This is a genomic window from Mycobacterium sp. IS-1742, from assembly GCF_001500125.1.
Classification (GTDB): domain Bacteria; phylum Actinomycetota; class Actinomycetes; order Mycobacteriales; family Mycobacteriaceae; genus Mycobacterium.
Genome location: NZ_LQIV01000025.1, coordinates 1 through 52,223, shown reverse-complemented (window position 1 = coordinate 52,223; position 52,223 = coordinate 1). Strand labels below are relative to the sequence as shown.

49 protein-coding genes and 2 pseudogenes are annotated in these 52,223 nt (G+C 69.5%); 29 read left to right on the top strand and 22 right to left on the bottom strand.

Annotation, left to right across the window (positions count from 1 at the left end):
• A pseudogene (locus AU196_RS16725) lies at positions 1–223 on the bottom strand (dienelactone hydrolase family protein); the annotation flags it as partial.
• 66 nt (positions 224–289) lie between these two features.
• Between AU196_RS16725 and AU196_RS16720 the strand changes: the two are divergent.
• The 3 genes from AU196_RS16720 to AU196_RS16710 all read left to right on the top strand — a co-directional run bounded on the left by AU196_RS16720 (position 290) and on the right by AU196_RS16710 (position 3,524).
• Positions 290–1,213, top strand: a complete 924-nt coding sequence (locus AU196_RS16720) for an SDR family oxidoreductase (protein WP_059096204.1) — start codon at positions 290–292, stop codon at positions 1,211–1,213.
• Between the two features lie 90 nt (positions 1,214–1,303).
• Entirely contained in the window at positions 1,304–3,091 is a 1,788-nt protein-coding gene (locus tag AU196_RS16715; RefSeq protein WP_059096203.1) for an N-acyl-D-amino-acid deacylase family protein, read from the top strand.
• Positions 3,081–3,524, top strand: a complete 444-nt coding sequence (locus AU196_RS16710) for a nuclear transport factor 2 family protein (protein ID WP_059096202.1) — start codon at positions 3,081–3,083, stop codon at positions 3,522–3,524. Before AU196_RS16715 ends, AU196_RS16710 begins: the two co-directional genes overlap by 11 nt.
• A gap of 6 nt (positions 3,525–3,530) precedes the next feature.
• On the opposite strand, the gene AU196_RS16705 is transcribed toward AU196_RS16710, so the two are convergent.
• The 4 genes from AU196_RS16705 to bfr form a co-directional block, all read right to left on the bottom strand.
• Complete coding sequence (locus tag AU196_RS16705) at positions 3,531–4,883, bottom strand: type I glutamate--ammonia ligase (protein ID WP_082695745.1); 1,353 nt, start codon at positions 4,881–4,883, stop codon at positions 3,531–3,533.
• A gap of 44 nt (positions 4,884–4,927) precedes the next feature.
• A complete protein-coding gene (locus tag AU196_RS16700) occupies positions 4,928–5,422 on the bottom strand; it encodes a carboxymuconolactone decarboxylase family protein (protein ID WP_059096200.1) in 495 nt (164 codons plus the stop codon).
• A 26-nt stretch (positions 5,423–5,448) separates the two neighbouring features.
• A complete protein-coding gene (locus AU196_RS16695) occupies positions 5,449–7,497 on the bottom strand; it encodes an MDR family MFS transporter (protein ID WP_059096199.1) in 2,049 nt (682 codons plus the stop codon).
• A 169-nt stretch (positions 7,498–7,666) separates the two neighbouring features.
• Positions 7,667–8,146, bottom strand: coding sequence for a bacterioferritin (gene bfr, locus AU196_RS16690; RefSeq protein ID WP_059096198.1), 480 nt, complete (start codon positions 8,144–8,146; stop codon positions 7,667–7,669).
• 239 nt (positions 8,147–8,385) lie between these two features.
• Between bfr and AU196_RS16685 the strand changes: the two genes are divergently transcribed.
• Positions 8,386–9,018: a hypothetical protein gene (locus AU196_RS16685; RefSeq protein ID WP_059096197.1), complete on the top strand. Its 633-nt coding sequence runs from the start codon at positions 8,386–8,388 to the stop codon at positions 9,016–9,018.
• Between the two features lie 11 nt (positions 9,019–9,029).
• Positions 9,030–9,245, top strand: coding sequence for a (2Fe-2S)-binding protein (locus AU196_RS16680; protein ID WP_059096196.1), 216 nt, complete (start codon positions 9,030–9,032; stop codon positions 9,243–9,245).
• Here AU196_RS16680 and AU196_RS16675 read toward each other — a convergent pair.
• Both AU196_RS16675 and AU196_RS16670 read right to left on the bottom strand, forming a co-directional pair.
• On the bottom strand, positions 9,242–10,030 hold the full coding sequence (locus tag AU196_RS16675; protein ID WP_059096195.1) for an enoyl-CoA hydratase/isomerase family protein: 789 nt from the start codon (positions 10,028–10,030) through the stop codon (positions 9,242–9,244). The genes AU196_RS16680 and AU196_RS16675 overlap by 4 nt on opposite strands.
• A 15-nt stretch (positions 10,031–10,045) precedes the next feature.
• On the bottom strand, positions 10,046–10,750 hold the full coding sequence (locus AU196_RS16670) for an EthD domain-containing protein (RefSeq protein ID WP_059096194.1): 705 nt from the start codon (positions 10,748–10,750) through the stop codon (positions 10,046–10,048).
• Between the two features lie 93 nt (positions 10,751–10,843).
• On the opposite strand from AU196_RS16670, the gene AU196_RS16665 reads away from it, so the two are divergent.
• Complete coding sequence (locus AU196_RS16665; protein WP_059096209.1) at positions 10,844–12,793, top strand: FUSC family protein; 1,950 nt, start codon at positions 10,844–10,846, stop codon at positions 12,791–12,793.
• On the opposite strand, the gene AU196_RS16660 is transcribed toward AU196_RS16665, so the two are convergent.
• On the bottom strand, positions 12,768–13,394 hold the full coding sequence (locus AU196_RS16660) for a PaaI family thioesterase (protein ID WP_059096193.1): 627 nt from the start codon (positions 13,392–13,394) through the stop codon (positions 12,768–12,770). The genes AU196_RS16665 and AU196_RS16660 overlap by 26 nt on opposite strands.
• Before the next feature lie 114 nt (positions 13,395–13,508).
• On the opposite strand from AU196_RS16660, the gene AU196_RS16655 reads away from it, so the two are divergent.
• Genes AU196_RS16655 through AU196_RS16645 form a run of 3 tightly spaced genes read left to right on the top strand, consistent with a single transcriptional unit; the run spans position 13,509 to position 17,195 of the window.
• Complete coding sequence (locus AU196_RS16655) at positions 13,509–14,903, top strand: allophanate hydrolase (protein ID WP_059096192.1); 1,395 nt, start codon at positions 13,509–13,511, stop codon at positions 14,901–14,903.
• Entirely contained in the window at positions 14,900–15,592 is a 693-nt protein-coding gene (locus AU196_RS16650) for a cysteine hydrolase family protein (protein ID WP_059096191.1), read from the top strand. Before AU196_RS16655 ends, AU196_RS16650 begins: the two co-directional genes overlap by 4 nt.
• 10 nt (positions 15,593–15,602) lie before the next feature.
• Entirely contained in the window at positions 15,603–17,195 is a 1,593-nt protein-coding gene (locus tag AU196_RS16645) for a SulP family inorganic anion transporter (RefSeq protein WP_059096190.1), read from the top strand.
• Here AU196_RS16645 and AU196_RS16640 read toward each other — a convergent pair.
• Complete coding sequence (locus AU196_RS16640) at positions 17,192–17,578, bottom strand: cupin domain-containing protein (RefSeq protein ID WP_059096208.1); 387 nt, start codon at positions 17,576–17,578, stop codon at positions 17,192–17,194. The two genes, AU196_RS16645 and AU196_RS16640, sit on opposite strands and share 4 nt — an antisense overlap.
• Positions 17,579–17,720: 142 nt before the next feature.
• Between AU196_RS16640 and AU196_RS16635 the strand changes: the two genes are divergently transcribed.
• The 5 genes from AU196_RS16635 to AU196_RS16615 are packed head-to-tail and all read left to right on the top strand — an operon-like array spanning position 17,721 to position 22,789.
• Positions 17,721–18,281: a TetR/AcrR family transcriptional regulator gene (locus AU196_RS16635; protein ID WP_059096189.1), complete on the top strand. Its 561-nt coding sequence runs from the start codon at positions 17,721–17,723 to the stop codon at positions 18,279–18,281.
• 20 nt (positions 18,282–18,301) lie between these two features.
• Positions 18,302–19,315, top strand: coding sequence for an ABC-2 transporter permease (locus AU196_RS16630; RefSeq protein ID WP_059096188.1), 1,014 nt, complete (start codon positions 18,302–18,304; stop codon positions 19,313–19,315).
• A complete protein-coding gene (locus AU196_RS16625; protein ID WP_059096187.1) occupies positions 19,293–20,984 on the top strand; it encodes a tetratricopeptide repeat protein in 1,692 nt (563 codons plus the stop codon). Before AU196_RS16630 ends, AU196_RS16625 begins: the two co-directional genes overlap by 23 nt.
• A gap of 30 nt (positions 20,985–21,014) precedes the next feature.
• Positions 21,015–21,494, top strand: coding sequence for a nucleoside deaminase (locus AU196_RS16620; RefSeq protein ID WP_059096186.1), 480 nt, complete (start codon positions 21,015–21,017; stop codon positions 21,492–21,494).
• Entirely contained in the window at positions 21,491–22,789 is a 1,299-nt protein-coding gene (locus tag AU196_RS16615; RefSeq protein WP_059096185.1) for an alpha-amylase family glycosyl hydrolase, read from the top strand. The genes AU196_RS16620 and AU196_RS16615 overlap by 4 nt, the downstream gene beginning before the upstream one ends.
• Before the next feature lie 2 nt (positions 22,790–22,791).
• On the opposite strand, the gene AU196_RS16610 is transcribed toward AU196_RS16615, so the two are convergent.
• On the bottom strand, positions 22,792–23,259 hold the full coding sequence (locus AU196_RS16610) for a DUF1810 domain-containing protein (RefSeq protein WP_059096184.1): 468 nt from the start codon (positions 23,257–23,259) through the stop codon (positions 22,792–22,794).
• Positions 23,260–23,417: 158 nt separating this feature from the next.
• Here AU196_RS16610 and AU196_RS16605 point away from each other — a divergent pair, with 158 nt between their 5' ends.
• From AU196_RS16605 to AU196_RS16565, 9 genes and pseudogenes are all read left to right on the top strand, one after another.
• Positions 23,418–24,422, top strand: a complete 1,005-nt coding sequence (locus tag AU196_RS16605; RefSeq protein WP_059096183.1) for an esterase family protein — start codon at positions 23,418–23,420, stop codon at positions 24,420–24,422.
• 149 nt (positions 24,423–24,571) lie between these two features.
• Positions 24,572–25,048, top strand: coding sequence for a hypothetical protein (locus AU196_RS16600; RefSeq protein WP_059096182.1), 477 nt, complete (start codon positions 24,572–24,574; stop codon positions 25,046–25,048).
• 65 nt (positions 25,049–25,113) lie between these two features.
• Positions 25,114–27,450, top strand: coding sequence for an endopeptidase La (lon, locus tag AU196_RS16595; RefSeq protein ID WP_059096181.1), 2,337 nt, complete (start codon positions 25,114–25,116; stop codon positions 27,448–27,450).
• Positions 27,451–27,539: 89 nt separating this feature from the next.
• Entirely contained in the window at positions 27,540–27,872 is a 333-nt protein-coding gene (locus AU196_RS16590; protein WP_059096180.1) for a TfoX/Sxy family protein, read from the top strand.
• A gap of 38 nt (positions 27,873–27,910) precedes the next feature.
• Entirely contained in the window at positions 27,911–28,543 is a 633-nt protein-coding gene (locus AU196_RS16585) for an HhH-GDP family DNA glycosylase (protein WP_059096179.1), read from the top strand.
• Positions 28,540–29,274 (top strand): annotated as a pseudogene (locus AU196_RS16580) (DUF72 domain-containing protein). The gene AU196_RS16585 and the pseudogene AU196_RS16580 overlap by 4 nt, the downstream one beginning before the upstream one ends.
• Positions 29,275–29,321: 47 nt before the next feature.
• Positions 29,322–29,939 carry a YgdI/YgdR family lipoprotein gene (locus AU196_RS16575; RefSeq protein WP_059096178.1) on the top strand — a complete coding sequence of 206 codons (618 nt, stop codon included), beginning with the start codon at positions 29,322–29,324 and terminating at the stop codon, positions 29,937–29,939.
• A gap of 35 nt (positions 29,940–29,974) precedes the next feature.
• Positions 29,975–30,598 (top strand): hypothetical protein, encoded by a 624-nt coding sequence (locus AU196_RS16570; RefSeq protein WP_059096177.1) that lies wholly within the window; start codon positions 29,975–29,977, stop codon positions 30,596–30,598.
• Positions 30,598–33,744 (top strand): helicase HerA domain-containing protein, encoded by a 3,147-nt coding sequence (locus AU196_RS16565; protein WP_059096207.1) that lies wholly within the window; start codon positions 30,598–30,600, stop codon positions 33,742–33,744. Before AU196_RS16570 ends, AU196_RS16565 begins: the two co-directional genes overlap by 1 nt.
• Positions 33,745–33,768: 24 nt before the next feature.
• On the opposite strand, the gene xypA is transcribed toward AU196_RS16565, so the two are convergent.
• Genes xypA through AU196_RS16515 form a run of 10 tightly spaced genes read right to left on the bottom strand, consistent with a single transcriptional unit; the run spans position 33,769 to position 44,127 of the window.
• A complete protein-coding gene (xypA, locus tag AU196_RS16560; RefSeq protein ID WP_059096176.1) occupies positions 33,769–34,824 on the bottom strand; it encodes a sugar ABC transporter xylitol/L-sorbitol-binding protein XypA in 1,056 nt (351 codons plus the stop codon).
• Positions 34,825–34,854: 30 nt separating this feature from the next.
• Positions 34,855–35,904 carry a substrate-binding domain-containing protein gene (locus AU196_RS16555; protein ID WP_059096206.1) on the bottom strand — a complete coding sequence of 350 codons (1,050 nt, stop codon included), beginning with the start codon at positions 35,902–35,904 and terminating at the stop codon, positions 34,855–34,857.
• 47 nt (positions 35,905–35,951) lie between these two features.
• Positions 35,952–36,986: an ABC transporter permease gene (locus AU196_RS16550; RefSeq protein ID WP_059096175.1), complete on the bottom strand. Its 1,035-nt coding sequence runs from the start codon at positions 36,984–36,986 to the stop codon at positions 35,952–35,954.
• A complete protein-coding gene (locus AU196_RS16545; protein WP_059096174.1) occupies positions 36,983–38,533 on the bottom strand; it encodes a sugar ABC transporter ATP-binding protein in 1,551 nt (516 codons plus the stop codon). Before AU196_RS16545 ends, AU196_RS16550 begins: the two co-directional genes overlap by 4 nt.
• Complete coding sequence (locus AU196_RS16540; RefSeq protein WP_059096173.1) at positions 38,530–39,570, bottom strand: zinc-dependent alcohol dehydrogenase; 1,041 nt, start codon at positions 39,568–39,570, stop codon at positions 38,530–38,532. The genes AU196_RS16545 and AU196_RS16540 overlap by 4 nt, the downstream gene beginning before the upstream one ends.
• Positions 39,564–40,331, bottom strand: a complete 768-nt coding sequence (locus tag AU196_RS16535) for an SDR family NAD(P)-dependent oxidoreductase (RefSeq protein ID WP_059096172.1) — start codon at positions 40,329–40,331, stop codon at positions 39,564–39,566. The genes AU196_RS16540 and AU196_RS16535 overlap by 7 nt, the downstream gene beginning before the upstream one ends.
• The gene (locus AU196_RS16530; protein ID WP_059096171.1) at positions 40,328–41,356 is read right to left on the bottom strand and encodes an NAD(P)-dependent alcohol dehydrogenase; all 1,029 of its coding nucleotides are present in this window, start codon (positions 41,354–41,356) and stop codon (positions 40,328–40,330) included. The genes AU196_RS16535 and AU196_RS16530 overlap by 4 nt, the downstream gene beginning before the upstream one ends.
• Before the next feature lies 1 nt (position 41,357).
• Complete coding sequence (locus AU196_RS16525; protein WP_059096170.1) at positions 41,358–42,014, bottom strand: beta/alpha barrel domain-containing protein; 657 nt, start codon at positions 42,012–42,014, stop codon at positions 41,358–41,360.
• Positions 42,011–43,492, bottom strand: coding sequence for an FGGY family carbohydrate kinase (locus AU196_RS16520; protein ID WP_059096169.1), 1,482 nt, complete (start codon positions 43,490–43,492; stop codon positions 42,011–42,013). The genes AU196_RS16525 and AU196_RS16520 overlap by 4 nt, the downstream gene beginning before the upstream one ends.
• Positions 43,489–44,127: an SIS domain-containing protein gene (locus AU196_RS16515; RefSeq protein WP_231737616.1), complete on the bottom strand. Its 639-nt coding sequence runs from the start codon at positions 44,125–44,127 to the stop codon at positions 43,489–43,491. The genes AU196_RS16520 and AU196_RS16515 overlap by 4 nt, the downstream gene beginning before the upstream one ends.
• A gap of 160 nt (positions 44,128–44,287) precedes the next feature.
• Here AU196_RS16515 and AU196_RS16510 point away from each other — a divergent pair, with 160 nt between their 5' ends.
• Both AU196_RS16510 and AU196_RS16505 read left to right on the top strand, forming a co-directional pair.
• Positions 44,288–45,208: a sugar-binding transcriptional regulator gene (locus tag AU196_RS16510; RefSeq protein ID WP_059096167.1), complete on the top strand. Its 921-nt coding sequence runs from the start codon at positions 44,288–44,290 to the stop codon at positions 45,206–45,208.
• A gap of 28 nt (positions 45,209–45,236) precedes the next feature.
• Positions 45,237–46,007 (top strand): GolD/DthD family dehydrogenase, encoded by a 771-nt coding sequence (locus tag AU196_RS16505; protein ID WP_059096166.1) that lies wholly within the window; start codon positions 45,237–45,239, stop codon positions 46,005–46,007.
• On the opposite strand, the gene AU196_RS16500 is transcribed toward AU196_RS16505, so the two are convergent.
• Positions 46,000–47,478, bottom strand: coding sequence for an acetyl-CoA acetyltransferase (locus AU196_RS16500; RefSeq protein WP_059096165.1), 1,479 nt, complete (start codon positions 47,476–47,478; stop codon positions 46,000–46,002). The two genes, AU196_RS16505 and AU196_RS16500, sit on opposite strands and share 8 nt — an antisense overlap.
• A 197-nt stretch (positions 47,479–47,675) precedes the next feature.
• Here AU196_RS16500 and AU196_RS16495 point away from each other — a divergent pair, with 197 nt between their 5' ends.
• The 3 genes from AU196_RS16495 (at position 47,676) to AU196_RS25200 (ending at position 51,265) form a co-directional block, all read left to right on the top strand.
• Positions 47,676–50,108, top strand: coding sequence for a phosphoketolase family protein (locus tag AU196_RS16495; RefSeq protein WP_059096205.1), 2,433 nt, complete (start codon positions 47,676–47,678; stop codon positions 50,106–50,108).
• Between the two features lie 36 nt (positions 50,109–50,144).
• Positions 50,145–50,879 carry a CPBP family intramembrane glutamic endopeptidase gene (locus AU196_RS16490; RefSeq protein WP_059096164.1) on the top strand — a complete coding sequence of 245 codons (735 nt, stop codon included), beginning with the start codon at positions 50,145–50,147 and terminating at the stop codon, positions 50,877–50,879.
• 101 nt (positions 50,880–50,980) lie between these two features.
• The gene (locus tag AU196_RS25200) at positions 50,981–51,265 is read left to right on the top strand and encodes a hypothetical protein (protein WP_082695743.1); all 285 of its coding nucleotides are present in this window, start codon (positions 50,981–50,983) and stop codon (positions 51,263–51,265) included.
• A gap of 83 nt (positions 51,266–51,348) precedes the next feature.
• Here AU196_RS25200 and AU196_RS16485 read toward each other — a convergent pair whose 3' ends face one another.
• Positions 51,349–52,188, bottom strand: coding sequence for an APA family fibronectin-binding glycoprotein (locus tag AU196_RS16485; protein ID WP_502687268.1), 840 nt, complete (start codon positions 52,186–52,188; stop codon positions 51,349–51,351).
• Here AU196_RS16485 and AU196_RS25195 point away from each other — a divergent pair.
• A partial coding sequence (locus AU196_RS25195; RefSeq protein ID WP_502687267.1) for an APA family fibronectin-binding glycoprotein occupies positions 52,167–52,223 on the top strand: 57 nt, incomplete at its 3' end. The genes AU196_RS16485 and AU196_RS25195 overlap by 22 nt on opposite strands.

Below are 52,223 nucleotides of genomic sequence, written 5' to 3'. Positions count from 1 at the left end.
CCGATCCCGGGGGCGGGGCACTTCTCGTCGCGGCGCCGCTGGACGTCACCGGCGCCTCGGCTTCCTGCTGCGTGTTCTCACCGCACGCGGCGAACAGCGCCGTCGCGCCCGCGGTGCCGATTCCCAGGAGGGAGAGCCTGCGCAACGCCTCACGGCGCGACAGCAATCCGTCGACGTGGTCGGTGGCGATCTCCTCGGCGATGTAGCGCTGCAGCGGGGTCACGTTCGCGAGTATGCGCTCATCGCCCAACCGGCGGAACCGATTGCCCCAGCACGCCATACTCGGGTCATGAGATGGCGTCCCGATCCGGACGCGCTGCGCGGCCGCGTCGCCGTGGTGGCGGGAGCCACCCGGGGCGCAGGGCGCGGAATCGCCACCGCACTCGGCGAGGCCGGCGCCACCGTCATCTGTACGGGCCGCAGCAGTCGAACGGCGCGGGGCGGCTCCGACTACGACCGGCCGGAAACCATCGAGGAAACCGCGGAGATGGTCACCGCTCTCGGCGGCCGGGGCATCGCCCACCGTGTCGACCACCTCGACGTCGCACAGGTGCGCGCACTCTCCGAGAGGCTGCGCATCGACCACGGTCACATCGACATCGTGGTCAACAACATCTGGGGCGCCGAGCTGCTCAAGGGGCCGCCGTCGAGTTGGCACCGCCCGATGTGGGAGCACGATCTGGACGACGGGTTGCGCATCGTTCGCCTGGGCGTAGACACGCATCTCATCACCTCGCACTGCCTGCTTCCGCTCCTGGTCGCCAGGCCGGGCGGTCTGCTCGTCGAAATCACCGACGGCACTGCCGAATACAACGCCGACAACTACCGGGTCTCGGTGTTCTACGACTTGGTCAAGTGCGCCGTGAACCGGTTGGCGTTCAGCCACGGCCACGAGCTGGCGGCGTTCGGCGGCACCGCTGTCGCCGTCACCCCCGGCTGGCTGCGTTCGGAGATGATGCTCGACAACTACGGCGTCACCGAAGCCGACTGGCGCTCGGCACTGGAGCCGGATCGGCCCGGCGGTCACCCGACGGCCCCGGCCGGTTTCGCCGACTCCGAGACGCCGCGCTACGTCGGCCGGGCAGTGGCCGCGATCGCCGCCGACGCTCGCAGACACAGGTGGAATCAGCGCTCGGTGACCTCCGCCCAACTCGCCCGCGAGTACGGTTTCACCGACGTCGACGGCCGTCAGCCCGACGGATGGGCCGACTGAAGCCGCAGGTCAACGCCTCAGTAGACAATTCGACAAATCTGTTCACTGGAAGCGTTGACACCCGCAGCACCGGGACTGTTCTATGACACCGTGACCTACGACACGATCATCGCCAACGGACGCTGGTTCGACGGCACCGGCGCACCGTCGGCGATCCGCAACATCGGCATCCGGGACGGCCACGTCGTCACCGTCACGCCCGACGAACTCGACGCCACCGGATGCCCCCGGGTCGTCGACGCCACCGGCAAATGGGTGATCCCGGGCATGCTCGACATCCACACCCACTACGACGTCGAGGTGCTGGAGGGGCCTGCCCTCACCGAATCGCTGCGCCACGGGGTGACGACGGTGATGCTGGGTTCGTGTTCCCTGTCGACCATCCACGTCGACGGCGCCGACGCGGGCGACCTGTTCGGCCGGGTCGAAGCGATCCCCCGCGAGCACGTCATCGCCGCGGTCGACCGGCACAAGACCTGGACCACGTGCGACGAGTACGTCACGGCACTGGAGTCGCGACCGCTCGGCCCGAACGTGTGCGCATTCATCGGGCACAGCGACATGCGGACCGCCGTCATGGGCCTCGACCGCGCGACCCGCAGGTCCGAGCGCCCCACGCGCCGCGAACAGGCCCGCCTCGAGGAGATGCTCGAAGAGGCGCTGGCCGCCGGGTTCGTCGGCATGTCCTCACAGCAACTGTTGTTCGACAAGGTCGACGGCGACACGTGCCGCTCGCGCACCCTGCCGTCGACCTACGCCAGACCGCGCGAACTGCGCCGCTTGAAGTCGATGCTGCGGCGCAGCGGGCGCGTGTTGCAGTCCGCCCCCGACATCGCCAACCCGCTGAACCTCGGATCGCAACTGGCGCAATCCCTCGGCCTCTTCCGCAACCCGCTCAAGACCAGCCTGCTGTCGGCCGCCGACGTGAAGTCGAACCCGTACGCGATCAAGATCCTCGGGCCGGTGGCGCGCGCGGTCAACCGGCTCGGCGGCAACTTCCGCTGGCAGCATCTGCCCGTGCCGTTCGAGGTGTACGCCGACGGTATCGACCTGGTGGTGTTCGAGGAGTTCGGGGCGGGCGCGGCCGCGCTGCACCTGCGCGACGAGGTCGAACGCAACGCGTTGATGCGTGACGAGGACTACCGGCGGCGTTTCCGCAAGGACTACGAGAACAAGATGGGCGTGCGGGTATGGCAGCGCGACTTCTTCGACGCCGAGATCGTCGACAGTCCCGACGCGTCGATCGTCGGCAAGTCGTTCGGTCAGGTCGGTGTCGAGCGCGGGCTGCACCCCGTCGACGCCTTCCTCGACCTGGTTCTCGAGCACGGTCGCGAACTCCGTTGGCGCACCACGATCTCCAATCACCGGCCGGAGGTCCTGAAGAAGCTGGCCCGCGAATCGGGCATTCAGATGGGCTTCTCCGACGCCGGCGCCCATCTGCGCAACATGGCGTTCTACAACATGGGTCTGAGGCTGCTGCGCCACGTCCACGACGCACAGAAGGCCGGCCGGCCGTTCATGAGCGTCGAACAGGCGGTGCACCGGCTGACCGGTGAACTCGCCGACTGGTACCGCCTCGATGCCGGCCACCTGCGCGTCGGTGACCGGGCCGACCTCGTGGTGATCGACCCGGCACACCTCGACGCGAGCCTTGACGACTACGCCGAGGACCGCGTCGACTTCTACGGTGGGCTCGAACGCATGGTCAACCGCAACGACAGCACGGTCAGCCTGGTCATGGTCAGCGGTCACGCGGTGTTCCGCGACGGTGCCCCCACCGGCCTGGTGGGCACGAAGCGCACCGGGCGGTTCCTGCGCGCCGCCCACCGAGCACCTGCCGTGTCCACCTCGACCGCGGAGTTCGCCGGTGTCCGTTGAGGATACGGTGCTCGGGATGTGGAAGTCGCTGTCCGCCCGGGACTGGGAGGCGGTGAAGGCCCACCTGTCCGCCGACTGCATCTACGCCGACATGCCCGTCGGACCGGCGCTGGCCGCCCGGGGTCCCGAGGACATCGTCAAACGGCTCAAGGTGGGGCTCGAACCGCTCGCCGGCTACGAGAACCACGACGGCCTGCTCGTGACCAACGGCGTCGACGTGATGTACGAGCACTCGGAGACGTGGAGATGGCCGACCGGCGAGACCGCCGTGCTGCGGTTCGTCACCGTCCACCGGGTCGAGGACGGCGCGATCACCCTCTGGAAGGACTACTGGGACATGTCGGGGCTCACGGCCACCGCACCGCCCACCTGGCTCGAAGACCTCGCCACGGCCGACACCTCCTGGGTGTTCGACGCGACCGGCTTGATCTGAGCGGGGTCAGACACTCCACGCCATCCGGAACTTGTCGGCCTGCTCCTCCGGCGACAGGGCGCCGAAATGCTCTGCCTCGTAGAGTCGTACCGCCACCACGGCGTCGACGACCGCGTCCCCGAGGATGCGGCGCATCGACGCGGAGCCCTCCAGCGCGCGTAGCGCGTCCTGCTGCCGGGCGGGCAGCAGCACCGTACCCGCTTGTGCGCGTTGCGCTTCGGTGAGCGAGGCCGGATCCACACCGGTCTCCGGCGGCAGCGTCGACTCGTGCTCGATCCCGTCGAGCGCGAGGCCGAGGATCGCCGCCGAGGCGAGGTACGGGTTCGCCGACGGGTCGATGACCTTGACCTCGACATTGCCGCCGTGCACGTTGCCCGGCCCGCCCTGCAGGAACCGCACCGCGGCTTCGCGGTTCTCGGTGCCCCAGCAGATGTAGGCCCCCGACCAATGGCCGGGCTGGATGCGCAGGCCCGACAGCAGCGAACCGCACAGCACCCCCTGCGCCTCCGGCAGTCCGGCGACCAGCCCGGCGACGGCGGATTCGCCCTCGGCCGTCATACCGTGGGCGCCCGGGCCGTCGGAGAACAGCGGGACACCATGGCGCCGCAGCGAGAAGTGCTGGTGCGCACCGTTTCCGACGCTGCCCGCGAACGGGACGGGTGAGAGGCTGACCCGCATCCCGTACCGGCGCGCGACCCGGCCGACGAGGATCCGCATCAGCACCAGTGAGTCGGCCGCCGCGACCGGCGGAAGCGGCGACAGTGAGATCTCGAACTGGTTGGCCCCGTACTCGGGATGGAACTGTTCGATCGGCACCCCCGAACTCGTCGCCGCATCGGTGACGTCACGGACGAAGCCCTCGTATTCGAGCACCCCGGCCAGGCCGTACTGCGCCCACAGCGTCGACGGCAGTCGGCCGCCGTCCGGGCCGACCAGGACGAACTCCATCTCATGGCCCACCGAGGCGGTCAGCCCCGCCGCCGACAACCGGTGCTCCACCCGGCGCAGCGCACCCCGGCTGCAGTACGGATCGGGTCCGCCGTCCTGGTCGAAGAATCCGCCGGGGGCCCAGGCCAACCCGTCACCCAGGATGTGCAGCGCGCCGAGGTCGATGCGGATGCGCTGATCGCCGACCACGCTGATGGACTCGCCGAACACGATGCCGGACTGGTCGATGGTGAACGCGTGCCAGACCGGGCTCGCCCCCAGGCCGGGGTCCGCGAAGGCGCCCATCCGGCGTAGGGGAACCGTCTTGGCGTGTGTCAGCCCCGCCGGGTTGACGACCGTCCCGATCAGGGTGGCGACGCCGTCGGACTCGAGTTGCGCGATGGCGGCTGCGGCGAGGGGTTTGGCTGCCATGACGCCCATTGTTCACCGAGTGGCCGCCCGGCGGCGGGCGGAATCTACAGAGTGATCTTGCAGCTCTGCCCGATGTCGAGCGTCCGCAGCACCCGGCCCATCCCGACCCACATGGCGCAGGACAGGGCAAGGTCGGTGATCAGCTCGGCGTCGAAGTGCTCGCCCGCCCTGGCCCAGAAGTCGTCGTCTTCGCGCAGGCCGGTGTGGTCGGTGGCGAACCGGTGGGCGAACTCCGCTGCGATGCGTTCGGCGGGGCTGTAACCCGGCCACGTGCGCCACTGGTCGCTGTACCGGTAGAGGTCCTCGTCGACGCCGGCCGCCTCACCCTCGGAGTCGCGGGTGTTCTGGCACACGACACACTCGTTCGCGTTCGCGATGACCACCCGCGCCAGTTCACGCACCCGCAACGGCAGGCGGCCCTTGGTGTAGACGGCCTGGCTGAAGGCTGCCATCGCCGCCCCCAGATCGGGTGAGCGGACCGCGAAGGCCGTCACGTCGTCATCGGCGAAGTCACGGGTGGCGTCCCCGATTCGGCTCATGGGCGCATGCTACGCGTACGCCGGGATCACCGAGCCCGTTCGAGTTCGTCGTCCCACTCCCAATCGCGCTGCACGAGCATGCGGTGGGTGATCCGCTCCAGCGCCGCCTCCACCTGCAACCGGTCCGGCCGTCCCTCGAACGTGGGTGACGTCGCGAGTCTGTCGACGATCATGCCGACGAAGGCCGACGACACGGCGTCGACCTGACGGGCCCCGGACTGGCTGAGCCACAATAGATCTCCCGTTCGGGGGGCATATCCGGTGGCCACCAGATCGTCGAAGACGGGTTCGACCACCTCGCAGGGGATGCGGAGCCGGTCGGCGATCTCGCTCAACCTGGCCGAACCGAAGACCTGGTTGTGCCGGTAGATCTGCAGGAGCGCCCACAGCCGCGCGACGTCGAGTTCGCACCCCGGCCGTCCGGCCACCGAACGCAGCCGGATGTCGGGCGAGTTGCGCAGCAACCGGCCCACCGCGGATTCGAGCATCTGCTCGGAGGATTCGGCGCCGGGCATCGCGAAACCCTCGCCGAGGTCGACGGCTGTGCCGGTCTCCATCTCCCGCAACGGCACCTCCTTGAGCAGCAGTGCCACCAGGAAGCCCACGGCCGCGACCGGGGCGGCGCAGAGGAACACCAGGCCGAGCGAATCGGCGTAGGCGTCGACGATCGGCGCGGCGACATCGGGTGCCAGCCGGTGCAACGCCTGGGGCGACTCGGCGGCGACCGGTGGCGCCCCGCTGCGCAGCAGGGCCTCCCCGATCCGGTCGTTGAGGAAGTTGGCGAACAACGATCCGAAGATGGCCGCACCGAACGAACTGCCGATGGTGCGGAAGAACGTCACGCCGGAGGTGGCGACGCCGAGGTCGTCGAAGGTGGCGGTGTTCTGCACGGTGAGAACGAGCACCTGCATGCACAGCCCGATGCCGGTGCCGAGGACGAACAGGTACAGCGACTGCTGCAGCAGGTGTGTGGAGGCGTCCATCCGGGACAGCAGCAGGAATCCGACCGTCATGATCGCGGTGCCCAGGACCGGGAAGATCTTGTACCGCCCGGTGCGGCCGACGATGACGCCGCTGCCCATCGAGGTGATGAGCAGTCCCGCCACCATCGGCAGCGTGCGCAGGCCCGATTCGGTGGCCGAGACGCCGTCGACGAACTGCATGAAGGTGGGCAGGAAGGTGAGCGCTCCGAGCATCGCGAAACCGACAATGAACGACAGGATGCAGCAGACCGTGAACACCGGGCTGGCGAACAGCCGCATCGGCAGAATCGGTTCGGCCGCCCGCCTCTCGACCTGGATGAACACCGCCAGCGCCACCGCGGAGGCGACGAACAGGCCGATGATGACCGGCGACGTCCACGCGTATTCGGCCCCGCCCCAGCTGGTCGCCAGCGTCAGGCCGGATGCGCCGAGACCGACGAACACGATGCCGGCGTAGTCGATGGTGGGCCTGCCGGACCGGCTCAGCGCCGGGATCGCCGCCGCGGCGACGAAGAACACCACGACGCCCACCGGCACGTTGATCCAGAACGCCCAGCGCCACGTGAGGTGGTCGGTGAAGAAGCCTCCGAGCAGTGGTCCGATGACGGTCGTGACGCCGAAGACCGCACCCAGCGCGCCCTGGTAGCGGCCGCGCTCCCGCAGCGGGATGACCTCACCGATGAGCGCCATGGCCGTCACCATCAGCGCGCCGCCGCCGACACCCTGCAGTGCCCGCGCGGCCACCAGCATGCTCATCGAGTTCGCGAGCCCGCACAATACCGATCCGGCGAGGAAGAACAGCACCGCCGCCTGGAAGACCGTCTTGCGGCCGAACAGGTCGCCGAGCTTGCCGACGATCGCGGTCACGATCGTCGAGGCCAGCAGGTAGCTGGTCACCACCCAGCTCTGGTGGCCGGCACCGCCGAGATCGGCCACCACGGTCGGCAGCGCCGTCGCGACGATCGTCTGGTCCAGCGCGGCGAGGAGCATCCCCAGCAGGACGGCGACGAAGACCAAGTTGCGCCGCTGCGGGCTGATCAACGCGCCGCCCCGCTCGGGCGGTGCTGCAGTGGGTGCGGGTGAACTCGCCATACGTGCCTTGGGTGCCTTCCGTGGAGATGCCGACCGCTATATCGTTAGCTTGTCTATAAAAGTTACGGCGGACCGGTTCATTCCCGAGGTGACCCCCGACACGAACCGACCCGCGCCTCCGGTTACCCCGGAACGGCGCGGGTCAGTCAGTCGGTACGGCGGTGCGGCGCTACTGCGGGGGGCGCGACACGCACTGCGCCGCGTAGAGCTGCTCGCCGAGCTTGTCCATCAGCTCGAGTTGGGTCTCGAGGTAGTCGATGTGCTTCTCCTCGTCGGCGAGGATGGTCTCGAACAGGTTGGCGCTGGTGGCGTCGCCCTTCTCCCGGCACATGACGATGCCGGGCTTGAGCCGGCCGACCACCTCGTATTCGATGGCGAGATCGGCCTCGAATTGCTCGCGCAGCGTCTGGCCGACCCGCAGCGAGAAAAGTCTCTGATAATTCGGAAGGCCGTCCAGGAGAAGGATCCGGTCGGTGATGGCCTCCGCGTGGCGCATTTCGTCGAACGATTCCTCGCGGGTGTGACTCGCCAATTCGGTGAAGCCCCAGCTTTCCTGCATCTTCGAATGGAGGAAATACTGGTTTATCGCCGTCAATTCGCTTGTCAATTGCTCGTTGAGCAATTTCAGGACGTCGGGATCGCCTTGCATGGAGCTCTCCTACTGACTGTGGTGGCCGCTCGGTCTCACTGTTTGCCGTACCCCTGCAATCTAGTCCCAACGAGAGGCGGAAGCGACCCGTTTAGCTTGATAGCGGCGTGTTTTCGGCACGCGGAGGGTCTTGAGGCGGTTGCTGGCCGCATCGCGCGCGGGGTTCTCTGGACTGCCTGCCCTAAGTAAGGTTAGACTGCACTAACATGCGGGCGAGTACCTCGGACAGGCGGGAAACAATGGGTGAGTATGACCTCCACTCACTCATTCTCGCGTGCGATTTCCGGGTCGACGATCCCGAGCGGATGTGGGCCTGGCTGGACAAGAAGAAAGCCGGTTTGAATGCGATCGGCGCACACCATGTGGTGATGTACAAATCCATTTGGGAGCCCGGACGTGTGTTGACGACGATCGGCATTCGTCACCCCAAATCCGTTCGGGAGGTCCTCCGATCACCCGCCATATTCGAATTGTTCGACATCTCCGGGGTCGACGACATCCCGCCCGTGTTCGGCGGGGAGGTGGTCGAGAAGATCGACCTGGACGGCCCGTCCTCGCAGCGCCACGTCGCCGGGGTCGTCGTCGGCGCGATGGCCGCCGTCGACGACGTGCAGGCGCTGATGGTCAAGGTGCACGACGGACTCGACCGGTTCCGCGACGCCGGTGTCTGCAAGGTCTGGGTCTACCAGGCCCTCGACGACGGGCAGGAAGTCATGATCCTGCAGGAGATCGACGACGAGCGCAGCGCCCGGCAGTGGATCGACCACCCGGACGCGTCCGCCGAATGGATGTCGAGAGCCGGCCTCGGCGCCTACCCGACGCTGTTCGTGGGCAAGCTGGCCCACGTCATGGCCGTGGACGACGAGGGATAGCGGGGTCCACGGTGTTCGTCTGCCTGTGCATGGGAGTGACCAGCCACGTCGTCAACGACGTCATCGCCGCGGGCGCCTCGACGTCCAAGGAGATCGCCGAGGCCTGCGGCGCGGGCAGCGAGTGCGGCCGGTGCCGCCGCACGCTGCGGGCCATCATCGAGGCGCACAGCGTCGACGGCTGCCCGGCGCAGTACAACGGATGCCCGTCGCGGATGCGGGCGAACTAGTCCCCGCCCCGGCGCTGTCCGGTCGCTTCGCTCGCCCCGCGGCCGGCGAAGGCGGCGAGCGCATCGGTGTTGGCAGCCTGGCCGAGCAGCACCTCGAACTTGGCGTACTCGCGGGCGAGGGCGGCCTTCACCTCGGACCGCGTCGGCTCGACGATGGTCTCCTTGACGGCCATCAGGCTCGGGATCGGCCGGGAGGCCAGGACCGCGGCGTGCCTGCGGGCCTCGTCGAGCAGATCGTCCGGCTCGCAGACCTGCCAGGCGATGCCCATACGCGCAGCGTCGGCGGCCGACACCCATTCGGAGGACATCAGCAGCCAGGCCGCGTTCTGCCGCCCCATCAACTGCGGCAGCAGATAGCTCGACGCCGCCTCCGGCGCCACGCCGAGGCTGGTGAACGGACACTTCAACCGCGCCGTCGTCGCCATGAACACCAGGTCCGCGTAGCCGAGGATCGTGGTGCCGATGCCCACCGCGAGCCCGTTCACCGCACACACCAACGGTTTCCGGAGGTCGAGCAGCGCCTCCATGAGTCCCGGGAAGCCGTGTTCCCCCGGCTGAAAATCCGGATCGGTGACGCGAGCGGCCATCTCGTGGAGGTCGTTACCGGCGCTGAACGCCCGGCCCGCTCCGGTGAGCAGCACGACGGCGACCGAGGGGTCGGCGTCGGCCTCCCGTAACGCCACCGTGGTCGCGTCGTAGAGCGCCTCGTTGAACGCGTTGAGCGCCTCCGGCCGGTCGAGCGTGACGGTGCGCACCCCGTCGGCATCGTTGATCTGCAGGGTCACCGCAGCAGCGTAACGTCAGCCCCCCGCGAAGGGGCTGCGCATCACGTACCGACTGGTGGGCACCGTGTCGATGTCGCGGTTGGCGCCGAACGCCTCCGTGCTCGCCAGCATCCTCTGCATCCGGTCGGCCAGATCGGCGTCGTCGGCCGCGCCGAAGAACGCGTGCAGATCCGACACGGCCGCAAGGGGAAACAGCTCCTCGACGATCGCGGCGATCTGCGGTGCGTCGTCGGTCAGCGCGCGCACGACGGTGTTCTGGACATAGCCGAACGTGGCCTGCGTGGCGATCGCCACCGGTGTGTGGTCCCGCTGCCAGCGGTCGCGCCACGTCGGCTCGTCGAGGTCGGCCGGCCGCCGCAGCAGCGCGATGTTCGCCAGCCCCTCGGTGCGCTCCCCCGGCTTCGTGGCCGGGGCGGGCATCGGCACCGACTCGGTGACCAGATAGGCCGCCGCCGCTGCGCATTCGCGGCGCACCGCGTCGAGGGCGGCGCGGACGTCACCGCCGTAGGACTGCTGCGTCCACAGGCTCAGCACCGCCACCACCGGCGGGTCGAGGGTGGTGAGCGTCATCAGGGAATCCCGAACCGGTGCGTCGCGCACGTTGACCGTCAGCCCCGGCACGCCGAGATCCAGCAGTCGCGGCGCCACCTCGGTGCGCAGCCGGGTACACCAGGCCTCGTCGGCGGCCGAGGACCGCAGCGTGATCATCACCTTCTCCACGACTGCAACCTACTGACACCGCCCGTCCGCGCGAGTCACGACCGGCTCGCGGCGCCTCGGGGGGAGAATGATCGCGTGCACGTCGACAGCCGGATGATGGACACGGTTCGGCTGACCACGCCGGGAGTCGGTGCGGTCGTCCGCAGCCTCGTGGGCGTGCTGGCGTTGACAGCGCTGGCGCTGTACGCGATTTCGCCGACGGCGGCGATGTGGACCGCCGGGGCCGGCATCATCGCCGGCGCGATCGCACTGCAGGACACCCCCGGACGGCGGCTGCCGATCGTGGTCATCGCGTCGGTCGAGGTGGGCGCGGCCGCCCTGCTGGGCTCGTCGAGCACCGGCCACGACGCCGTGTTCGTGGTCGTGGTCGCGGTGTGGTGCTTCGTGGCCGGGATGCAATGGGCCCTGGGGGCGAATGCCGGGTTCGTCGCCGCGGCCGCCGCCGGGCTGCTGGTGATCACCCCACCCGAGGCGATGTCGCTGCCCGACGTGCTGGCCACGGTGGCGCTGACCGTCGCCACCGGTCTGGTGCAGGCGCTGCTGGTCTGGCTGCGTCCGCCGCAGCGGTGGCGCGCGCAGCAGCACGCGCTCACCCGCGCACACCGGTCGCTGGCGCAGGACGCCAGGAGCCTGGCCTCCGACACCGGCGCACCGCTCGACCCCGCACAGCTGGCGTGGCTGCGGGAGGTGTTCACCACGATCCCGCAACACCAGCGCCCCAAGGCCTACCAGCTCGGCTACCAACTCCCCGAGCGGATCGCCGCGACGCTGGTCGCGCTGCGCCGCACCGACGCCGACCTCACCGAACTGTCCTCGGCCGCCGGCGAGTTCCTCGACGCGATCGCCGAGCACGGGGTGGCCGCGCACCGCGGGGCCGATCGCGCACTGCATCGGGTCGACGCCGCGGCCGCTGCCGTCACCGGGCCGGGGGCCGCTGCCGCCCAACGTTTCTCCGAACAGTTGCACGAGGCGGCGGTGCTGCGTTTCGGCCGGCTGCGGGGTCCGGATCTGAGGGGTTCGCTGTCCGGGTCGGCGAGTGTGTTGCGCCGCCACCTCACATCGACGTCGCCGGTGCTGCGGCACGCGATCCGCCTCGCCGCGGCCACCGCGGTCGCCGTGGCGGTGGCACGCTTCACCGATCTCCGTGAGCCCTCCTGGGTGGCGCTGACCGTCTTGTTGATCCTGCGGCCCGAGACCGCCCACACGTACACCCGGTGCGCCGGGCGGTTGGCCGGGATCGCCGGGGGCATCCTGGTCGCGTCCGCGGTCAGCCTGCTGTGGCCGCCGACGGGCATCGTCGCGGCGATCAGCGCGGCGGCATTCGTCGGGGTGGCGTACGCGGTGTGGGGGTTCGGGTACATCGCGGTCAGTGCGGCGCTGGCCGCGGCGGTGGTGTTCCTGCTCGGGATCGTGGATCCGGTGCAGGGCACCGCGGTGATCCACCGCCTGGTCGCGGTCGCGATCGGCGGTGGACTCGCGCTGGTCGCCCACGTGGCGCTGCCCGACGACGCGCTGATCAGGCTGCGTCAGCGCGCGGGGGAACTGCTGATGACCGAGATCGACTACGCGGCAATGGTGGTCCGGGCGTTCGTCCACGAGCTCGACCGGCCGGCCGACGCGCTGGCCGCGGCGTGGCAGCGGGCCTACCGCGCCCGGGCGGCGTTCGAGGCCGCCTCGGGCGCCACGCGGCTGCAGGATCCGATGCAGCGGCAGTGGCTGCGGTCCCTGCGGACGGCGCTCAACGCGATCACCGGTGCCTGCACCACGATGGAGAGCAGCCTGACCGGCCAACCGGTCACACTCAGTCCCGAGTTCGTCGCGGCGGTCGACGACTACGTCGACGCGTTACGCGGGGCCCCGCCGAACCCGGCCGCGCTGTGGACCGTGGATCTACCCGAGCTGATGGCCGCCGACCGCCGGGTCCGCGAACTGGCGGACACCGTCGCGGCCAGCAGCGGTGCCCGTGTGCTCGTCACCGAACTCGCCGCGATCACCCGAAGCCTCGCGGCGATCACGCCTATCCCCGCGCCCACCTGGGCTTGATGAACACTCCCTCGGCCTCGACGGTCACCCCGTCGTCGTCGGCGAGATGGCCGACGACGAAGGCCTTGATCCCCTCGACCCGCGCGATCTGCGCCTCCGCGTGCAACCGGCCGAGGCGCGTGGTGCGCAGGTACCGCATCGTGATCGTGCCGGTGAGTCGCGGCTGGCGCTGGTCGCTGGCGGCCTCACCCAGCACGTGGTCGAGCACGAGTGCGGCCACCCCGCCGTGAACATGGCCGGGGGGGCCCTCGTACGCCGCGCCCAGGTCGAAATCGGTGAAGACGCGGCCAGTCTCCTCCCGGTGGAGCACCAGCGGGGGCGCGACCGGGTTACGCACCCCGATGACAGGGTTGCCCCAGGGCATCTGGACGCCGTCGGAGGTGAACTGCACTCCGAAGGCGCCGTCGAGCTGTCTGCGGCGCAGGCGTGCGGTGGCCGCGTCGATCTCGGCTTTGGCGGCGGCGACGGTCTCGGCGTCGGCCTGGGTGCGGATGGTGGCGTCGATCAGGGCGCGCACCGACTCCGTCAGCGGTTCGTAGGTCTCCCGCAACCGGGCGACGTCCGCCGAGCCCAGACCCTCGATGTGGGTGTACTCCAGCACCTCCGCACTAGAACACGTTCCAGCGGCCGGTGTCGAATCGCCGAGCCGAAGTGCTAACACGATCGACACACGGCTGACGCGCGGACGCCATCATGGTGCCGAGAATCGGCACGTATGCCTGATGAGACGCGGGGTCCGGCGATCGGACCGTCCATCGCCGAGATCCTCGCCTCCCATGCCGGCGGCACCGGGTCGCCGACAAGGACCGCCGCGCGCGTCGCCGATGCGATCGCGGCCCGTGGCGACGACGGCACCTGGCTCTCGACAGTTCCGCGCGGAGAGCTCCTGGCGGCGGCCGAAGCCATCGAACGCCGGCCCGGCGCGCGCACACTGCCGCTCTACGGGGTGCCGTTCGGGGTGAAGGACAGCATCGACGTCGAAGGGGTTCCCACCACGCTGTCCTGCCCGGACTACGCCTACGTCGCCACCTCGACGGCGCCCGCGGTGCGCCGGTTGATCGACGCCGGTGCGCTGTACGTCGGCAAGACCAATCTCGACCAGTTCGCCACCGGCCTCAACGGCACCCGCACCCCCCACACCATCCCCCGCAGTGTCTACGGTGGCGAGCTGATCTCCGGCGGATCCAGTTCGGGTTCGGCGCTGGCGGTCGCGCTCGGACAGGTGCCGTTCGCCGTCGCGACCGACACCGCAGGATCCGGCCGGGTCCCCGCCGCGCTCAACGGCGTCGTCGGGTACAAACCGTCCCGTGGGCTGATCAGCACGGTGGGACTGGTACCCGCCTGCAGGTCGCTCGACTGCATCACCGTGATGGCCGGATGCATCGACGACGTCGATCGCGTCCTCGACGTGATGATCGCCCGCGACGACGACGATCCGTGGTCGCGGGACCGTGGTCCCCGCTACGACGGCACCGACATCCGCATCGGCTTTCCGCCCGTCGAGCAGCTGGAATTCTTCTCCGACTCCGAGATGCGCGTCGCCCACCTGGCGCTCCGAGAACGCCTCGCCCGGCGGTATCCGGTCATCGAGGTGTCCCTCGAACCGTTCCTCGCCGCCGGCGAACTGTTGTACCAGGGCCCCTGGGTGGCCGAGCGGCTCGTCGTATTCGCGGATTTCCTTGCCGAGCAACCGGATTCGATACATCCGGTGGTACGGGACATCCTACGCGGTGGTCACCGGTACACCGCCGTCGACGCCTTCGCGGCACTGCAGAGACTGCAGGAGCTCAAGGCAGAGGCGGGTCGGCTCTGGCAGCAGATGGACGTCCTCGTCGTGCCGACCATCGGCACCACGTTCACCGTCGACGAGGTGCTCGAACGCCCGATGGAGACCAACACCGTGCTCGGGCACTACACGCATTTCGGCAACCTGCTCGATCTCCTCGGAGTGGCGGTGCCTGCGGGTGTGACCGCCGACGGCAGGCCGGCCGGCGCGATGCTCCTCGGCGCCGCGCTGACCGACGACACCGTCCTGCACCTCGCGGCGCAACTGCTCGACGAACCTCGGCGCTGCGCACCGGTTCCGGCACTCTCCGAGGAGCACGTGTGAGCCAGACTGTCGACGTCCCGGCCGAACCCACGCCGTTCGCGGTCACCGCGGACTCGACCGCGCTCATCGTCATCGACATGCAGCGAGACTTCCTGCTACCCGGCGGGTTCGGCGAAAGCCTCGGCAACGACGTCGAACAGCTGCTCAAAGTGGTGCCGCCGCTGGCCGCGCTGATCGCCGCGGCGCGAACGGCCGGCGTGACGGTGATCCACACCCGCGAAGGCCACCGGCGCGACCTGTCGGACTGCCCGCCGGCCAAACTCAACCGCGGCGCCCCGACGAAGCGCATCGGCGATCCCGGCCGGTACGGGCGCATCCTCGTTCGTGGTGAGTACGGCCACGACATCGTCGACGAGCTGGCCCCGCTTCCGGGCGAGGTCGTCATCGACAAACCGGGCAAGGGTGCGTTCTACGCCACCGAACTGCAGGACATCCTGACCGCGGCGGGCATCACCCGCCTCCTCGTCACCGGCGTCACGACAGAGGTGTGCGTGCACACCACCACCCGCGAAGCCAACGACCGGGGTTACGAGTGCCTGGTCGTATCCGATTGCGTCGGTTCGTACTTCCCGGAATTCCAGCGCATCGGTCTGGAAATGATCAAGGCGCAGGGCGGCATCTTCGGCTGGGTGGCCGACAGTGCGGCCGTCATCCCGGCGATGCAGGCCCTGACCACCACTGCCGTATGAGGAGAACCCGATGAGCGCCGACGTGACCGACCCGGCCGCCGAACCGGCACCCGTACCAGGGATGCCGGTGCCGTGGTGGACCCGCGGCGACCTCAACGCCTTCTTCGGCCTGGGTTTCAACATCCTGGTCAACGTGCTCACCCTGACCGGGCTGATGATCGGGGTGATCTCAGTGCCTGCCGGTGACGTGCTCGGCACCGTGCTACCCGCACTCGGCGTCGCGCTGATCCTGGGCAATCTCTACTACACGTTCCTCGCGCGACGGCTCGCCCGCCGCGAGCGCCGCGACGACGTGACCGCGCTGCCCTACGGTCCGAGTGTCCCCCACATGTTCATCGTGGTGTTCGTGGTCATGCTGCCGGTGTACCTGAACACGGACGACCCGATTCAAGCGTGGCAGGCCGGTCTGGCGTGGGCATTTCTGATCGGCGTCATCGTGATGATCGGCGCCTTCGTCGGACCGCACATTCGCAAGCTCACGCCGCGGGCCGCGATGCTCGGCACGCTGGCGGGTATCTCCATCACCTTCATCTCGATGCGTCCCGCCGCGCAGATGTGGGAAGCGGCGTGGATCGGTCTGCCGGTCCTCGCGATCATCCTGATCGGGTTCTTCACCAACGTGAAGGTGCCGGGCAACATCCCGGTGGGACTGGTGGCCCTGTTCGTCGGTACCGCGATCGGATGGGCCGGCGGCTACATGTCGGCCCCCGACGTCGGGCAGGCGGTCTCCGACATCGCGATCGGTATCCCGGATCTACGGCTCGATCTGCTCTGGGCCGGCCTCGCCGATCTGGCGCCGTTGCTCGGCACGGCCATCCCGCTGGGCGTCTACAACTTCACCGAGGCGATGAGCAACGTCGAGAGCGCGGCCGCCGCCGGTGACGACTTCAACCTGCGCAGCGTGCTGCTCGCCGACGGCGCGGGTGCGGTGATCGGCTCGGCGTTCGGCTCACCGTTTCCGCCCGCGGTGTACATCGGCCATCCCGGCTGGAAAGACGCCGGCGGCCGGGCCGGCTATTCGCTGGCCAGCGGCATCGTGATCGGGATCCTCTGTTTCATCGGACTTTTCGGAGTGCTCGACGCGCTGCTGCCGGTGCCCGCCATTGTGCCGATCCTGCTGTACATCGGTCTGCTGATCGGCGCCCAGGCGTTCCAGGCGGTCCCGCGGCTGCATGCGGTGGCCGTGGTCGCGGCACTGCTGCCCAACCTCGCACAGTGGGCACACGGCCTGATCGACAACGCGCTCAACGCCGCCGGGACGTCGGCGCCCGAAGTCGGGATGGACGCGCTCAACGGTGCGGGCGTGGTCTACGAGGGGCTCAAAGTGCTCGGAGAGGGCGCGGTGCTGGTCGGACTGATCCTGGGCGCCATGGTGACCTTCATCCTGGACAAGAGGTTCCACTACGCCGCGATCGCGGCCATGGTCGGCGCCGTGCTGTCGTTCATCGGGCTGATCCACGCACCGCAGGTCGCCTGGGCGGCCAGCCCGCAGGTCGCGCTCGGCTACGTCTTCTTCGCAATCGTCTGCGCCGCTTGCTCTTTACTTCCGGGCGCAAAGGATCCGGTGGTCGTCGACGAGAGCGAAGTCGTGGCGGGCCACTAGGCCGCCGCGACGAAGGCCACCTCGACGTCGTCGGCGAGCACCACGTACATCCGCCGCCACGGATCGGTGCCCTCCAACCGCCATTTGTGTCCCGACCCCGCAGTGTCCTCCGCCAGCAGCACGTCGCCCGGTCCGAGTTCGAACTCCTCGCCGTCGCGGGTGGAGAACACCAGCGAACCCGCCAGGGTCACCACGAGTTGGCGTACGGGTGCGGTGTGCCACGCGAGCGATCGCCCGGCCGCCGTCTCCTCGACGGTGACGTGGGTGGACGGCATCACCGCCGAGACGAGGTCGTCGTTGCGGCCGGGCCGCATGTCGAGGCGCCCGATCTCGAAGTGCGACGCGTCGTCCGCCCCCGTCCACAGCCGCACACACCGGATCATGTCGTCACCGTAATCGGCCGGGCCCGCTGCGATCGGCGGTGTTCGCCGCGACACGCCGCGGTCACAGCCCGGGCCGCGCCGTGCGCGAAACCACACGCCGCTTCGTGGACACTTGTCTACGAAGTTGTTTACGCTTCTCGACATGGCGGCACGGACACACAGTGCGGATCCACGCGCGGAACGCGTCCGGGCCCGCATCCGCGAGGCCGCGCTGACCCTCGTCACGACACGACCGGTCGACGATCTGACCGTCGCCGACCTCGTCGCCTGTGCCGGCGTCAGCCGGCAGGCGTTCTACCAACACTTCGGCGATCGCGACGATGCGGTCGCCACCGCCTTCACCGCCGCGTTCGCTGCCGTTGCCGGCGATCTCGACGGCGACGCCCGCACCCGCATCCTGCGGTTGTTCGACTTCGCCGCCGACCATCACGCGATGTACCGCAACGTCGTGGGCAGCGCGGTCGCCCAGCGGGTGGTGTCGGCGTTCCGCGCCGAGCTGCTGCCCGCGTGCACGGGCATCGCCGAGGACGCCGTGCCGTCGCTCGGACCGGTCGCCGCCCTGTCACCGGAACCGGTCAGCCGGTTCCTCGTCGGCGGATTCCTGGAAGTGCTGCGGTCCTGGATGGAGGACCCGGACAGCGATGAACTGCGCACCAGGGTGACCGCCGCGCTCGACACCGTCTACGCGCTTCTCCGGATCTGACCCGAAAGGTACTCTCTCCCATGGCAAAACACACTGCACAGTCCACCTCCGATGTGCGCTCTCGGGTGGCCACCACCGCAGCCGCGCTGGTGGCGCTCACCCTCTTCGTCGTCGCGATGATCGCCAGCTACTCCGGCGCCTTCGCCAACCCGTCGCTGCGCCACCTCGACGTCGCGGTCTCCGCTCCCCCGCAGGTTCTCGAGGCGGTCCGGGGACAGCAGGAGCTCGCGGTCACCGAGGCCTCCGACGCCGCGAACGCGCGCGACCTGGTCTATCAGCGCCACGCCGATGCCGGCTTCGCCGTCGGCGCCGACCACGACCTCACCGTCTACGTGGCCGGCGGCGGCGGACGCAGCGTGGCGGCGGCCGCGGAGTCCGTCGGCCGCGCGATCGCCACCGAGGCCGGGCTGACCCCGGTCGTCGAGGACGTCGCCCCCACGACGGCGGCGGACCCCTCGGGCACCGTCGAGTTCTACGCCGTGATCTTCCTGTCCATCGGCGCCTCGGTCGGCGCCACGATCTTGAGCCGCGTCATGGGCGCCGCGCGCACTCCGCGCACGCTCGCTCTGCGCACCCTGAGCCTTGCCGGTTGTTCTGCCCTGCTGGCCGCCGCGGTGACCGCATACGTCGACGGCGGACTCGGCGCGCTCACCGGCCACCCGGCGCAGCTGTTCGGTGCGCTGTGGCTGTACGCGATGGCGGTCGGCGGCGCGATCACCGGTGTGGCAGCGGCGTTCGGCACCGTCGCGTCGCTGACACTGACCCTGTTCCTGGTGATCGTGGGCAACGCGGCGGCGGCGGGCCCCGTCGGGCGGCCGCTGCTGTCCGGCTTCTACCGCACGTTCACCCACATCGTCCCGCAGGGATCGGGCGTCGACCTGTTGCGCAGCCTGCAGTACTTCGGCGGCAACGGGGCGACGACCGCCGTGGTGACTTTGGGCGCGTGGGCCGCGGCGGGTGCGGTGCTCGCGGCACTCGCCACTGCGGTGTCGCTCCATTATCGTTCTCGCCATGACGGTTTCGCTCGGCCGTGACGCCGAGCCGTACTACGACCTCGGCTCCCACCACCGGGCGGTGGACACGCCGTCACCGCAGGCGCAGACGTGGTTCGACCGCGGCCTGGTCTGGGCCTATGCGTTCAATCACGAGGAGGCGGTCCGCTGTTTCGAGCGGGCGCTGGAGCTCGACCCGGATCTGGCCGTCGCGCGGTGGGGCATCGCCTATTCCGTCGGCCCGAACTACAACAAGCCCTGGGAGGCGTTCGACCCGGTCGACATGGGCGCGTCGCTCGCCCGGGCCCGGATGGAACTGCGCCTGGCCGAACACGGCCGCGCCTCGGCCGTCGAACGCGGCCTGATCGACGCGCTGCAGGCCCGGTTCCCCGTCGACGACCCCGGCGCGGCCGAGGCGCTGCAGGGCGGGCACCCGGCCTACGCCGACGCCATGGTCGAACTCGCGGCCGCCTATCCCGACGACGTCGACGTCCAGGCGCTGGCCGCCGACGCGCTGGTCAACATCACGGCCTGGGCGCTGTGGGACACCAGGACCGGCGAACCGGCACCGGGGTCGCGGGTCCTGGAGGCCAAGGCGCTGCTCGACGCCGCGCTGGCGACCGACGCCGGCCGCCGCCATCCGGGCGTGCTGCACCTCTACCTGCACACCATGGAGATGTCGGCGGCGCCGGAGGAGGCGCTGCCCGCCGCCGACCTGCTGCGGGGTCTGGTGCCCGACGCCGGCCATCTGCAGCACATGCCCAGCCACATCGACGTCCTCTGCGGGAACTATCGGGACTCGGTGGCCGCCAATCTCGCCGCCGTCGACGCGGACCGCCGGTTCGTCGAGCGGGCGGGTCCGCTGAACTTCTACTCCCTCTACCGGGCGCACGATCTGCATTTCGTGGTGTATTCGGCGATGTTCGAGGGTTCCTCGAAGGTCGCCCTGGCTGCGGCGGAGGAACTGGCAGGCCAACTGACGCCGGAACTACTCGCGATCGAATCGCCGCCGATGGCCGACTGGCTGGAGGCGTTCGTCCCGCTGCGGGTGCACGTCCTCGTCCGGTTCGGGCGCTGGGACGACCTGATCGCCGAACCGTTGCCCGACGACCAGACGCTCTACTGCACGACCACCGCGACCATCCACTACGGGCGCGGCGTCGCGCACGCCGCGAAGGGCCACCTCGACCAGGCCCGGGCGGAACGGGAGGCCTTCGCCGCCGCGTACTCCCGCATCCCCGAGTCCCGCTACCTGTTCAACAACACCAGTCGCGACATCCTGGCCGTCGCCGAAGCCATGCTCGACGGTGAAATCGCCTACCGAGCAGGGCAATACGACGAGGCATTCACCCACCTGCGGCGAGCCGTCGCCCTGGACGACTCGTTGCCCTACGACGAGCCGTGGGGGTGGATGCAGCCGACCCGGCACGCCTACGGGGCGCTGCTGCTCGAACAGGGCCGGGTCGCCGACGCCGCCGCCGTGTACGCCGCCGACCTCGGCCTCGACCCGCAGCTGAGCCGCTCGTCGCAGCATCCGGGAAACGTGTGGAGCCTGCACGGCTATCACGAATGCCTGCAGCGGCTCGGCCGCACGGCGGAGGCGGCCATCATCGGTCAGCAGCTCGGCCTGGCCCGGGCCCGCGCCGACGTGCCGATCGCGGCGTCGTGCGCCTGCCGCCTCGACGTGGTCGACGCCTGCTGTCCGGACTGACCGAAGGGTGCGCTGCGTAGACTCCGGCACGTGGCCATCAGTGACGCGGACCTCGAACACCTCCGCCGCTGCGTGGACCTCGCGCGCGAGGCGCTCGACGCCGGCGACGAACCGTTCGGTTCCGTCCTCGTCGACGCCGCGGGCCGGGTCCGCTTCGCCGACCACAACCGGGTCAGCGGCGGCGACCACACCCGTCACCCCGAATTCGCCATCGCCAGGTGGGCGGCGGAGCACCTCGACCCGGCCGAACGCGCCGCTGCGACCGTCTACACCTCGGGCGAACACTGCCCGATGTGCGCGGCCGCGCACGCCTGGGTGGGCCTCGGCCGCATCGTCTACGCCACCTCGTCGGCACAGCTGAGCCGGTGGCTGGCCGAATGGGGCGCCCCCGCCCCGCCGGTGGCGACGCTGCCCATCAACACCGTCGCACCCGATGTGCCGGTGGACGGACCGGCGCCGGAACTGGCGGATGCCATGCAGGCCCTCTATCGGGAGAAGTTCGGATCGTGACAGAACCCGCGTGGGTCGAACACGTCATCTGGTGGCAGGTGTACCCGCTGGGGTTCGTCGGCGCCTTCCCCGCCGACCCTTCTCCGGGCCGTGACGAGCACCGGCTGCGGCGCATCGTGGACTGGCTCGACCACGCCATCGCACTCGGCGCCTCCGGCCTCGCGCTCGGTCCGGTCTTCGCTTCGCGCACACACGGATACGACACCACCGACCACTATGCGATCGATCCGCGGCTCGGTGACGACGGTGACTTCGACCACCTCATCGAACAGGCGCATCGCCGCGGTCTGCGGGTCCTGCTGGACGGGGTGTTCAACCATGTCGGCACCGACTTCCCCCGCTATCGCGAGGCGCTCGACGGCGGCCCGGACCACCCCGCCTCGTCGTGGTTCCGTCAGGGCCGCAACGGTTTCGCGACCTTCGAGGGGCACGGTGAGCTGATCGCGCTCAACCATCGCGACCCGGCCGTCGTCGACTACACCGTCGAGGTGATGTCGCACTGGCTGAACCGTGGCGCCGACGGCTGGCGACTCGATGCCGCGTACGCCGTTCCCGACCGATTCTGGTCCCAGGTGTTGCCGCGCGTCCGGGAACGCCATCCCGATGCGTGGTTCGTCGGCGAGGTGATCCACGGCGACTACGCCGCCCGGGTGGCCGCCGGGTTCGACTCGGTCACCCAGTACGAACTGTGGAAGGCGGTGTGGAGCAGCCTCAACGACGGCAACTTCCACGAACTCGACCACGCGCTGAAGCGCCACAGCGAGTTCCTCGCCTCGTTCGTGCCGTTGACGTTCGTCGGCAACCACGACGTCACGCGGATCGCGAGCCGGATGACGGATTCCCGTCACCTCGAACACGCGCTGGTGCTCCTGTTCACGATCGGCGGGGTGCCCAGCGTCTACGCCGGTGACGAACTGGGCCACCGCGGTGTCAAGGAGGACCGCAGGGGCGGCGACGATGCGGTACGTCCCGAATTCTCCTCGCCAACCGAAGACAACGACATCTTCCGGCTGCACAAGTACCTGATCGGGATTCGCCGCAGGCATGCGTGGCTGCACCGGGCGACGACGTCCACGGTGCAGTTGACGAACCGGCACTATGTCTACGAGACTCGCGCAGGCGACGGCGTCCTGCTGGTGGCGCTGAACGTCGACGACGCACCGCTGAGCGTCTCGCTCAGCGGCACCGCGCTTCACCGGGGCCGGGTGGTGGCCGGCTCCGGCGCGCCGCCCGCCGAGGAAGTCGACCACGTGACCGTGCCCCCGCACGGCTGGGTCGTCGTCGCGCCCACCTGAGCTCAGGACAGCCGCGAGACCGTCGCCGGGTCCGGCTCACCGCCGTAGAACCTGTCGAGCACCGCGACGAAGTCGGCATTGTCGTCGCTGCACCGGGCGAACAGCGTCATCGACGACCGCAGCTTGAGGTCGTCGGGCGAACCGAAGACCTCGCCGGCCGACCGGCCCTCGATGGCGAGCACCAGTCGCGTGCACTCGCGTAACCGCGGCCCCAACACCTCGTGTTCGAGATAGGCGACGGCCTCCTCGCGCGAGGCGATGCCGAAATACTGTGCGGTCGGACTGCGGCCCAGCCCCTTCAGCTGCGGGAAGATGAACCAGATCCAGTGCGAGCGTTTGCGTCCGGCGCGCAATTCTCCGATCACGGTGTCGTACACCGGATCCTGGGCGTCGACGAAGCGCTGCAGATCGTGCGGATCGGCGGAGTTCTCGGTCACGATCCGGGTGATACCCGTCCGTGGCGACACCATGCGCGGATTCGTAACGGGCCGAGTCGGAATCGTTAGCCAACCGCGATCACGCGCCACCGTGTTGGTACGCGTGTGACAGATGTGGCACGTGTTTCATGAGTCTCGATAAGCGACGGCACTGCTTGTGGCATGCGAAGAAAGGTGGGTGGGTTGCCGTTATGAGATTCGTCGGAAAGTTCCGCGATACAGCGAGGCGGACGTGGAGGCGGATGGCGGTGGTCGCGGTCGCCGCGATCACGCTTCCGGGTCTGATCGGCTTCGCCGGGGGTTCGGCGACCGCAGGTGCCTTCTCGAGGCCGGGTCTGCCGGTCGAGTACCTCGACGTGTTCTCCCAATCCATGAACCGCAACATCCGCATCCAGTTCCAGGGCGGCGGACCGCATGCGGTGTACCTGCTCGACGGCCTGCGGGCCCAGGACGACTACAACGGCTGGGACATCAACACCCCCGCGTTCGAGTGGTACCACCAGTCGGGCCTGTCCGTGGTCATGCCCGTGGGTGGCCAGTCCAGCTTCTACACCGACTGGTATCAGCCGTCTCGCGGCAACGGCCAGGACTACACCTACAAGTGGGAGACGTTCCTGACCCAGGAACTGCCCGCGTGGCTGGAGGCCAACCGCGGCGTGTCGCCCAACGGCAACGCGGTCGTCGGTATCTCGATGGCCGGCAGCACCGCACTCACCTACTCGATCTACTACCCGCAGAAGTTCATCTACGCGGCATCGCTCTCGGGCTTCCTCAACCCCTCCGAGGGCTGGTGGCCGATGCTGATCGGGCTGGCCATGCAGGACTCCGGCAAGTACAACGCCGAGAGCATGTGGGGCCCGGCCAGCGATCCGGCGTGGCGGCGTAACGACCCGATGGTCAACATCAACCAACTGGTCGCGAACAACACCCGGGTGTGGATCTACTGCGGCACCGGAACCCCGTCGGAGCTCGACGCCGGTACCTCCGGCGGCAACCTCATGGCGGCCCAGTTCCTCGAGGGCTTCACGCTGCGCACCAACGTGACCTTCCGCGACAACTACATCGCCGCGGGCGGCACCAACGGGGTGTTCAACTTCCCGTCGAACGGCACACATGCCTGGGGCTACTGGGGTCAGCAGCTGCAGCAGATGAAGCCGGACATTCAGCGGGTCCTCGGCGCTCAGGGCAGTGTCTGATCCGAGCGGATAGATCCACCGATAACCAGGGAGCCTGCCGTCACCCCCACGGCAGGCTCCCTGCCGTATGTGGGTCGTGCCGCGACACGCCGGATGTTCGAGCGGCAAACACCGCGCCGGGTGACCGGGCGCGACCTTAGAGTGACGCAATGGCCGACGACGCCAATGCCGTGACACGTATCGAACTGCAGCAACGGACAGACCCCGGCGCGCTGGCGCTGGCCACCGTGGGCGGCGCGGTCGCGTTCATCTTCGCCGGCGACGACTGGGATGTGCTGGCCGTGGTGATCGGCCTGCTGTTGCTGGTCATCCTGCTCGCGCACCACCGCCCCGCGCCGACCGTGCGGACTCCGCGGGCGATGCTGCTGCGTGGGGCGTTCGGCGCCACCACCGCGCTCGCGTTCTGCATCGCCGTGGCACCGGCGATCCAGTTCGGCATCATCGCGCCGTTCTTCCACAGCGAAGACGACGACGGCTACTCCTTCGACGCCTGGAACACCACGGTGGCGCTGTCGGTTCTGTGGTTCGCGGTCGCGGCGCTGCTCGCCGTCCTGGAACCCCGGCTCTCGCGCTGGCTGGATCGCCCGCGGGGCCCGGGACGCCCGGCACCCGCCGACCAGCGATAGGTCCTCCGGGAACAAACCACCCACACCCAGGGTTGAGTCGATTCGACTGAACTTTGGAGGATCACATGGCTCAAGCCACATCGGTGCCTGTCCTTTTCACCAGCGAGACGATCGTGCTCCCCGGCATGGTCGTGCCGATCGAACTGGACGACGCGGCACGCGCGGCGGTCGATGCCGCCCGCGCCACCGAATCCGGTGAGCTGCTCATCGCTCCCCGCCTGGGCGACCGCTACCCCACCTACGGTGTGCTCGCGACGATCGTGCAGGTCGGCCGCATCCCCGGCGGGGTGGGCACGGCGGCCGTCGTGCGCGGGAAGAGCCGCGCCCACATCGGCGCAGGCGCCAGCGGTCCCGGTACCGCACTGTGGGTCTCGGTCGAGGAAGTCCCCGAACCCGAGACCACCGACGACACCCGCGCACTCGCCGCGGAGTACAAGAAACTGCTGCTGGCGATGCTGCAGCGCCGCGAGGCCTGGCAGATCATCGACTTCGTCAACCAGCTCACCGATCCGTCGGCGCTGGCCGACACCGCCGGCTACGCGTCCTACCTCACGCCGGAGCAGAAGCGTCAGCTGCTGGAGACCCCGGACATCGCCGAACGGCTGCGCGTGCTGATCGACTGGACGGGTGACCACCTGGCCGAGGTCGAGGTCACCGACAAGATCGCCGAGGACGTCCGCTCCGGTATGGAGAAGCAGCAGAAGGAGTTCCTGCTGCGCCAGCAGCTCGCCGCGATCCGCAAGGAGCTCGGTGAGGGTGAGCCTGAGGGTTCCGATGATTACCGGTCCCGCGTCGAGGCCGCCGACCTCCCCGATAAGGTTCGCGAAGCCGCGTTGCGCGAGGTCGGCAAGCTCGAGCGCGCCAGCGACCAGAGCCCGGAAGGCGGCTGGATCCGCACCTGGCTCGACACCGTGCTGGACCTGCCGTGGAACGTGCGGACCGAGGACTCGACCGATCTGACGGCGGCCCGCGAGATCCTCGACGCCGACCACCACGGCCTCGAGGACGTCAAGGACCGCATCGTCGAATACCTGGCCGTGCGGGCGCGGCGCGCCCAGCGCGGGCTGCAGGTGGTCGGCGGCCGCGGATCCGGTGCGGTGATGGTGCTGGCCGGCCCTCCCGGTGTCGGCAAGACCTCGCTCGGCGAATCCGTCGCGCGGGCGCTGGGCCGCGAGTTCGTGCGCGTGGCCCTCGGCGGTGTGCGCGACGAGGCCGAGATCCGCGGCCACCGGCGCACCTACGTCGGCGCACTGCCCGGCCGCATCGTCCGTGCCATCGGCGAGGCGGGTTCGATGAATCCCGTTGTGCTGCTGGACGAGATCGACAAGGTCGGCAGCGACTACCGCGGCGACCCGGCCGCGGCGCTGCTCGAGGTGCTCGACCCGGCGCAGAACCACACGTTCCGCGACCACTACCTCGATCTCGACCTGGACCTGTCCGATGTGGTGTTCCTGGCCACGGCCAACGTGATCGAGAACATCCCGCAGGCGTTGCTGGACCGGATGGAACTGGTGCAGATCGACGGCTACACCTCCGACGACAAGGTGGCCATCGCCCGCGACTTCCTGCTGCCGCGGCAGCGGGAACAGGCGGCGCTCACCACGGATGAGGTCGAGGTGACCGACGCGGCGCTGCGCAAGATCGCCGCCGACTACACCCGCGAACCGGGCGTGCGGCAGTTCGAACGGCTGCTCGCCAAGGCGATGCGCAAGGCGACGACGAAACTGGCGACCGGCGGGATCACGAGCCTCGTCATCGACGAGCCGGACCTCGTCGGCTACCTGGGCCGTCCGCGCTTCATACCGGAGTCTGCCGAGCGCACCGCGGTGCCGGGCGTGGCGACCGGGTTGGCCGTGACCGGACTCGGCGGCGACGTGCTCTACATCGAGGCAGGGTCCACGCCATCCTCCTCGGGAGAGGGGGTGTTGCAGTTGACCGGTCAGCTGGGCGACGTCATGAAGGAGTCCGCGCAGATCGCGCTGTCCTACGTGCGCGCCCACGCCGAGCAGCTCGGGGTCGATCCGAAGGCGCTGGACCGTCGTATCCATGTCCACGTGCCCGCGGGCGCCGTCCCGAAGGACGGTCCGTCGGCCGGTGTGACGATGGTGACCGCGCTGGTGTCGATGGCGACGGGACGTCAGGTCCGCTCCGACGTCGGGATGACCGGCGAGGTCACGCTCAACGGCCGCGTGCTGCCGATCGGCGGGGTCAAGCAGAAGCTGCTGGCCGCACAGCGCGCCGGGTTGTCGACGGTGTTCATCCCGCAGCGCAACGAGCCGGATCTCGACGACGTGCCCGCCGAGGTGCTCGACGCACTCGACGTGCGGCCGATGACCGACGTCGCCGAGATCGTCGCGCAGGCGCTCGAACCGGCGGCCACCGCGGCCGGCCGGGCCGCCTGACGCGGTCGGACAGTGCACTGAGGGTCGTGATCCCAGCGGGGAACACGACCCTCACTGCATTCAGTGAGTATCTGCCGCAGAATGACCGGGTGGCCTACGACGCCGACCTCGCCGACCGCATCCGCGAAATCGTCTCCGCCGAACGGGCCGTCACCGAGAAACGGATGTTCGGCGGGCTGGCCTTCCTGATCGACGGCCACATGGCGGTGGCCGCCAGCGGCCAGGGCGGCCTGATGGTCCGCGTCCCGCCCGACCAGACCGAGAAGCTCCTCCGGCGCGAGCACGCCGCGCCGATGGTCATGTCCGGCCGCGAGGTCCGGGGCTGGCTGCGGGTCGAGCAGGACGGCGTGCGGACCATGCGCCAGCTGCGGTCCTGGGTGCGCCACGGCGTCGACTACGCCAAGGCGCTGCCGCCCAAGTAGCCGGTTCACCGCAGGCGTGCGCGGGTAATGCAACCGCCATGGGCGCATCGCAGGACATCGTCCGGCGCCTGCGGGACGAGGCAGGCCGGACCTATGCCGACGAGGCGGGTATCCGGCTCGCCGACACGCCCATGCCGCTGTTCCAGCTGCTGGTGCTGTGCATGCTGGCCAGTAAGCCGATCGACGCGACCGTCGCGATGCACGCGGCGCGCGAGCTGTTCGCGGCGGGACTGCGCACCCCCGACGCGGTGCTCGAGGCCGACCGCAGGACCATGATCGAGGCGTTCGGCCGCGCGGGCTACGCCCGGTACGACGAGAGCTCCGCCACCCGGCTGGTGGAGATGGCCCGGACCGTGCGCGAGGAGTACGGCGGTGACCTGCGCAGGCTTGCCGAAGACCGGGATGTCAACGCCGTGCGGCGAAACCTCAAGCGTTTCAAGGGTATCGGCGACACCGGCTCCGACATCTTCCTGCGGGAGGTGCAGGACACCTGGACGTGGGTGCGGCCCTACTTCGACCAGCGCGCGATCGGCACGGCCTCCCGGCTCGGTCTGCCGGACGATCCGGCAGCGCTGCAGAAACTGGCGGCCGACGGTACGGCCGCGTTCGCGGCGGCCCTGGTGCGCGCGGCACTCGACGACGACCTGTTCGACCGGGTGCGCGGCCGATGATCCGCATCGGCACCTCCGGATGGTCCTACGACCACTGGACCGACGTGCTCTATCCGCAACGCACACCGGTGGCCGAACGCCTCGGCCTCTACGTGGCGGAGTTCGACACGGTCGAACTGAACGCCAGCTTCTACCGCTGGCCGCGCGACGCGACCTTCGAAGGGTGGCGGAATCGCCTGCCCGAGGGGTTCACCATGTCGGTCAAGGCCCACCGCGGGCTCACCCATTTCCGCCGACTGACGAACCCGGAACCGTGGGTGGACCGGTTCGAACGGTGCTGGACCGCGCTGGGTGACCGGCGCGAAGCCCTGCTGGTGCAACTGCATCCGGCCATCGAACGCGACGACGCCCTGCTGGGGCACTTCCTGACGGTCATGCCGGACCGGATCCCCGTCGCCATGGAACTGCGCCACCCCTCCTGGGACGACCCGGCGGTGTATCGCCTGCTCGAGGACCACCGGGCCGCCTACGTGATCATGAGCGGCGCCGGGCTGCGGTGAAGGCCCCGAGCCACCGGGGATCTGGTCTATCTGCGGATGCACGGCCCGAGCCAGGAGTCGCTCTACGCCGGGTCCTACCCCGACGACGCCCTGAGCCGGTGGGCCGACCGAATCGCGGCGTGGGACGCCGAGGGACGCCGGGTACTGGTCTACTTCAACAACGATCTCGGCGGACACGCGGTGCGCAACGCGCGCACACTGCGTCACCTGCTGGCGGCCCGCGTGGGCTGACCCGGCGGGCACGCCCGGAACCGCTTGCGGCACTCTTGGACACCGATATGCGCGTATCAACTGTGATCCCGGCAGCACTGGCCGTCATGGTGCTGGCCGGCTGTACCGGACCGACGGTGGTGACCACCGAGGACGGCGGTCCCGGGTCGGCGGCGCCCACCGCGCCGCCCCCGCCGCCGCTGAACAACGCCAACCTGGCCAACGCGTTCCACTTCGGCGCGCCTGTCGACGGGTTCACCCAGTACTTCTTCACCACGCCGTCGGGGCGCTGGGAGTGCGCGGTGGTGCCGCGGGTGCAGGCCGGGTGCCAGGCCGCCGGCGGTGCGGCACTGAGCATCGCGGGGGCGCCGGAGAGCGTGACCGACGCCGCCGGGGAGCAGGTGGCTCCCACCGCGATCGTCGTCGGCCGCGACGGCGATCCGGCCTTCGTGGCGCTCGATGACACGCCGTTCGCACCGCCCACCGGAACCGCCACCGTCCTGCAGTTCAACCAGATCCTGGCCGTGGCGGGTTTCCGGTGCAACGTCCAGGAAGCCTTCGGGGTGTCCTGCCTGAGCGAACGCAGCAGGCGCGGTTTCACCTTCTCCGCCGAGGCCTACGCGCCGCAGTACACCGATGTGCCCGCCGGCGCGCTCGTCCCGCCACCGACGTCGACCACCAGGTAGAACTGCACACGACGACAGACAGGAGGACGCCCGACATGACCGTTCCGGTCAACGAGCTGAGCGGAACCGAACAGGCGGTCCTGCTGGTCCTGATGTCCGAGGCCCGGCCCGTTTCGAACCCCGAGCTGGAACGGCTGGGCCCCAAACTCGACAAGCCGAGCCGCGAACGGCTCAACCGCCTCCGGCTGGTCGACACCACCGAAGGCCGGCCGCTCGTCCACGAACTCACCGACGACGGCTGGGCGGTGTGTCGCACGCTGTTCGGCGCCGAGTCACCGCAGCCGGCGACCGGGCAGGGCCGGGCCCTCTACACGGTGCTGCGCGCGCTCGGACGCTACTTCGACACCGCGGACCTGCGCCCGGCGGACGTCTTCCTGCCGCCGGAGGACGCGGCCACCGACGCCGTCGAGGACCGGGTCCGCGAGACCTACCACCGGCTGGCGCAGCGGCCGGGCGGGTGGGTCCCCCTGTCGCGATTGCGCGCCGAACTGACGGACGTGGGCAGCGTGGACCTCGACGGTGCGCTGGTGCGCCTGTACCAGAGCCCGGGCGTGAGCCTCATCCCCGAGGAGAACCAGAAGACACTCACCCAGGCCGACCGCGACGCCGCGATCCGCATCGGCAACCAGCCCAAACACCTGATCGCGATCGAATGCTGATGCGGCCGGATGAACGGGATGCGCTCGCCGGACTGCGGCTCGCGTGGGCGCCGACGGCCGACGACCTGTGGCATTCACAGGGTGCGGTACACGTCAACGGCCTTCACGAACACGCACTGAGCGACGTGCTCGCCGCGTTCGGCGACGCCGAACGCGACCCGGAGTCCACCCCGCTCGGCGTGGTCATCCGCGGCCAGGCGGGCTCCGGGAAAACCCACCTGCTCGGTCAGGTCAGGGAGCGGGTGCAGCAGCGCGGCGGCTACTTCTTCCTCGTCGAACTGCTGGACGCCGCCGGCTTCTGGGAATCCGCCCGCGGCGGCATCCTGGAGAGCCTCGGCCGCCCTGGTGGGCAGCGCGAGACCCAGCTGAAGGACGTGCTGTGGGAACTGTCGTCGATCGCCCACATCGGCCGGGCGGCCCGACGCGCGGTCGCCGGGGACGACGACCTCACCCCCGAGGTACTCGACGAATTCGTCAACGCACTGCACAAGGTGCACCGGTCGACCGTGCGCGAGACGCACCACACGCTGCGCGCGCTGGTCCTGCTCGGTGCGGCCGACCTGCAGGTGCAGGACGTCGGGCAGGCCTTTCTCGACGGCAACGACGAGTTCGACGACGAGCGCGCCCGGTGGCGCCTGCCCGCACCCACGAAGACCCCGCAGGAATCGGTGCGCGACATCTCGCGGCTGGTCGCGCTGGCCGGGCCCGCCGTACTGGCCATCGACCAGATCGACACGCTGCTGGCGCAGTCGGTGCGCAGCACCGGCGGAGGGCAGGCGGCCGACAACGGCGACCTCGAGCAGGTGGCACACGGCCTGATGTCGATGCGCCAGACCATGCGGCGCACCGCCGGCGTGGTCGCCTGCCTCCCGGTCGCGTGGGAGGCCATCCAGGACCGCGCGACGTCGACCGTCCGGGACCGGTTCCGCACCACCAGGCCGCTCGAGGCGCTGCCCACCGCCGACATCGGCCGGGCCATCCTCGAACGGCGCTTCACCGCGAGCTACCGCGCGACCGGCTTCCAGCCGCCCTATCCCAGCTGGCCGATCCTGCCCGAGGCGTTCGAGGAGGCACCCCAGTTCACCCCGCGGGAACTGCTCAAGCGGGCCGACGCACACGTGCGGCGGTGCCTCGACCTCGACGCCGTCACCGAACTTTCCCGCCTGACCGGTGAACCGGCCGAAGAGCACGAGCAGCAGCACGCCCGGAGTTCCTTCGACACCGCCGATCTGGATCGCAGGTTCGTCGAGTACCGGCGCCGCGCCGTGCCCGCCGCGGCCACGGACCCCGACGGCGAGGACACCACGGTGCCGAGCCTGCTGTCGGCGACTCTCGACGCCTGGATCATCGAAGAGGGTGAGACCGGGCAGGCGTTCCGCCTGGACCCGCCGCCGGGCAGGCGGGTGGTCCTGCACGCCCGGCTGCGCCAGGTGGTGGACGCCGCACTCGACGACGAACGGCACTGGGCGTTCCGCGCGATCGCCGCCGGCAACGCGGTCGCCGTTCAGAGCCGCATCAAGAACGCCTCGCAGGCAACGGGTTTCGGCACCGACCCGGGGAAGCGCCGGTTGTTCCTGTTGCGCAACACCCCCTGGCCGGGCGGAGCAAGGACCGCCGCGATGGTCGAGGAGTTCGAGGCGGCCGGCGGGCGGACACTGCCGCTGTCCGACGACGACGTGCGGACCATGACCGCACTGCGCGATCTGATCGACGAGGACGCACCGGGTCTGGCCGGATGGCTGGCCGCCCGCAGACCGGCGCACGGGGTCACCCTGCTGCGCGCCGCACTCGGCGAGATGGCCGGTGAGTCACCGGAACCGATTCCCGAGGCGGCCGCCGACCCGGTCGAGGAGCAGACCGCCGACCCGCCCCGGCCGGAACTCCCGCCGGTCGCCGACTCCCCCACCGCGGTGCCCGTCGGCGTCGACGTCGCCACCGTCACCGCGCTGTCCGTCGATCTGGCGGCGCTGCGCAAGCACACCGTGGTGTTCGCTGGCTCGGGATCCGGTAAGACGGTGTTGATCCGGCGCCTCGTCGAAGAGTGCGCGCTGCGCGGGGTGTCGTCGATCGTGCTCGATCCCAACAACGACCTCGCCCGGCTCGGCAGTGCGTGGCCGCAGCTTCCCGAGGGGTGGAATCCGGCCGACACGCCGCGCGCCCGGGAGTACCTGGCCAACACCGAGGTGGTGGTCTGGACGCCGCGCCGGTCGGCTGGCCGTCCGCTGTCGTTCCAGCCGCTGCCGGACTTCGCCGGCGTGGTGGACGATCACGACGAATTCGCCGACGCCGTCGAGTCGGCCGTCGCGGCGCTCGAACCCCGCGCGCTGATCACCGGTAAGTCCGCCAAGGCCAACAGGTCTCGCGCGGTGTTGCGGGAGGCGCTGCGCCACTACGGGCGTCGGCCGGATACCACGCTGCCGGGCTTCATCCGCCTGCTCGCCGACCTGCCCGAGGGTGTCAGCCAACTCAGCGGCGCACGCGATCTGGCCGCCGAACTCGCGCAGAACCTGCGCGCGGCCATCGTCAACGACCCGCTGTTCGGCGGCGAGGGCACGGCGGCCGATCCGGGTGTACTGCTGACGCCGTCGGCGGGCCACCGCGCGCGGGTGTCGGTGATCAGCATGATCGGGCTGACCGACGGCGCGCAGCGCGAGGGTTTCGTCAACCAGTTACAAATGGCGCTGTTCGCCTGGATCAAGCGCAATCCCGCGGGCGACCGCCCGCTGGGTGGACTGCTGGTGATGGACGAAGCGCAGAACTTCGTGCCGTCCGTCGGCACCACCGCGTGCACCCACAGCACGGTGGCGTTGTCCTCACAGGCGCGCAAGTACGGGCTGGGCCTGGTCTTCGCCACGCAGGCGCCCAAGGGATTGGACAACCGCATCCCCGGCAATGCGGCCACCCAGTTCTACGGACTGCTCAACTCGCCGACGCAGATCGCGGTGGCCCGCGAGATGGCCCGCGTGAAGGGTGGCCTGGTGCCCGACATCAGCAGACTGCAGTCGGGGACGTTCTACGCCGCGCTGGAAGGGATGTCGTTCCACAAGATCCGGACGCCGCTGTGCCTGTCGCATCATCCGGCCGGCGCGCCGACCGCCGAGGAGGTGCTGGCCCTGGCGCACGAACGGGGCCGGCCATCTCGGTGACCGGCCCCGTTGCGTGCGAAGGGATCAGGGCTGCGGCTGCTGCTGACCCGGGATGCCCTCGTAGGCGATGTCGCCGGTCTTGAGGTTCTGCTCGGTCAGCTCGACCAGGCCCTCGAGGAACTTGCCGCGTTCGGTCACCACGTGCTGGATCGCGACGTCGACGTTGTCCTTGGTGATGGCGGGCATGACGTAGACCGGGTCGGTCTTGACGTCCTCACCCTTGACCAGCGCGTCGGCGACGGCCAGCCCGGCGGACAGTTCCACGGTGCCGTTCTGCAGTGAGGTACCGATGAACTCACCGCTCTTGACGGCGTTGAGACCGTCCTCGATGCCGTCGATACCGACGATCGGCACGTCGTTGCGGCCGGCCTCCTTGAGCGCCTGCAGCGCGCCGAGACCCATATCGTCGTTCTGTGCCACCACACCGTTGATCTGCGGCCCGAAGCTCGAGATCCAGTTCTTCATCTTGTTGACGGCCTCGTCGCGCTTCCAGTTCGCGGTGTCCATGGCCAGCACCTTGATGTCGGGGTAGCGGGCGAGCACGTTGTCGATGCCCTTGCCGCGGTTGATCTCACCCGAACCGCCGAGCGGACCCTGCAGCACGACGATGTTGCCGCGGCCGCCGAGGCGGTCGGCCATCATCTGCATCTCCTGCTCACCGGCCGCCACGTCGTCGGGCTGCACGTTGCCCGCGAGATCAGGCGTCTCCAGTGCGGCGTTGACCGCCAGCAGCGGGATGCCCTTCTCCTTGGCCGAGGCGACCTGCGGGCCGAGCGAATCCGCCTGCACCGGAACCACGATGATCGCGTCCACACCCTGGTTGATCAACGAGTCGACCTGACTGGCCTGCGTCGAGACGTCATTGTTGGCAGAGTTCCACACCAACTCGATGTTCTTGGCCTTGGCGTAGGTGTCCATGCCTTCTTTGCCCTCGGTGATGAACGAGCTCATGTCGTAGACCGTCACACCGATGCGGGTGGTGTCGCTATTGGCCTCGGTGTCACCCGCACCGCATGCGGTCAGGCCCAGGCCCAGCGCACCGGTGGCGGCGACCACGCCGATCTTGGAGATCAGTTTCATTCTGCCTCTTTCTTTTTCAGGGGTGTGGGACTACGGCTGCTTCTGGCCGGGGATGCCCTCGAAGGCGATGTCACCCGTTTCGAGGTTCTTGTTGGTCAGGTCGGTCAGACCGGCGAGGAACTCCTGCCGTCCGGTGACCACGTGTTCGATCGCGACGTCGACGTTGTCCTTGGTGATCGCGGGCATGACGTAGACCGGCTTGGTGTCGACCTGCTCGCCCTTGGCGAGCCGGTTCGCGACGGCCAGTCCGGCGGACAGTTCGACGGTGCCGTTCTGCAGTGAGGTACCGATGAACTCACCGCTCTTGACGGCGTTGAGACCGTCCTCGATGCCGTCGATACCGACGATCGGCACGTCGTTGCGGCCGGCCTCCTTGAGCGCCTGCAGGGCGCCGAGGCCCATGTCGTCGTTCTCGGCGACCACGCCGTTGATCTGCGGCCCGAAACCGGAGATCCAGTTCTTCATCTTGTTGACGGCCTCGTCGCGCTTCCAGTTCGCGGTGTCCATGGCCAGCACCTTGATGTCCGGGTAGCGGGACAGCACGTTGTTGATGCCCTTCGTGCGGTCGATCTCACCGGACTGCCCGAGCGGACCCTGCAGGATCACGATGTTGCCGCGGCCGCCGAGGCGGTCGGCCATCATCTGCATCTCCTGCTCGCCGGCGGCGACATCGTCGGGTTGCACGCTGGCGGCCACGTCGGGACTGTCGAGGGCGGCGTTCACCGGGACGAGCGGAATGTTCTTGGCCTTGGCCTGCGCGACCTGCGGGCCCAGTGAATCGGCCTGCACCGGAACGACGATGATCGCGTCGACGCCCTGGTTGATCATCGAGTCGACCTGGCTGGCCTGTGTCGCGACGTCGAGATTGGCCGAGTTCCAGACCAGTTCGATGTTGTTGTCCTTCGCGTACTGGTCCATGCCCTCCTTGCCCGCGGTGATGAACGAGCTCATGTCGTACACCGTGACGCCGATACGGGTGGTGTCGCCGTTGGCGGCGGTGTCGCCCGCACCGCAGGCGGTCAGGCCGACGCCCAGCGCGGCTGCCGATGCAATGGCCAACGTCTTTGTTGCCAGTCTCATATGCCTTCTCTTCTCGTGTTTTCCGGTGAGTTGGTTGCGGACGGGGGTCACGTTCGTCGGCGCGACGACCACACGTCGATCGCCACCGCCGACACGATCAGCACGCCCTTGATGACGTCCTGCCAGTAGGCGGGGACCACCAGGATGTCCAGACCGTTGTTCAGCGTCTGGATCATCAACAGGCCCAGCGCGGTTCCCCAGATCGTGCCGCGCCCACCCATCAGGCTGGCTCCGCCGATGACCACCGCGGCGATCGCGTCGAGTTCGTAGCCCTGCCCGAGGTTGGGCGGGCCGGAGATGACGCGCGAGGCGAGCATCACACCGGAGAGCCCGGCCAGCAGTCCGGAGAACGCGTACACGCTGAAAAGGACGTTCTTGGCGTTGATACCGGCGATCTCGGCCGCGTTGCGGTTACCGCCCACGGCGTACACGCGCATGCCGTAGGTGGTCCGCTTCATCACGATGGCCAGCGCGATGATGCCGAGGATCATCAACAGCACCGGGATCTGCAGGCCCAGGATCTTGGTGTTGGCGATCGACCCGAACTCCGCGGGCAGTCCGTTGATCGGTGCGCCGCCGCCGATGACGTAGGCCATACCGGACCCGGCCGTCAACGTGCCCAGTGTCGCGATGAACGGTGGAACGTTGAGGCGCGACACCATGATTCCGTTCAGGGATCCGACGGCCAGGCCGACCAGCATCGCCACCAGCACGGTCATCCAGACCTGTCCCGGGTTGGCCTTCGCGGTGGCTGCGCCTGCCATCGCCGACACCGCGATCACGCTGCCGACCGACAGATCGATGCCGCCGGTCAGGATGACCAGGGTCTGACCCAGCGCGATCAGGGCGAACGGCGCGGCGGCGACCAGGATGGTCACCAGATTGTCCACCGTCGAGAACCGCGCGCTGCGGTAGCTGAAGTAGGCGATCACCAGCAGCAGGATGATCACCATGGCGTAGCGAAGCGTGAGGCCGGCGAACCATTCCTTCGAGAACAGTTTCACCGGTTCGCCGGTGATCGGCGACGCCACCGTGGTGGCTCCCCCCGACCCCTTGCCGTCGGTGTTCAGTTGGGTGGTCACGTGTTCTTCTCCTCAGGCGTGCGGTCCGGGTTGGGCGCAGTGGGTTTCGCGTCGAGTGCGGTGGCGAGCCGGAACACCGACTCCTGGACCTCCGGGTGGTCGAGGGCGTCGCGGTCGAGTTCTCCGACCAGTGCGCCGCCGCGCATGACGAACGCCCGGTGCGACAGCCCGACCACTTCGGGCATGTCCGACGACGCCATCAGCACGGCCATGCCGCGCGCGGCGAATTCGGTGATGATGCGGTAGATCTCGCTGCGGGCGCCGACGTCGACACCGCGCGTCGGTTCGTCGAGCAGCAGGACGTTGACGTCACCGGTCAGCCAGCGCGCCAGCACCACCTTCTGCTGGTTGCCGCCCGACAGGGTCCCGACCTCCTGCCCGAGGCCGCGGCTGCGCAACCGCACCGAGGACATGACGTCGGAGACCGCCTTGGTGCGGGCCTTGCCGCGCAACCAGCCGGCGACCGAGAACGACGACAGCCGCGGCAGCGATCCGTTGTCCAGCACGCTCATCGACAGCACGACTCCGGAGAGCTTGCGGTCCTCGGGCACCATCGCCATGCCCGCGGTGATCGCGGCGGCGGGATGGTTGCGCTTGACCGCCTTACCTTTCACCACGATCTCGCCCGCGGTGGTGTGGCGGGCGCCGAAGATCGCCTCCAGCAGCTCGGTGCGTCCGGCGCCGACCAGGCCGGCCAGTCCGACGATCTCACCGGCCCGCACGGTGAACGACACCGGTCCCGAGGCTCCCTCGACGTGCAGATCGCGTACGTCGAGGACGGTGTCGGCGCCGGGCTCGGGCCGCTCGGGGAACAGCGCCTCCAGTTCGCGGCCGATCATGGCGGTGACGATGTCGTCGTCGGTGACCTCGGCGATCGGCTCGTCGAGGATCAGCCCGCCGTCGCGCAGCACCACGACGCGGTCGGCGATGGCGCGGATCTCGGCCATCTTGTGCGTGGTGTACACCATCGACACGCCCTGCTCACGCAGTTGGCGCACGATCTTGTAGAGGCCTTCGACCTCCCGCTCCGAGATCGCCGACGTCGGCTCGTCGAGCATCACGACCTGTGCGCCGGTCCGGGCGGCCTTGACGATCTCGACGATCTGGCGCAGGCCGACGGGCAGGCTGCCCATCCGCGCGGTAGGTGAGATGTCCACCCCGAACACCGCGAGAGCATCACGTGCCTCGTCGATCATGGCCCGGCGGTTCAGGAACGGACCCGTCTTGATCTCCCGCCCCACGAAGAGGTTCTCGTAGACGGTCATGTCCTCGATGGACGCCAGCTCCTGCGGCACGATCGCCACACCGTGTTTGACCGCGTCGCGCGTGTTGCCGGAGGTCAGGTCGGCGCCCTTCACCGTCACGGTGCCGTGGTCGGCGGTGTACTGACCACTGATGATCTTCATCAGCGTGGACTTACCGGCACCGTTCTCCCCCGCCAGTGCGGTGACGGTGCCGGGCTGCAGGTTGAGCGTGATGCCCTTGAGCACCGGCACACCGCCGAAGCTCTTCTCGATGCCTGCGCATTCCAGCAGTGCCTGGGTCATGCCGAACCTCCCACCGTCACCAGCACTTTGACGTTCTCGGCGTCCGCCGATGCGGCGAACGCCTCGGCGGCATGGTCCAGATCGAAGTCGGCACTGATGATCTCGTCGACCGGGACGATGCCGGAGGTCAGAAGGTCCATCGCCGCGGTGAAGTCGTCCCGCACGTACATCAGGTTGCCGACCAGCGCGAGTTCGCGATCCTGGATCAGTCCGAGCGGCACCGGGGTCGAGCCTTCGGCGACGCCGACGATCATGACCGCGCCGCCCTTGTCGACGAGGTCGACCGCCAGCGCGACGGTGCTCTCCCGCGACACGCAGTCGACGACCACCGCGGCCGGGCCGCCGAGCAGCCGCTGCGCGGTGGCGACCGCGTCCTCGGCGGTGGGGTCGACAGTGCCGACGGCGCCGAGGCGTTCGGCGCGCGCCCGCTTGGACTCCAGCAGATCGGCCACCACGACACGCGCGCCGGCGTGCCGGGCGGCCAGCAGCGTGAACAGCCCGATGGGGCCCGCGCCGATGACCACGACAGCCCGGTCCCGCAGGTCTCCGACCAGTTCGCCGGCCCGCCGGACGGTGTGCACCGGCGTGGCGAGCGGTTCGATCAGGATCGCGTGCCGGTCGTCGAGTTCGTCGGGCAGTGCGACGAGGCGGTCGACCGGGATGGTGAACGAGTCGGCGAGCGCTCCTGCGGTCTGGCAGCCGAACACCAGCAGTTCCCGGCAGATGTTGTACCGCCCGGCGCGGCACTGGGTGCAGCCCCCGCAGGCGAGGTTGGGTTCGATGGTCACCCTCGTGCCCAGCCACGATTGATCGACACCCTCGCCGACGGCGTCGACCACGCCGACCGCCTCGTGTCCGGGGCGGTAGGGCAGGTCGATGAACGGGTGCCTGCCGCATGCGGCGTGCAGATCCGATCCGCAGATGCCCACCAGCGACGTCCGCACCCGTGCCTCCCCCGGCTGCGGGGTGTCGGCCGTCGAGGTCTCGACGACGACGTCGTCGAGCGAGGACACCACCACCCGCCGATTGGTCACCATGCGGTGTAACCGCCGTCGGCCACGAGCACCGAACCGGTGATGAACGAGGCCGCGTCGCTGGCGAGGAACACCACGCTGGGCGCGATCTCCTCGGGCATCGCGTAGCGCAGCATCGGGGTGTCGTCGATCCAGTGCTGTTTGAACTCCGGTTTGTCGACGGGCGCCATCTCGGTCTTGCAGTAGCCCGGTGCCAGTGCGTTGACCCGAATGCCCAGCGGAGCCCATTCGGCGGCAAGCGATTTGGTGAGGTGGTGGACGGCGGCCTTGGACGCGTTGTAGGCCGGCTGCATCTGCGGGCGGTTGACGATCAGCCCGGACATCGACCCGATGTTGACGATGGAGCCGCTGCCGCGTTCGCGCATGTGCTTCCCCGCGGCCAGCGAGCACGCCCACAGCGCCTTGACGTTCAGGTCGAACACCGAATCCCACTGCTCCTCGGTGACGTCCCAGGATTCGGCGTGGTAGCAGGTGCCCGCGTTGTTGACCAGGATGTCGAGGTGCCCGAGCGCCTCGATCGCCTCCGCGGTCATCCGGTCGACGTCGGCCTGGTTGGTGATGTCGGCGGTGATCGGGTGCAGCGTGAAACCCTCTGCGGCGGCTTCCGCCACGACCTGGGCGTTGCGCTCGGCGCTGCGGCCGGAGATGGCGACCGTCGCGCCGGCCTGGGCCAGGCCGAGGGCGAACGCCCGGCCGAGGCCTTGGTTGCCGCCGGTCACCAGTGCGGTGCGGCCGGTGAGGTCGAACGGGTTCTTCTGCGTCATGAGGGGTTCACAATCGACTTGAGGCTGGCAGGGTCGGTATCGCTGTCGAGGGCGTCGGCCACGTGTTCGAGGTCGTAGCGGCCCGTGACCATGGCGTCGAGGTCGACGGCGCCGGAGTTCGCGAGATGGATTGCCGCGGGCCAGGTGTCGGTGTAGCGGAAGACGCCGGTGACGGTGATCTCGAGGTTCGCGATGTGGCTCACCGGCAGCGCGTACTCGTCGGCACCCATGCCGACCAGCACGACGCGCCCCGCGGGTCCGACGGCTTTGATGCCGCTGACGACGGCCGCAGGCACCCCGGTGGCGTCGTCGGACGCGTCGACCGGGTCGATCGCCGAGACGTCGACGGCGGTCGGGTCGAGGACCTCGGTGGCGCCGAATCGCAGCGCTTTCTCCCTGCGGGACTCGATCAGGTCGGTGACCACGATGCGAGCGGCCCCGAAAGCCCGCGCGGCCTGCGCGCAGATGACACCGATCGGCCCGGCACCGGCGATCAGGATCGACGATCCGGGAACGATGCCGGCCTTGCGCATGGTGGCGATCGCCACGGACAGCGGTTCGAGCAGTGCGGCGGCGTCGTCGGACAGGGAATCCGGGACCGGGTGGGCGAAGTCGTCGTCGATGAGGACGTAGCGGCAGAACGCCCCGTCGACCGGCGGGGTCGCGTAGAACTTCATGTGCGGGCAGAGGTTGTAGCGACCCGCGGTGCACTGCTTGCAGCGACGGCACGGATGCTGCGGCTCCACCGCCACCCGCTGCCCGACCCGCCCGGGGTCGACGCCCTCGCCGACCGCGGCGATCCGCCCGGACAGTTCGTGCCCGAGGATCATCGGTTGCTCGACCACGAAATCGCCGATCCGGCCGTGGCGGTAGTAGTGCACGTCCGAACCGCACACCCCGACCGCGGCCACCTCGACGAGCACCTGCCGCGGACCGGGAGTCGGTACGGGCCGGTCCTCGATCTGCAGCGTGCCCACTCCGGTCATCACACTGGCGCGCATGGTGGCCTCGACCGTGTCTGTCATCTCATTCCTTTCGGTCCGCGGGGCCGGCGAGCAACGCCCGTCCGACCACCATCGCTTCGGCGCCGGCCGTGACACACAGCGGCGCAACGTCTTCGGTGACCCCGCCGTCGACGATCACGGGGAGTTGCGCCGCGCGGGCGGTCGCAAGGGTGGTCACGATGCCCAGGCGCTCGACGCGGCAGCGGCCACGGGTGCCCGGTTCGATGAGCATCACCAGCACCCCGTCGGGGTCCATCGGCCACGCCGACGTGCCCGTCGGTTCCCACTCCTGCCACAGCGCGACCCACGCTGCGGCGCCTGCGCCGCGGACCGCTGCGGCGCGCTCCGCGGTGAACGCCGCCCACGGCAGGAACACCCTGGCCGGCCTGTGGGTCAGCACGTGCGCCAGTCGGGCGTCGACGAATCCGGGTGAGCCGATCAGGTGGACGTCGAAACCGGACGGGCCGACCGCGTCCGCGATCTCGGCGAGTTCGGCGAGACTCACACCGGCGGGCAGGCCTTCGTTCTCGGCCATCACGTCGACGTGCACACCGAGTCCGGCCTGGTGCATGGTCCTGGCCGCAGCGGTGCGCGCGGGCGGCGGCGCCGCGTACACCGAGCCGGCGAGCCGGCCCGGGTAGTCCCGGTGCCACGGTGCGAGCGGCACGGCGGCGGTCACGGCCGCGTTCCGTTCTCCAGGAGGGGCGACGCCGCCAGCTGCGCCCAGCGCGCCCGCAGCGCGGCCAAGTCGCGGCCGGTTCGTCGCGGCGAAACACGGTGCCGCACAGATGGTTGCCACTGTTTGGCGAGGTCGGCCAGGCCGGCGACGTCACGGCCGGTGGCAACGGCGGCGGCCTGCACGCAGGCTCCGCGGGCGGTGGCCTCGTCGGCGTCGAGCACCGTGACCTCGTCGTCGAGCAGGTCGGCGAGCAGCTGAAGGGTGGCAGGCGACCGGGTGCCACCGCCGACCGCAGTCGCGGCACCGCTGACGTCCACACCACACGCGCGCAGGCTGTCGCGTGCGCTCATCAGCGACAGCAACGGCCCTTCCACGAACGCGCGCGCGAGTTCCTCGCGGGTGGTGTGGGAGGTGAGATCGGCGAACGCGCCCCTCGCGTCCGGGCGGTCGGGTTTGCGTTCACCGTCGAGGAACGGCACCAGCACGGGGCCCTGCGTCTCCCCCGCGCCGAGTGCGAGGCCGGCCAGGCCGGGCAGGTCGGTGCCCAGCAGCCGGGCGGCGACATCGGAGACCCGCGCCGCGTTCAGGGTGCTCACCAGTGGCAGGTGGCCCCCGGTCAGATCGGCGACGCCGTCGACCATGCCGTGCTCGTCGAAAACCGTTGTGCGCGAGGATGTTGCGACGACACCCGAGGTGCCGATGCCGATGTACTGGTCACCGTCGTGCAGCCCGAGACCGAGGTAGGCGGCGTGCTGGTCACCTCCGCCCGGTCCGACCACCACCTCATCGCCGATCCCGAGCATCTCGGCGGCGGCGGCGCGTACCGTGCCGGCCGGCTCGCACGGACCGAGCACCGTCGGCAGCATCGACTGCCAGTCCCGCGCGCCGCCGGCCAGGTCGAGGTACTCGGGGATCCACGCACCGGTCCCCACGTCGAAATAGCCGGTGCCCGACGCGTCAGAGCGGTCCGTGACCGGCCGCCCCGTCAGCCAGTAGGTCAGGTAGTCGTGCGGGAGCAGGATCGTCGCCGCCCAGTCGAGCACCTCGGGTTCGTGTTCGGCCACCCACGCGAGTTTGGCGATGGTGAACGCGGCGTTGGGCGCTGAGCCGATGCGGTGGATCCACGCGGGAATCCCGATGCGCGCGGCCAGTGCGCGTAGCGCCGAGGCGCCGGTGGTGTCGTTCCACAGTTTCGCGGCCCGCAGTGGTTTGCCGTGGACGTCCAGGATCACCAGACCGTGACACTGTGCGGCCACCGCGACGGCCCGGATCGCCGGCGGCCGGGCGCAGTGCGCGAGGGCCGCACGGGTGGCGGCGACCAGGGCCGACACCCAGTCGAGCGGATCCTGTTCGCTGCAGGGCGGGAACGCGGGGGGGTGCGGCGCCGAACCGCGGCCCAGCAGTTCGCCGGTGGTCAGATCGCGGATCTCCACCTTGCACGACTGCGTCGACGAGTCGACCCCGAGTACGGCGGTCATGTCCGCACCACCGGCATCGATTCGTCACCCGGGCGGTGCCCGCGCGCGCCGACTCCGCCGGCCGGATGGCTGTGGACGACATCGTGCAGGGTGTGTCCCCGCAGGGCCATCGACACCACTGCCAGCGCGTCACCCCACGCGCCCACGACCAGCGTGCTGGCCAGCGCGATCATCCCGCCCGGATCGGCGTCACCGGCGGTGCGGGGCAGCGCCTGCACCCGGGTGGCCGCCCTGGCGAACGGGCTCTGTGCGTCCTCGGTGATCGCGACGACGTCGACGCCGCGGTCCACAAGACGTTCGGTCAGGCTGGTCATCTCGGCCGACCGTCCGGTCTTCGAGATGGCGAGCACCAGGTCGTGGCCGGTCACCGCACCCAAGCCGCCGTGGAGTGCGTCCATCGCCGGCAGGTAGACCGCGGGAGTGCCGCACACCGACAGGAGATGGGCCAGGCGTTCGGCCATGATCCCCGAGGTTCCGGAGCCGGTGGTGACCACCTTTCCGGTCACGTCGAGCAGCAGGCGGGCCACGGTGACGACACCCGCCTCGACGGTTCCGGTGAGCGCGGCGACCGCATCGGCTTCCCGGGCGAGGACTTCGCCGGCGAGTGCCGTCAAGCCGGCGTCGTCCGGTCCCATGCGCAAGTTGCCGCCTCCGGTCAGTCACATCTGCTCATCTGTTGGGTGAGCTACTCATATGAGGGGTTGTGGCCTGGATCATGCTATGGCCTATGCTCATATGTCAACGAGCGTGCACATATGTGCACGCATCCGCGGGGTGTGCTGAGGAGGCGGCGGCATGGGACCGGACGAGCTGTTCCAGCGGGCCGTGATCGCACGCCGCTATTACCTCGAGGGGCGCACGAGGATCCAGATCGCCGAGGAGTTCGGACTCTCCCGGTTCAAGGTCGCGCGGATGCTCGACGAGGCCGTCGAATCCGGGATGGTGGAGATCAAGATCCACAACCCCGGCGCCGTCGACGTCGAGTTGTCCACCGAACTGCAGCGGCGCTACGGCCTCGAACACGCGTACGCCGTCGTCTGCGACACCACCAGCACCTCCGACCGCGTCGAGGCCGTGGCCAAGGCGATGGCCGAACTGCTGCAGTCGATCCTGCGGTCCGGCGACGTGGTGGGGGTCGACTGCGGGCGCACGCTCACCCACATCGCGGCATACCTGACCTCGCTGCCGGAGTGCGACGTCGTCCAGCTGACCGGGATGGCCGGGGCGATCACCTCCAACGGAACCGATCTGGTCCGCCGGATCAGCGAGATCAGCGGAGGGCGGTCCTGGCCGATGTATGTGCCGCTGGTGGTCCCCGATGCGCGTACCGCCGAAAGCCTCAGCGGCAACGGCCAATTGCAGGAGACCGTCGCCCGGCACGGCAAGGTCAGCTGCGCGATCATCTCCGTGGGCGCATGGAGTCCGGGAGCGTCGCAGGTGTATCAGTCGCTGTCGAGCGACGAGACACAGTCGCTCGATGCGGCCGGTGTCTGCGGGGAGACCTGCGCGCTGCTGCTCGATGCGGACGGCAACCGGGTGCCGGGCCTCGACGAGCGGCGGATGGGCATCGCCGAGGCCACCCTGCGGGCGATCCCGACGAGGATTGCCCTCGCGACCGGCCGCGAGAAGGTCGCGGCGACCCGCGCGGTGCTCCGGTCGGGGCTGGTCTCGTCGCTGGTCACCGACATCGACCTGGCCACCGCAGTCCTGAACTGAACCACACTGCCCACCAGGAAGGGACGATATGACCGACGCCGAACCGACTGTGGATCTCGACTTCGCACTGACCGGAAAGGTCGCGCTGGTGACGGGCGGCGCGTCCGGCATCGGCGCGGCGATCGCGGCGGCGTTCGCCACGAAGGGCGCCCGCGTCGCGGTGGCGGACCTCAACGAGGCCGGGGCCCGTGAAGCCGCGACCGCGTTGGCCACCGAGAGCAGCGGTTTCGGTTGCGACGTCAGCGATCCCGCTTCGGTCACCGCCACGGTGGACGCGGTGGCCGACACCTTCGGCACGATCGACATCCTGGTCAACAGCGCCGGGGTGGCCCGCCTCGCACCGGCCGAGGACCTGTCGCTGGCCGACTGGGAGTCGACCATCGACATCAACCTCAAGGGCACGTTCCTCATGTGCCAGGCGGCGGGCCGCCGGATGCTGGCCGCAGGCGGCGGCAGCATCGTCAACCTGGCCTCACAGGCCGCCTCCGTCGCACTGGACCAGCACGTCGCGTACTGCGCGTCGAAGTCCGGGGTCGTCGGGGTGTCCAAGGTGCTGGCCGCCGAGTGGGGCGGTCGCGGGGTCCGGGTGAACACGATTTCGCCGACCGTGGTGCTCACCGAACTGGGCCACAAGGCCTGGGACGGCCCGCGCGGGGACGCCCTCAAGAAGCTCATCCCGATCGGGCGGTTTGCCTACCCCGCCGAGATCGCCGCCGCCGCAGTGTATCTCGCATCCGACGCGGCGGCGATGATCACCGGCGCCGACCTGGTGGTCGACGGCGGGTACACCATCACGTAGCCAGGCGCGCGGTGCCGTCGGCGCGCACGGTCACCGCGGCGCCGCCGATGTCGCCCTCCACGGTGGCCGCGGCGTCATCCAGGTCCTGGATCACCGCGAGCGTGCGCGCACCCTCGGGCGTGCGCACCGCGAGGAACGCCTTCTCCGGGACGCCGTCGCGGTCGAACGGTGTGGTCCACGACTCGACGGTCCCGACACCGGACCACTCCACGGCCAGGGTGCGGGTGGGTTCCCGGTCCACCTCGGATTGCACGTCCTCCCAACGGAATTCGCCCTGCGGCGGTTCGGTGCCGTACACCCCGAAGCTGTGCTTGGTCAGGTAGCCGCCGTTGGCGGTGATCAGGCCGCGCTGCCCCGGGTTGGCCGCCAGCCGCTCGGCCATCGTGGCGATGGAATGCGAGACGTAGTTGTTCCAGGGGCCGCCGGCGAAGGTCAGTCCCCCGGTGACGGTGAGCGGCCGCGCCGGATCGCCGACCGGCAGCCCGAGTTCGGTCGCCGCCACCTGCACCGCCGACGGGAAACACGAGTACACGTCGATCAGGTCGACGTCCTCGATCGCGGTGCCCGCCAGCTCGAGTGCCCGCTGCCCGGCGATCCGGATCGCCGGTGAACGGTGGAACTCCGCGCGCTCGCCGATGGCGTACGTGTCGTGCGAGTCGGTGCCGGCGTACGGGAAAACCCAGCGCTCCGACGGGATCTTCAGCTGCCGGGCGGTCTCGACCGAGGTCAGGATGAGCACCGCACCCTGGTCGACCATGTTGTTGGAGTTCATCAGCTTCGGATAGGGCCAGCTGATCATCCGGTTCTCGGGGCTCGGCTGCCAGATCGCGTCCGCGGCCAGTGCGTCGCGGCGCCAGGCGTGCGGGTTGTCGGCGGCGACCGCGGAGAACTGCGCCCACAGCTCACCGATCCGCCGCCGGTGCTCGTCGGGTGTCTCGCCGGCGGCGATGCGGACCGCCTGTTCGAACATCGGGTAGACGTAGGAGGGCCGGTCGAGCCCGATGCGATTCTCGGCGTCGCCGGCCATCGGCACGTTCTCGTCGGCGCCGTCGGCCACCGGCACGGATTCGTCCTGGCGTGTCCAGTTCGGCTTCTCACCCTTGGCGCGCAACCGCGTTCGGGTACGCCAGGTTTCGGCTCCGGCGATCAGGACGACGCCGTGGCGTCCGGCCTGGATGTCCAGACAGGCCTGGTTGACCAGGCTCTGCGGAACGTTCCCGCCGATCCCGGTGTACCGGGTGGTGGCCTTGTCGGCGCCGATGCGCTGGGCCAGCAGCAGGCCGGGGTCGCGGTATCGCCAGGACAGCAGGTTCACCACCCGCACCGCGTCGACCGCCTCGAGCACCCGCGCGTCGGCGGCCTCGCGGGCCGCGGCCTCCATCAGATCGACCGGTTCGAGGTCGGGCCGGTCGGCGCGCTGGTTCACCTGTCCGTAGCCGACGAGCACAGGGGTGTTGGCGGGCGAAGGCATCGACGCTCCTCTGGCGTAGTTGACAGGTGTCAAACCCTAGTGTGCCTGACCGTCCGGTTCGGCCGACACCCGGCCTGCCCGGGCGGAGACCGCGACACATAAAGGGACACACAATGGGGTATCTGGATCTCACATGCCGTTCACCATGCCCGACGACAATGCTCGCCATGAGCACTCAGATCACCGACGGGACGTCAATGAGTGAGACCACGCTCTCCCCCACCCTGTCCGACGAAGAACTCCGGCTCATCAACTCCTACTGGCGAGCCGCCAACTACCTGTCCGTCGGGCAGATCTACCTGCTCGACAATCCGCTGCTGCGCGAGGAACTGCGCGCCGAACACGTCAAACCGCGGTTGTTGGGACACTGGGGCACCACCCCGGGGCTCAACCTCGTGTACGCGCATCTCAACCGGATCATCCGCGAACGCGACGCCGACGTCATCTACATCACCGGACCGGGACACGGTGGTCCCGGCCTGGTGGCCAACGCCTACCTCGAGGGCACGTACAGCGAGGTCTACACCGACATCGGCGAGGACGTCGATGGACTCCGAAAGTTGTTCCGCCAGTTCTCGTTTCCCGGCGGGATCCCCAGCCACGTGGCGTCGGAGACGCCCGGCTCGATCCATGAGGGCGGGGAGCTGGGTTACGCGCTGGTGCACGCGTACGGCGCGGCCTTCGACAACCCCGACCTGGTGGTCGCGTGCGTCGTCGGCGACGGTGAGGCCGAGACCGGACCGCTGGCCGCGAGCTGGCACTCCAACAAGTTCCTGAACCCGGTGACCGACGGCGCCGTGCTGCCGATCCTGCATCTCAACAGCTACAAGATCGCCAACCCCACGGTGCTGGCGCGCATCCCCCAGGAGGAGCTCGAGTCGCTGTTCTACGGCTACGGGTACCGGCCGATCACCGTCGCCGCCCCGGAACCCTCGGCCGATCCGGAGAGCGTCCACCAGCAGTTCGCCGCCGCCCTCGACGAGTCCTTCGACCAGATCGCCGCCATCCAGCGGGCCGCGCGCCTCGACGAGGAGCCCGGCCGCCCCCTGTGGCCGATGATCATCCTGCGCACCCCCAAGGGCTGGACCGGCCCGCGCGAGGTGGACGGCAAGAAGGTGGAAGGCACCTGGCGTTCACACCAGGTGCCGCTGTCCGAAACGCACGACAACCCCGAGCACATGGCCCAGCTCGAGCAGTGGTTGCGCAGCTACCGCCCCGAGGAACTGTTCGACGACGACGGCGGACTGATCCCCGAACTCCGCGCGCTCGCCCCCGAGGGGCGCCGCCGGATGAGCGACAACCCGCACGCCAACGGCGGTGTGCTGCTGCGCGCCCTCGACCTGCCCGACTTCCGCGACTACGCCGTGCCCGTCGAGCAGCCCGGTTCGCAGAGCGCGGAGGCGACGAAGGTGCTCGGCACGTTCCTGCGCGACGTCATCGTCCGCAACCAGGACCGGTTCCGCATCATGGGCCCCGACGAGACGGCGTCCAACCGGTTGTCGCCGGTGTTCGAGGCCACCGACAAGGCGTGGATGGCCGAGGCCGGCCCCGAGGACGAGCACCTCGCCCCGGCGGGACGGGTCATGGAGGTGCTGTCCGAACACCTGTGCCAGGGCTGGCTCGAGGGCTATCTGCTCACCGGCAGGCACGGCCTGTTCAACTGCTACGAGGCGTTCGTCCACATCGTCGACTCGATGCTCAACCAGCACGCCAAGTGGTTGTCGAGCAGTGCGCACTTGAGCTGGCGGCGGCCGATCGCGTCGTTGAACTACCTGCTGACCTCGCACGTCTGGCGCCAGGACCACAACGGCGCCTCCCACCAGGATCCGGGGTTCATCGACCACGTCGCCAACAAACGGCCCGAGGTGGTCCGGGTCTACCTGCCGCCGGACGCCAACACGCTGCTCTCTGTCGCCGACCACTGCCTGCGCAGCCGCCAGTACGTCAATGTGATCGTGGCGGGCAAGCAGCCGGCCCTGACCTACCTGACGATGGACGAAGCGGTCGCGCACTGCACTCGAGGGCTCGGCATCTGGGAGTGGGCGAGCACCACCACCGGTGAACCCGACGTGGTCCTCGCCTGTGCCGGCGACATCCCCACCCTCGAGACCGTGGCCGCCGCCGACATCCTGCGTCGCCGGTTGCCCGACCTGAAGGTGCGCGTGGTCAACGTCGTCGACATCATGCGACTGCAGCCGGCGTCCGAGCACCCGCACGGACTGCCCGACCGCGAGTTCGACTCGATCTTCACCACGGACAAACCGGTGATCTTCGCCTATCACGGATATCCGTGGCTGATCCACCGGTTGGCCTACCGGCACGCCAATCACGAGCAGTTGCACGTGCGCGGCTTCAAGGAGCGCGGCACCACGACGACGCCGTTCGACATGGTGATGCTCAACGACCTCGACCGCTTCCATCTGGTCATGGATGTCATCGACCGCGTCGAGGGCCTGGGCACCAGGGCCGCGGGGCTGCGTCAGGAGATGGCCGACGCCCGGCTGGCCGCGCGCGCCTACACGCGCGAGCACGGCGAGGACGACCCCGCGATCTCCGGCTGGACATGGGACAGCGGCTACCGGCCCGGCGGCACGCAGTCGATGGCCCAGGACACCGCCGACAACGAATAGCACCGGACGAACCCGGCCTCGGTACCATCGGTCGGGATGACTGCCGTCGACCCCCATCCACATGCGCTGCCCCGGGTGCGGGTCTACGTCGACATCGCCGTCGTGGTCGCGGTCCTGGCGATCACCAACCTCGTCGCGCACTTCACCACGCCGTGGGCCAGCATCGCGACCGTGCCCGCGGCGGCCGTCGGTCTGCTGATCCTGGTCCGCCGGCGCGGTCTGGGCTGGACCGAGCTTGGACTCGGGCGGGAGCACTGGCGCTCCGGAGCCGGATACGCGGCGGCCGCGGTGGCCGTGGTGCTCTCGGTGATCGCGATCGGCGCGCTGCTGCCGTGGACACGCCCGATGTTCATGAACAACAACTACGCCACGATCTCCGGGGCGTTGATCGCCTCGATGGTGGTGATCCCGTTGCAGACCGTGATACCCGAGGAGTTGGCGTTCCGCGGGGTGCTGCACGGCGCACTGAACCGGGCCTGGGGTTTCCGCGGTGTCGCCGCAGCCGGATCCCTGCTGTTCGGGTTGTGGCACATCGCTACTTCGATGGGCCTGACCAGCAGCAATGTCGGCTTCACCCGGTTGTTCGGCGGTGGGGTGATGGGCACCGTGGCAGGGGTGGTGCTCGCTGTGGTGGCGACCGGGATCGCGGGCTTCGTGTTCACCTGGTTGCGCAAACGCAGCGGCAGCCTGCTGGCGCCGATCGCGCTGCACTGGTCGCTGAACGGTATGGGCGCGCTGGCGGCCGCCCTGGTCTGGCACCTGTCGGCCTGAGTCGCGGAAGCCGTGGCACCAACCCGCTGATAACAGTTCGGAGTCATACGGCTGGTTCTAAAATTGACGAGTCGGGCTCGAAACTATCGAAGGGGGCCCAGATGAATGGCAAAGTACGCCGGCGCGCAGTGTTTGGATTGGCCGCGATCGCGCCATTTGCTTCGATGGCTCTGATCTCACCGGCAGTCGGCAACGCTACGGAATGCGGACTCGGCACGTTCTACGACGCGCCGTCCAACACGTGCGTCGCGATACCGCCTCCCCCGGCACCGCTGCCTCCTCCACCGCCGCCGGCGTGGAACGGCGACATCACGCCGTATTTCAGTGTGGGGGCCTGCGTGCCGATTCCCATCCCGTTCGTGCCGTCGATTTGCGCGGGAATCTGACGACGGCGCACCACAAGTGCGTGGCCTGAGCGCCCCGTGCCGGCGCTTTCGTGCGCCTGTTGGCACGGGTGCTCACAGCGGCGTCAGGCCGGGGGCCTCATCTCCGGCGGCACGCTCTCGGGTGCGACCGGGACCGCGACACCGACCTCGGGCCGCGGAGGCGCCGCATTCGGGTCCGCGGGCGGCGGCGGCACGTTCGGATCGCCCGGTGCCGGCGGCGCCGGAGGCGGCGGGGGCGCCCACGGCCGGATCGAGTTGGCGAGCGCGACGGCCGCATCCCGGTCGACCGGGTTGGTGGCCGAGCCCAGCCAGACCACGAACCACCGGTCCGGCGTCCGCTGGCCACGCGGTGTTCCCGGCGCGACCGGGTTGCCCACCACCCCGGCCCAGATCTGGCCGTTTGGCTTGTTCGTGTCGGTGAACTTCACCTCGTAGTACGACGCCACGCCCGGCATGCCGTCGGCGTTGAGCTGAGTCGTCGACTGGTTGACCCGCGTGCCGGGGAACGGCATGAAGAATTCGCCCATGTCCGACGCCAGCCGGTTGGCCGCCTTGGTGTTGTCGGTCTCGGCGCCCGCGAAGAGCTTCAGGTCGAGACGGCCCAGCAGCACGCTGGTGTCGTTGGGCGGGTCGGTGACGCCTTCCGGCGGGATCCTCGTCAGCAGCGCCTGCCCGTAGGAGAGGTTCGTGGCGTCGGAGACCTTCCACCCTGCGGGCACGACGTAGCTCAGGCCGCCAGCGGCGTTGTCGACGCGGCCCGGTTCCGGCGCGGGAGGCGGCGGGGCGTTCGGATCCGCGGGCGGCGCCGCATTCGGATCCGCCGGAGGCGGCGGCGGGGCGTTGGGATCCGCGGGGGGCGGTGCCGCGTTCGGAACCGCCGGGGGCGGAGGCGGCCAACCGGCTGGCGTCGGACATGGGCGAATTCTTCATGCCGTTCCCCGGCACGCGGGTCAACCAG

Coding starts and splice junctions, on each gene's coding strand:
- AU196_RS16720 (WP_059096204.1), top strand. CDS start 290: ATGAGATGGCGTCCCGATCCGGACGCGCTGCGCGGCCGCGTCGCCGTG.
- AU196_RS16705 (WP_082695745.1), bottom strand. CDS start 4,883: ATGGCAGCCAAACCCCTCGCCGCAGCCGCCATCGCGCAACTCGAGTCC.
- AU196_RS16700 (WP_059096200.1), bottom strand. CDS start 5,422: ATGAGCCGAATCGGGGACGCCACCCGTGACTTCGCCGATGACGACGTG.
- AU196_RS16695 (WP_059096199.1), bottom strand. CDS start 7,497: ATGGCGAGTTCACCCGCACCCACTGCAGCACCGCCCGAGCGGGGCGGC.
- bfr (WP_059096198.1), bottom strand. CDS start 8,146: ATGCAAGGCGATCCCGACGTCCTGAAATTGCTCAACGAGCAATTGACA.
- AU196_RS16685 (WP_059096197.1), top strand. CDS start 8,386: ATGGGTGAGTATGACCTCCACTCACTCATTCTCGCGTGCGATTTCCGG.
- AU196_RS16665 (WP_059096209.1), top strand. CDS start 10,844: ATGATGGACACGGTTCGGCTGACCACGCCGGGAGTCGGTGCGGTCGTC.
- AU196_RS16655 (WP_059096192.1), top strand. CDS start 13,509: ATGCCTGATGAGACGCGGGGTCCGGCGATCGGACCGTCCATCGCCGAG.
- AU196_RS16645 (WP_059096190.1), top strand. CDS start 15,603: ATGAGCGCCGACGTGACCGACCCGGCCGCCGAACCGGCACCCGTACCA.
- AU196_RS16640 (WP_059096208.1), bottom strand. CDS start 17,578: ATGATCCGGTGTGTGCGGCTGTGGACGGGGGCGGACGACGCGTCGCAC.
- AU196_RS16635 (WP_059096189.1), top strand. CDS start 17,721: ATGGCGGCACGGACACACAGTGCGGATCCACGCGCGGAACGCGTCCGG.
- AU196_RS16630 (WP_059096188.1), top strand. CDS start 18,302: ATGGCAAAACACACTGCACAGTCCACCTCCGATGTGCGCTCTCGGGTG.
- AU196_RS16625 (WP_059096187.1), top strand. CDS start 19,293: ATGACGGTTTCGCTCGGCCGTGACGCCGAGCCGTACTACGACCTCGGC.
- AU196_RS16610 (WP_059096184.1), bottom strand. CDS start 23,259: ATGGTGTCGCCACGGACGGGTATCACCCGGATCGTGACCGAGAACTCC.
- AU196_RS16605 (WP_059096183.1), top strand. CDS start 23,418: ATGAGATTCGTCGGAAAGTTCCGCGATACAGCGAGGCGGACGTGGAGG.
- AU196_RS16600 (WP_059096182.1), top strand. CDS start 24,572: ATGGCCGACGACGCCAATGCCGTGACACGTATCGAACTGCAGCAACGG.
- lon (WP_059096181.1), top strand. CDS start 25,114: ATGGCTCAAGCCACATCGGTGCCTGTCCTTTTCACCAGCGAGACGATC.
- AU196_RS16585 (WP_059096179.1), top strand. CDS start 27,911: ATGGGCGCATCGCAGGACATCGTCCGGCGCCTGCGGGACGAGGCAGGC.
- AU196_RS16575 (WP_059096178.1), top strand. CDS start 29,322: ATGCGCGTATCAACTGTGATCCCGGCAGCACTGGCCGTCATGGTGCTG.
- AU196_RS16570 (WP_059096177.1), top strand. CDS start 29,975: ATGACCGTTCCGGTCAACGAGCTGAGCGGAACCGAACAGGCGGTCCTG.
- AU196_RS16565 (WP_059096207.1), top strand. CDS start 30,598: ATGCGGCCGGATGAACGGGATGCGCTCGCCGGACTGCGGCTCGCGTGG.
- xypA (WP_059096176.1), bottom strand. CDS start 34,824: ATGAAACTGATCTCCAAGATCGGCGTGGTCGCCGCCACCGGTGCGCTG.
- AU196_RS16555 (WP_059096206.1), bottom strand. CDS start 35,904: ATGAGACTGGCAACAAAGACGTTGGCCATTGCATCGGCAGCCGCGCTG.
- AU196_RS16545 (WP_059096174.1), bottom strand. CDS start 38,533: ATGACCCAGGCACTGCTGGAATGCGCAGGCATCGAGAAGAGCTTCGGC.
- AU196_RS16540 (WP_059096173.1), bottom strand. CDS start 39,570: ATGGTGACCAATCGGCGGGTGGTGGTGTCCTCGCTCGACGACGTCGTC.
- AU196_RS16535 (WP_059096172.1), bottom strand. CDS start 40,331: ATGACGCAGAAGAACCCGTTCGACCTCACCGGCCGCACCGCACTGGTG.
- AU196_RS16530 (WP_059096171.1), bottom strand. CDS start 41,356: ATGACAGACACGGTCGAGGCCACCATGCGCGCCAGTGTGATGACCGGA.
- AU196_RS16520 (WP_059096169.1), bottom strand. CDS start 43,492: ATGACCGCCGTACTCGGGGTCGACTCGTCGACGCAGTCGTGCAAGGTG.
- AU196_RS16515 (WP_231737616.1), bottom strand. CDS start 44,127: ATGGGACCGGACGACGCCGGCTTGACGGCACTCGCCGGCGAAGTCCTC.
- AU196_RS16510 (WP_059096167.1), top strand. CDS start 44,288: ATGGGACCGGACGAGCTGTTCCAGCGGGCCGTGATCGCACGCCGCTAT.
- AU196_RS16505 (WP_059096166.1), top strand. CDS start 45,237: ATGACCGACGCCGAACCGACTGTGGATCTCGACTTCGCACTGACCGGA.
- AU196_RS16500 (WP_059096165.1), bottom strand. CDS start 47,478: ATGCCTTCGCCCGCCAACACCCCTGTGCTCGTCGGCTACGGACAGGTG.
- AU196_RS16495 (WP_059096205.1), top strand. CDS start 47,676: ATGAGTGAGACCACGCTCTCCCCCACCCTGTCCGACGAAGAACTCCGG.
- AU196_RS16490 (WP_059096164.1), top strand. CDS start 50,145: ATGACTGCCGTCGACCCCCATCCACATGCGCTGCCCCGGGTGCGGGTC.
- AU196_RS25200 (WP_082695743.1), top strand. CDS start 50,981: ATGAATGGCAAAGTACGCCGGCGCGCAGTGTTTGGATTGGCCGCGATC.